At 70.9% G+C, this 57,671-nt stretch carries 47 protein-coding genes and 1 tRNA gene (1 of these 48 running past the window's edge); 10 read left to right on the top strand and 38 right to left on the bottom strand.

Features of this window, described 5'->3' with window-relative positions:
• From ACFQRD_RS15800 to mnmA, 3 genes are all read right to left on the bottom strand, one after another.
• On the bottom strand, nucleotides 1-1,773 hold the 5' portion of the coding sequence (locus tag ACFQRD_RS15800; protein WP_377019805.1) for a TIM-barrel domain-containing protein. Its footprint begins 807 nt before the window's first position; only the first 1,773 of its 2,580 coding nucleotides appear in the window; the start codon lies at nucleotides 1,771-1,773; its stop codon lies off the left edge, out of view.
• A gap of 202 nt (nucleotides 1,774-1,975) precedes the next feature.
• Complete coding sequence (locus ACFQRD_RS15795) at nucleotides 1,976-3,100, bottom strand: hypothetical protein (RefSeq protein ID WP_377019804.1); 1,125 nt, start codon at nucleotides 3,098-3,100, stop codon at nucleotides 1,976-1,978.
• Entirely contained in the window at nucleotides 3,097-4,188 is a 1,092-nt protein-coding gene (gene mnmA, locus ACFQRD_RS15790) for a tRNA 2-thiouridine(34) synthase MnmA (protein WP_377019803.1), read from the bottom strand. Before mnmA ends, ACFQRD_RS15795 begins: the two co-directional genes overlap by 4 nt.
• A 232-nt stretch (nucleotides 4,189-4,420) precedes the next feature.
• Here mnmA and ACFQRD_RS15785 point away from each other — a divergent pair, with 232 nt between their 5' ends.
• Nucleotides 4,421-6,700, top strand: coding sequence for a DUF222 domain-containing protein (locus tag ACFQRD_RS15785; protein ID WP_377019802.1), 2,280 nt, complete (start codon nucleotides 4,421-4,423; stop codon nucleotides 6,698-6,700).
• 40 nt (nucleotides 6,701-6,740) lie between these two features.
• On the opposite strand, the gene ACFQRD_RS15780 is transcribed toward ACFQRD_RS15785, so the two are convergent.
• The 7 genes from ACFQRD_RS15780 to ACFQRD_RS15750 are packed head-to-tail and all read right to left on the bottom strand — an operon-like array spanning nucleotide 6,741 to nucleotide 13,449.
• Nucleotides 6,741-7,928 carry a cysteine desulfurase family protein gene (locus ACFQRD_RS15780; protein WP_377019801.1) on the bottom strand — a complete coding sequence of 396 codons (1,188 nt, stop codon included), beginning with the start codon at nucleotides 7,926-7,928 and terminating at the stop codon, nucleotides 6,741-6,743.
• Nucleotides 7,922-8,875, bottom strand: a complete 954-nt coding sequence (locus ACFQRD_RS15775; RefSeq protein ID WP_377019800.1) for a hypothetical protein — start codon at nucleotides 8,873-8,875, stop codon at nucleotides 7,922-7,924. The genes ACFQRD_RS15780 and ACFQRD_RS15775 overlap by 7 nt, the downstream gene beginning before the upstream one ends.
• The gene (locus tag ACFQRD_RS15770) at nucleotides 8,872-9,867 is read right to left on the bottom strand and encodes a VWA domain-containing protein (RefSeq protein WP_377019799.1); all 996 of its coding nucleotides are present in this window, start codon (nucleotides 9,865-9,867) and stop codon (nucleotides 8,872-8,874) included. Before ACFQRD_RS15770 ends, ACFQRD_RS15775 begins: the two co-directional genes overlap by 4 nt.
• Entirely contained in the window at nucleotides 9,867-10,889 is a 1,023-nt protein-coding gene (locus ACFQRD_RS15765) for a VWA domain-containing protein (RefSeq protein WP_377019798.1), read from the bottom strand. Before ACFQRD_RS15765 ends, ACFQRD_RS15770 begins: the two co-directional genes overlap by 1 nt.
• A complete protein-coding gene (locus tag ACFQRD_RS15760) occupies nucleotides 10,880-11,389 on the bottom strand; it encodes a hypothetical protein (RefSeq protein ID WP_377019797.1) in 510 nt (169 codons plus the stop codon). Before ACFQRD_RS15760 ends, ACFQRD_RS15765 begins: the two co-directional genes overlap by 10 nt.
• Entirely contained in the window at nucleotides 11,376-12,272 is an 897-nt protein-coding gene (locus tag ACFQRD_RS15755; RefSeq protein ID WP_377019796.1) for a DUF58 domain-containing protein, read from the bottom strand. The genes ACFQRD_RS15760 and ACFQRD_RS15755 overlap by 14 nt, the downstream gene beginning before the upstream one ends.
• Before the next feature lie 55 nt (nucleotides 12,273-12,327).
• A complete protein-coding gene (locus ACFQRD_RS15750; protein ID WP_377019795.1) occupies nucleotides 12,328-13,449 on the bottom strand; it encodes an AAA family ATPase in 1,122 nt (373 codons plus the stop codon).
• A gap of 132 nt (nucleotides 13,450-13,581) precedes the next feature.
• On the opposite strand from ACFQRD_RS15750, the gene glgX reads away from it, so the two are divergent.
• From glgX to glgB, 3 genes are read left to right on the top strand one after another with little or no spacing between them, the layout of a single operon-like run.
• A complete protein-coding gene (glgX, locus tag ACFQRD_RS15745) occupies nucleotides 13,582-15,804 on the top strand; it encodes a glycogen debranching protein GlgX (RefSeq protein WP_377019794.1) in 2,223 nt (740 codons plus the stop codon).
• A 51-nt stretch (nucleotides 15,805-15,855) separates the two neighbouring features.
• Entirely contained in the window at nucleotides 15,856-17,913 is a 2,058-nt protein-coding gene (locus ACFQRD_RS15740; RefSeq protein ID WP_377804748.1) for a maltotransferase domain-containing protein, read from the top strand.
• A gap of 1 nt (nucleotide 17,914) precedes the next feature.
• On the top strand, nucleotides 17,915-20,152 hold the full coding sequence (gene glgB, locus ACFQRD_RS15735) for a 1,4-alpha-glucan branching protein GlgB (protein ID WP_377019792.1): 2,238 nt from the start codon (nucleotides 17,915-17,917) through the stop codon (nucleotides 20,150-20,152).
• A 23-nt stretch (nucleotides 20,153-20,175) separates the two neighbouring features.
• On the opposite strand, the gene ACFQRD_RS15730 is transcribed toward glgB, so the two are convergent.
• The 3 genes from ACFQRD_RS15730 to ACFQRD_RS15720 form a co-directional block, all read right to left on the bottom strand.
• The gene (locus ACFQRD_RS15730; protein ID WP_377019791.1) at nucleotides 20,176-21,093 is read right to left on the bottom strand and encodes a co-chaperone YbbN; all 918 of its coding nucleotides are present in this window, start codon (nucleotides 21,091-21,093) and stop codon (nucleotides 20,176-20,178) included.
• A gap of 73 nt (nucleotides 21,094-21,166) precedes the next feature.
• The gene (locus ACFQRD_RS15725) at nucleotides 21,167-22,207 is read right to left on the bottom strand and encodes a hypothetical protein (protein WP_377019790.1); all 1,041 of its coding nucleotides are present in this window, start codon (nucleotides 22,205-22,207) and stop codon (nucleotides 21,167-21,169) included.
• A 35-nt stretch (nucleotides 22,208-22,242) separates the two neighbouring features.
• Complete coding sequence (locus tag ACFQRD_RS15720; protein ID WP_377019789.1) at nucleotides 22,243-23,424, bottom strand: hypothetical protein; 1,182 nt, start codon at nucleotides 23,422-23,424, stop codon at nucleotides 22,243-22,245.
• Between the two features lie 189 nt (nucleotides 23,425-23,613).
• Here ACFQRD_RS15720 and nucS point away from each other — a divergent pair, with 189 nt between their 5' ends.
• The gene (gene nucS, locus ACFQRD_RS15715) at nucleotides 23,614-24,321 is read left to right on the top strand and encodes an endonuclease NucS (RefSeq protein ID WP_377019788.1); all 708 of its coding nucleotides are present in this window, start codon (nucleotides 23,614-23,616) and stop codon (nucleotides 24,319-24,321) included.
• Between the two features lie 21 nt (nucleotides 24,322-24,342).
• The gene (locus ACFQRD_RS15710) at nucleotides 24,343-25,545 is read left to right on the top strand and encodes an N-acetylglucosamine-6-phosphate deacetylase (protein ID WP_377804747.1); all 1,203 of its coding nucleotides are present in this window, start codon (nucleotides 24,343-24,345) and stop codon (nucleotides 25,543-25,545) included.
• 39 nt (nucleotides 25,546-25,584) lie between these two features.
• Here ACFQRD_RS15710 and ACFQRD_RS15705 read toward each other — a convergent pair whose 3' ends face one another.
• The 17 genes from ACFQRD_RS15705 to ACFQRD_RS15625 form a co-directional block, all read right to left on the bottom strand.
• Nucleotides 25,585-26,037 (bottom strand): DUF2550 domain-containing protein, encoded by a 453-nt coding sequence (locus tag ACFQRD_RS15705; protein ID WP_377019786.1) that lies wholly within the window; start codon nucleotides 26,035-26,037, stop codon nucleotides 25,585-25,587.
• A gap of 18 nt (nucleotides 26,038-26,055) precedes the next feature.
• A complete protein-coding gene (locus tag ACFQRD_RS15700; RefSeq protein WP_377019785.1) occupies nucleotides 26,056-26,328 on the bottom strand; it encodes a F0F1 ATP synthase subunit epsilon in 273 nt (90 codons plus the stop codon).
• Complete coding sequence (gene atpD, locus ACFQRD_RS15695) at nucleotides 26,325-27,797, bottom strand: F0F1 ATP synthase subunit beta (RefSeq protein ID WP_377019784.1); 1,473 nt, start codon at nucleotides 27,795-27,797, stop codon at nucleotides 26,325-26,327. Before atpD ends, ACFQRD_RS15700 begins: the two co-directional genes overlap by 4 nt.
• 47 nt (nucleotides 27,798-27,844) lie before the next feature.
• The gene (locus tag ACFQRD_RS15690) at nucleotides 27,845-28,759 is read right to left on the bottom strand and encodes a F0F1 ATP synthase subunit gamma (RefSeq protein WP_377019783.1); all 915 of its coding nucleotides are present in this window, start codon (nucleotides 28,757-28,759) and stop codon (nucleotides 27,845-27,847) included.
• Between the two features lie 72 nt (nucleotides 28,760-28,831).
• The gene (atpA, locus tag ACFQRD_RS15685) at nucleotides 28,832-30,457 is read right to left on the bottom strand and encodes a F0F1 ATP synthase subunit alpha (RefSeq protein ID WP_377019782.1); all 1,626 of its coding nucleotides are present in this window, start codon (nucleotides 30,455-30,457) and stop codon (nucleotides 28,832-28,834) included.
• 85 nt (nucleotides 30,458-30,542) lie between these two features.
• Nucleotides 30,543-31,358: a F0F1 ATP synthase subunit delta gene (locus ACFQRD_RS15680; RefSeq protein WP_377019781.1), complete on the bottom strand. Its 816-nt coding sequence runs from the start codon at nucleotides 31,356-31,358 to the stop codon at nucleotides 30,543-30,545.
• A gap of 9 nt (nucleotides 31,359-31,367) precedes the next feature.
• Nucleotides 31,368-31,907: a F0F1 ATP synthase subunit B gene (locus ACFQRD_RS15675; protein ID WP_377019780.1), complete on the bottom strand. Its 540-nt coding sequence runs from the start codon at nucleotides 31,905-31,907 to the stop codon at nucleotides 31,368-31,370.
• A 10-nt stretch (nucleotides 31,908-31,917) separates the two neighbouring features.
• A complete protein-coding gene (gene atpE / locus ACFQRD_RS15670; RefSeq protein ID WP_377019778.1) occupies nucleotides 31,918-32,151 on the bottom strand; it encodes a F0F1 ATP synthase subunit C in 234 nt (77 codons plus the stop codon).
• A gap of 84 nt (nucleotides 32,152-32,235) precedes the next feature.
• Nucleotides 32,236-32,910 (bottom strand): F0F1 ATP synthase subunit A, encoded by a 675-nt coding sequence (atpB, locus tag ACFQRD_RS15665; protein WP_377019777.1) that lies wholly within the window; start codon nucleotides 32,908-32,910, stop codon nucleotides 32,236-32,238.
• A gap of 336 nt (nucleotides 32,911-33,246) precedes the next feature.
• Nucleotides 33,247-33,711, bottom strand: a complete 465-nt coding sequence (locus ACFQRD_RS15660) for a hypothetical protein (RefSeq protein ID WP_377019776.1) — start codon at nucleotides 33,709-33,711, stop codon at nucleotides 33,247-33,249.
• The gene (locus ACFQRD_RS15655; protein ID WP_377019774.1) at nucleotides 33,695-34,819 is read right to left on the bottom strand and encodes a glycosyltransferase family 4 protein; all 1,125 of its coding nucleotides are present in this window, start codon (nucleotides 34,817-34,819) and stop codon (nucleotides 33,695-33,697) included. Before ACFQRD_RS15655 ends, ACFQRD_RS15660 begins: the two co-directional genes overlap by 17 nt.
• The gene (locus ACFQRD_RS15650) at nucleotides 34,816-35,865 is read right to left on the bottom strand and encodes an L-threonylcarbamoyladenylate synthase (protein WP_377019773.1); all 1,050 of its coding nucleotides are present in this window, start codon (nucleotides 35,863-35,865) and stop codon (nucleotides 34,816-34,818) included. Before ACFQRD_RS15650 ends, ACFQRD_RS15655 begins: the two co-directional genes overlap by 4 nt.
• The gene (locus ACFQRD_RS15645; protein WP_377019771.1) at nucleotides 35,862-36,782 is read right to left on the bottom strand and encodes a N5-glutamine methyltransferase family protein; all 921 of its coding nucleotides are present in this window, start codon (nucleotides 36,780-36,782) and stop codon (nucleotides 35,862-35,864) included. Before ACFQRD_RS15645 ends, ACFQRD_RS15650 begins: the two co-directional genes overlap by 4 nt.
• On the bottom strand, nucleotides 36,779-37,954 hold the full coding sequence (gene prfA / locus ACFQRD_RS15640) for a peptide chain release factor 1 (protein WP_377019770.1): 1,176 nt from the start codon (nucleotides 37,952-37,954) through the stop codon (nucleotides 36,779-36,781). Before prfA ends, ACFQRD_RS15645 begins: the two co-directional genes overlap by 4 nt.
• A 149-nt stretch (nucleotides 37,955-38,103) precedes the next feature.
• Nucleotides 38,104-38,316 (bottom strand): 50S ribosomal protein L31, encoded by a 213-nt coding sequence (gene rpmE, locus ACFQRD_RS15635; RefSeq protein WP_377019769.1) that lies wholly within the window; start codon nucleotides 38,314-38,316, stop codon nucleotides 38,104-38,106.
• Between the two features lie 130 nt (nucleotides 38,317-38,446).
• Nucleotides 38,447-39,430, bottom strand: coding sequence for a LacI family DNA-binding transcriptional regulator (locus ACFQRD_RS15630; protein WP_377019768.1), 984 nt, complete (start codon nucleotides 39,428-39,430; stop codon nucleotides 38,447-38,449).
• Nucleotides 39,427-41,439 (bottom strand): aldo/keto reductase, encoded by a 2,013-nt coding sequence (locus ACFQRD_RS15625; RefSeq protein ID WP_377019766.1) that lies wholly within the window; start codon nucleotides 41,437-41,439, stop codon nucleotides 39,427-39,429. Before ACFQRD_RS15625 ends, ACFQRD_RS15630 begins: the two co-directional genes overlap by 4 nt.
• 231 nt (nucleotides 41,440-41,670) lie before the next feature.
• Between ACFQRD_RS15625 and ACFQRD_RS15620 the strand changes: the two genes are divergently transcribed.
• From ACFQRD_RS15620 to ACFQRD_RS15610, 3 genes are read left to right on the top strand one after another with little or no spacing between them, the layout of a single operon-like run.
• Entirely contained in the window at nucleotides 41,671-42,999 is a 1,329-nt protein-coding gene (locus ACFQRD_RS15620) for an ABC transporter substrate-binding protein (protein WP_377019765.1), read from the top strand.
• Nucleotides 42,996-43,985 carry a carbohydrate ABC transporter permease gene (locus tag ACFQRD_RS15615; RefSeq protein ID WP_377019763.1) on the top strand — a complete coding sequence of 330 codons (990 nt, stop codon included), beginning with the start codon at nucleotides 42,996-42,998 and terminating at the stop codon, nucleotides 43,983-43,985. The genes ACFQRD_RS15620 and ACFQRD_RS15615 overlap by 4 nt, the downstream gene beginning before the upstream one ends.
• Nucleotides 43,982-44,893 (top strand): carbohydrate ABC transporter permease, encoded by a 912-nt coding sequence (locus ACFQRD_RS15610; protein ID WP_377019762.1) that lies wholly within the window; start codon nucleotides 43,982-43,984, stop codon nucleotides 44,891-44,893. Before ACFQRD_RS15615 ends, ACFQRD_RS15610 begins: the two co-directional genes overlap by 4 nt.
• Nucleotides 44,894-45,003: 110 nt before the next feature.
• On the opposite strand, the gene rho is transcribed toward ACFQRD_RS15610, so the two are convergent.
• The 5 genes from rho to lysA all read right to left on the bottom strand — a co-directional run bounded on the left by rho (nucleotide 45,004) and on the right by lysA (nucleotide 52,446).
• Nucleotides 45,004-47,199: a transcription termination factor Rho gene (rho, locus tag ACFQRD_RS15605; protein ID WP_377019761.1), complete on the bottom strand. Its 2,196-nt coding sequence runs from the start codon at nucleotides 47,197-47,199 to the stop codon at nucleotides 45,004-45,006.
• 353 nt (nucleotides 47,200-47,552) lie between these two features.
• Nucleotides 47,553-48,467 (bottom strand): homoserine kinase, encoded by a 915-nt coding sequence (gene thrB, locus ACFQRD_RS15600; protein WP_377019760.1) that lies wholly within the window; start codon nucleotides 48,465-48,467, stop codon nucleotides 47,553-47,555.
• Nucleotides 48,464-49,522 (bottom strand): threonine synthase, encoded by a 1,059-nt coding sequence (gene thrC / locus ACFQRD_RS15595; RefSeq protein WP_377019759.1) that lies wholly within the window; start codon nucleotides 49,520-49,522, stop codon nucleotides 48,464-48,466. The genes thrB and thrC overlap by 4 nt, the downstream gene beginning before the upstream one ends.
• A 4-nt stretch (nucleotides 49,523-49,526) precedes the next feature.
• The gene (locus ACFQRD_RS15590) at nucleotides 49,527-50,894 is read right to left on the bottom strand and encodes a homoserine dehydrogenase (protein WP_377019758.1); all 1,368 of its coding nucleotides are present in this window, start codon (nucleotides 50,892-50,894) and stop codon (nucleotides 49,527-49,529) included.
• A 136-nt stretch (nucleotides 50,895-51,030) separates the two neighbouring features.
• Nucleotides 51,031-52,446: a diaminopimelate decarboxylase gene (lysA, locus tag ACFQRD_RS15585; RefSeq protein ID WP_377019757.1), complete on the bottom strand. Its 1,416-nt coding sequence runs from the start codon at nucleotides 52,444-52,446 to the stop codon at nucleotides 51,031-51,033.
• A gap of 328 nt (nucleotides 52,447-52,774) precedes the next feature.
• On the opposite strand from lysA, the gene ACFQRD_RS15580 reads away from it, so the two are divergent.
• On the top strand, nucleotides 52,775-55,051 hold the full coding sequence (locus ACFQRD_RS15580) for a bifunctional alpha,alpha-trehalose-phosphate synthase (UDP-forming)/trehalose-phosphatase (RefSeq protein WP_377794170.1): 2,277 nt from the start codon (nucleotides 52,775-52,777) through the stop codon (nucleotides 55,049-55,051).
• Between the two features lie 134 nt (nucleotides 55,052-55,185).
• Here ACFQRD_RS15580 and ACFQRD_RS15575 read toward each other — a convergent pair.
• The 3 genes from ACFQRD_RS15575 to ACFQRD_RS15565 all read right to left on the bottom strand — a co-directional run bounded on the left by ACFQRD_RS15575 (nucleotide 55,186) and on the right by ACFQRD_RS15565 (nucleotide 57,258).
• A tRNA-Arg gene (locus ACFQRD_RS15575) sits at nucleotides 55,186-55,258 on the bottom strand.
• Between the two features lie 78 nt (nucleotides 55,259-55,336).
• Entirely contained in the window at nucleotides 55,337-56,389 is a 1,053-nt protein-coding gene (tsaD, locus tag ACFQRD_RS15570; RefSeq protein WP_377019755.1) for a tRNA (adenosine(37)-N6)-threonylcarbamoyltransferase complex transferase subunit TsaD, read from the bottom strand.
• A complete protein-coding gene (locus ACFQRD_RS15565) occupies nucleotides 56,386-57,258 on the bottom strand; it encodes a M23 family metallopeptidase (protein WP_377019754.1) in 873 nt (290 codons plus the stop codon). Before ACFQRD_RS15565 ends, tsaD begins: the two co-directional genes overlap by 4 nt.
• Nucleotides 57,259-57,671: the final 413 nt, after the last annotated feature.

Raw genomic sequence — 57,671 nt, 5'->3', positions numbered from 1 at the left:
CATCCACGGCTCGGTGACGGTGTTGTCGGAGTTCACGGAGTGGATGGAGAAGCGGGGCTGGAAGATGCCGTGCTGGACCCAGCGCAGCAGCAGCTCCGGCTCGGGCCGGGGCCCGTGGAAACCACCGATGTCGCACCCCTGGTTGGCGACGCCGGACAGGCTCATGCCCAGGATGGTGGCGATGTTGGCGCGCAGGGTCTCCCAGGAGGTCGAGTTGTCCCCGGCCCAGGTCTGGGCGTAGCGCTGGATCCCGGCGTGCCCGGCGCGGCAGACGATGTAGGGGCGCTGGTCGGGGTGGGCCTCGGTGATGGCGTCCTGGGTGACGCGGCACATGAGGTTGGGCATCACGTTGCGCACCTCGGCGAGTGTGCTCGGGGCGCCGTCCCCGTCGACCTCGGAGTCCATGTCGAGCACGCCTTCGTACTCGCAGTTGTCGTTCCAGACCGAGGCGGTGCCCTTCGCGAGCACGGACTCGGTCAGCCACTGCTTCCAGACGTCCCGGGCTCGCGGGGAGGTGAAGTCGACGAAGTGTCCCGGTCCGCCCCACCAGGCGCCGACGGCGGGCGGGCGCGGGGCGTCGGGGTCCGCCTCTCCCCCGCCGGTCACGGACAGCGCGGGGGCGGTGGTCGCGGCCTGGTCCAGGGCGTCGTCGCTGGCCCCGACGAACACGCCGCGCTCGGCGAACTCGGCGCGCCGCGGGTGGACCGTGAGCACGCCGGGCTTCACGTTCGGGGAGACGACGACGCCGCGCTCGTCCATGGCGGAGAAGAAGCCAGCGGGATCGGGGAACCGCTCCTGGTTCCAGGTGAACACGCAGCGCTTGGCGCCGTCGGCCGTCTGCTGGGTGGTGTAGCCGCTGGAGAGCTGGAAGCCGTCCACCGGGATCCCGTGCTCACCGGCGAGATCGACGAACCGGGTGATGGCCCGGTCGCTGCCGGAGGTCAGCTCGGCGTAGTACATGGAAGAGGCGAGATAGCCCAGTGCCTGGCGGGGCAGCACGGGCGGACGTCCGGTGAGCTCGGTGTACCGGGCCACGACGTCCCGAACCTGCGGGCCGGCGATGAGGAACAGATCGACGTCGCCGCCGTCGGCGATCATCTGGGTGTGGTGGGGGAAGTAGTTGCTGTGCGAGCGGCCCAGGTCGAAGGAGACGTCGCGGGTGCCGTGGTAGAAGTACCCGACCGCCTGGCGGGAATCGCGATTGACCTTGAGGTAGAACGGGATGTGCTTGTACAGCGGTGCGCTGCGTCGGGCGTCGTAGCCGAGGCTGTCGCGCGGGCTGAGGGAGACCAGCTGCTTGGCCTTGTCGAGCTCGCCCGTGGTCTCGCCGAAGCCGACGAAGGCGTCGCCCGGTTCGAGCCGGGTGGTGTGGATCCGGCGGTGGTTGGTGTCCTCGCGGTAGGCGATGTAGGGCACATCGGCGTGCAGCACGCTGCCGTCGGCGTCCAGCACGCGGATCTCCAGCGGGGAGCGGCGCACCTCGACGCGCAGCCGGGGGCCGATGAGCACGGCCGTCTCGTCCGTCTCCTCCAGCTGCACGGGGACCGGGGCGATGCGCGTGCGCTCCTCCCCCAGCACCGGATCGAGGCGGTCCTGCCAGGCGGTGGTGGTGAGGCTGTAGGACTGCTCGGCGAAGTCCCCGTCGAAGCCCGCGCGGATCCGCACGATGTCCGAGGTCATCATGAGCAGCCGGATCTCGACGCCTTCGGTGACCACACGGAGCACACCGTTCCCGTCCAGCTCGACCCGCTGCACCTGGGTGCTCGTGCGCATGGCTCGTCCTCCATCGGAATCGTCGGGCAGTGCCGGGCCGCGTCGTCGATGCTGTCCACGTCGTTGCGGGTGCGTCAGTGCAGATCGATGCGCGCGGCTATGGCGTCCGACGCCAGCCTAGGCGGGGAGATCACCCCGTTCTCCACGGATCGTGATCATGACCGGCCCGAACTTGACCGATCGTGCTGCGTGCGCGGGGCGCTCAGGAGCTGACGCGTGCCGCCCATGCGGGAGCGGCGCGCAGCAGGGCCTCGAGCGAGGGTTCGTCGAGCAGCGTGGACCGCTCCGGCTGGCTGGAGGGGTCGATGCGCCCCGCCTGCACGTCGTGCGAGGCGCCGGTGTGCGCGATCAGGGTGAAGCCGGCGGCGTCGGCGTCGGTATGGCCCAGCCGGTGCCAGATCTCCAGCAGCTGGTCGAGCTCACGCGCCATGCTCCCGCCGGCGCGCGGGTCGACGACGAGTTCGAAGCGGCACCCGGCATCGTGCGCCTCGGCCAGGCCCTCCCACAGCCTGCGCCCCGAGGCCGTGTCCAGGGACGGCAGCTGGCGAGGCGCGAAGGCCACCCGGCGTGCGCCGGCCTCGCGAGCGGCGCGCAGGAGACCATGGTCCGCGCCGACGCCGATCGTGACCGACTCCGCGTCCAGCCCGCCCTCCTCGAGGGCGGTGAGGAGGCAGCGCCACAGCACACCGATCTCGGGCGCTGGGACGGCGGGGTACCGGCTGCGGCCCGATGGGGTGCTGATGAGTCCGGCGGAGACGGCCGCCACGGCGTCCTCCCGCAGCAGCAGATGCGGCTGCGCGCCCGGCACCCGCTCGCGGAGCAGATCGAGGTGGTCGGTGACGCCCTCGGCGAGCAGCATCGGCAGGTCGCGCACGGCGCCGGGGTCGGCGAGGGTGCGCTCCCCCGACGGCAGGAAGGTGGCGCCGGCCAGGGTGGCCGGGCCCAGTGCCGTCGTCGACAGCGGCCCCTCGTACCCCAGCAGCGCGACGCGGGCGGCATCGAGGGTGCGCTCGCGCAGCTCCCGGGCGTGCTGCCAGGCTCGGCCCACGCCCGGACCGAGCCGCCATCCGTAGCTGACCAGGTCTCCCGTGGTCTCGGCGAGCAGCGCGAGGGTCGCGGGCAGCAGATGATCCGTGTCATCGGTGCCGAGCGCTGAGGGGAGGTAGGGCCGGGCGGCGATCTGCTCCTCGAGATCGTCACCGAGCAGGGCCCGGATCCGCATCAGCGCCGCGAGATGAGGGTCCTCGGGCACGTCGTACCGGGCGGCGTCGGCGGCCGCAGGTGCCCGGAAGGTGCCGTCCCCGGTGAGGGTGACCAGGTGGCTCATGCGCGGCGCTCGAGGGTGGCGGCGGCGAGGACGCGATCGTCGTCGTACAGCACCAGGGTCTGGCCGGGGGCCACGCCGCGGATCGGCGTCTCGAGCTGCACGCGCAGGCTGGAGTCCTGACCGCCCGCCGGCGCCTCGAGGATCGTCGCCGGGGTGGCCTCACCGTGGGCGCGGATCTGTGCGGTGACCCGGCGGCCCACCTCCAGCGGCTCGAAGGAGACCACGTCACCGGCGATCAGTTCGCGGGTGGAGAGCAGCTCAGCGGCACCGACCACGACCTGGCGCGAGGTGGGGTCGATGTCGACGACGTAGCGCGGCGCACCGTCGGGCGCGGGATGCTCGATGCCCAGGCCCTTGCGCTGGCCGATGGTGAATCCGTGGGTGCCGCGGTGGGAGCCGACCACGGCGCCGGCCTCGTCGAGGATCTCCCCGGGGGCCTCGCCGAGATTGCGCTCGAGGAAACCGCGGGTGTCCCCGTCGGCGACGAAGCAGATGTCGTAGCTGTCGGGCTTGGTCGAGACGCCGAGGCCGCGTGCCCTGGCTTCGGCGCGCACCTCCTCCTTCGTCTCGAACTCGCCGAGCGGGAAGACGGAGCGGCGGACGGCCTCGGGCCCCATGACCGCCAGGACGTAGGACTGGTCCTTGTCCATGTTCCGCGAACGGTGCAGCGAGGGGGCGCCATCGGGCCCGTCGGCGCGGATGGAGGCGTAGTGACCGGTGCAGACGGCGTCGAAGCCGAGCAGCGTGGCGCGCTCCATGAGCGAGGCGAACTTGATGCGCTCGTTGCAGCGCACGCAGGGATTGGGAGTGCGGCCGGCGGCGTACTCGGACAGGAAGTCCTCGACCACGAGATCGTGGAAGTCATCGGAGAGGTCCCAGACGTAATACGGGATGCCGATGCGGTCGGCCGCACGACGGGCATCGGAGGCGTCCTCGACGGTGCAGCACCCGCGCGAGCCGGTGCGGCTCTGGTCGCGGTTCTTCGACAGCGCCATGTGCACGCCGACGACCTCGTGCCCGGCGTCCGCGGCTCGGGCCGCGGCCACTGCCGAGTCGACGCCGCCGCTCATCGCTGCCAGCACCTTCATGCCGCCTCCACCTCCTGGGTCACCGTCCGCCTCCACTGGGCCACCGTCCGCCTGTGCACCCTGTCGAGTGTACGGATCGTGAAGGTCCCCGGACCGGCCGGCGAGCGTGATGTCAGCCGCCTCGCGCGTGCGATCGCTCTCCCCTCGTGCTCCCCTCGTGGCCGGCGCCCCGCATCCCTGCGCCGGGTGGCGCCCGTGCCCTACGCCGGGCGGGGTCCGTGCCCGGCGCCGGGTGGCGGCGCACGCCGATTCGGATGGCCGCTTTCGTGGATCGACCTGTTGCGCACCGCTCGCGTTCCTGTGGGGCCCTGGCACGGCGCAGCAATGGCTCCAGCACAGTAATATCTCCAGCACGGCAATATCTCCAACACCGCAATGCCCCTGTGGACGTCACGCCACCGCCAATACCGAGCCCTCCACATTGACCTCTTATCCACAATCTTCTTTGCGGGGTTGCAGGGACGTCTTTTCCGTGAGCGGAACACGGTGCCGCGCCTCCGCAAGTGCCATTCGCGGACGGTTCCGCGCCAGCGACCTCGGGCTGCGGCAGCAGAGCGCAGCGGGATCCGACGCCCGGGAATCACCGTCGTTGCGCACCCGGACACCGCCACCTTTCCTCCCCACCGCACCTTCGTCCACATTTTTGCACCGAGGAACCAGAACCGTTGACTATTTCGTTCTGGCGTTCGATACTGGAGCCATGACCCACCACGCGGATGATCACGAGCAGACGGCCGATGCGGCCGGCCGGCCCGTCATCCGCGCGGGCGCCGGCGCCACGACGGTGGGAGCGTACGACCTCGAGGGCGTCACCGATGCCCTCGGCCGGGTCGGATCGCTGGGCTCCGACTCCCTGTCACCCGGCAACGACTCGGCGCTCGACGCCGAGTCGTTGCTCGATCTCCTGGACCGCCTCCGGTCGCTGACGACAGCTGTCGCCGCGGTGGAGATCCGTGCGACTGATGCACTGGCGGAAGCGGTGAGCCGGGACGCCCATGGTTCGGGCGAGGAGTCCGAGTCGACGGATCGTGTCTCGACCCGCGAAGTCTCCGTGGTCTCGCGCATCTCGCCGTCCGCGGCATCTCGTCGGATGAAGGCTTCTCGGCGCCTGGTCCGGAACCTGCCAGGCGTGCTGTCTGCTCTGGCCGAGGGCGATATCGACGCCGAGAAGGCCTATGCCGCCGGGCAGGCTGTCGCGCCCCTGGATCCGACGCAGAGGGGCGAGGTCGATCAGGCGCTCACGGCACGGCTCGGCGAGCTCGCCGGCGCGGGGCAGCGACAGTGGCGTCGCGAGATCGAGGCGATCACCCAGCTCGTGGACGCCGACGGCGAGGAGCGGCGACACGAGGTCGCGCGGCGCCACCGGAATGTCACCCTGCGCGCTCGCGAGAACGGGATGGCCACGCTGGCCATCACGACCACTGCGCTCGATGCCTCCGCCGCCCGTGCCCGTCTCAGCCTCGAGGGCGAGAAGCTCCGCGCCGCCGGGGACACCCGGGGCCACAGCGCGATCATGGCGGATACCGCGGCGGACGCACTGGTCGGCCGCAGCGACGGGGTCGATCCGGTGAAGCTCGACATCGGCGTGATCATCACCGATCGCGCCCTGTTCTGCCCGCAGAATTCCGAGCCGGCTCTCATCGAGGGCTACGGCGCCGTACCGGTCTCACAGGTCAGCGCGTCCCTACGCCGGGCGACTCAAGAGCCGGATAGCGACGCGGGCGATCCAGACGTCGACGATCCGGACGCGGGCAATCCAGACGTCGACGGTCCGGATGCCGGCGGCGCGCACGTGGACGGTGCGCAGCGCGCGAACGACGCGGCGCTCCGCGCCACGCTGCGCCGCCTCTACACCCATCCCACCAGTGGCGAGCTGGTCGCCGTCGAGTCGCGTGCGCGAGCGTTTCCCCACGGCCTCTCGCGCTTCCTGCGATGGCGGTCGATGACCTGTTCGGGTCCGTTCTGCAACGCCGAGATCCGCCACGATGACCACATCCAGCCGCACAGCAGAGACGGCGCGACCAGTCTCGATAACGGCAATGGACTGTGCGCGCGGTGCAACGACAAGGAGAACCAGCAGCTCACCGCTCGGCCGGCGGGCTCAACCGTCGGCGACGGTCGCCATCGCGTGCGGTGGCGGACCCGGTACGGTTCGACCGTCGACGTCACCCCCACTCCGAGCGAGCTGGCGGCGCTGCTCCCCCATCGCCCCGGCCCGCTGAGCAGCGGTGGTACCCGTGGCACCGAGGACCCCGGCGTTGCTGCCGTCGCTGCCGAGGCCGAGCAGACCGGGCAGGCCGACGGGCCAGCGTCGCCGGAACGTCCTGACCGAGCGTCTCGGTGTCCGCACCGATGCCCGGAACACCGCGGCACCGGGACGCCCACCGAGATCACGGCCGTCCACCTGCACAACGTGCAGCTTCGGCTCCGGCACAGCACACGGGACCACCGCCGCCACGAGACGTGGGACCGCGTCCCGCTCCGCAATCCGGGACAGTCCCCGCAGTTCTGACGTACCGAGCCGGGAGAGCTCACGACCCGACCGAGAGGGCTCAGCCGAGCAGGGCTCCCACCGCGCGGGCCTTCTCCAGTGATTCCGGCAGCGCACTGAGAAGCACGTCGATGTCATGATCCGTGCTGGTCCATCCCAGCGACAACCGCAGCGCGCCGCGGGTCTGGGGGCCCGTGAAGCCCATCGCCGCGAGGACGGGGCTCGCCTGAGTGACCCCCGCCGAGCAGGCCGATCCGGCCGAGGAGTCCACCCCGCGCTCATCCAGCAGGAAGAGCAGCGAATCCGAATCGGCCCCCGGGAACACGACATGAAGGATATGGGGCGACGTCGGGGAGTCCTCCGGCAGGGTGAACCGCGCGCTGGGATCGATCTCGCGGATGCCGGCTCGGAGCTGGTCGGCCAGCGCCTGCACGCGCCGGCCCTCTCGGTCCCGTTCCGCCAGGGTCTCGCGCAGGGCTGCCGCGAATGCCGAGGCCTGCGCCGCGTCCAGCGTTCCCGAGCGCACCCCGCGCTGCTGGCCGCCGCCGGTGCTGGCGACGCCGAACGGCACCTCCGGCTTCGCCACCAGCACCCCTACACCCACGGGCGCCCCGATCTTGTGACCGGACAGCGACATCAGGTCGACGTCCTCGAAAGACGGCAGCTGGACGTGGCCCACGCCCTGGACCGCGTCGGTATGGACCAGGGTCCCATGCGGTCGCGCCGCTGCGGCGAGCGCAGCGATGTCCTGGCGTGCCCCGGTCTCGTTGTTCACCAGCGCCGCGCTGACCACGCTCACAGCGCCGTCGGCCAGAGTCTCGCTCACCGACCCCGGACGCAGCAGGCCCCGCGCATCGACATCGAGCACACGCGCCTGGACCGGCGGCGTCAGCGACGCCAGCGATCTCGCCGTGGCGACCACCGCGGGATGGTCGGTCGCAGCCACGGCCACGGCCGTGCGAGCCGGTTCCTTCGCCATCACGCCGAGCGGTACCGAGCGGATCGCCAGGTTGTCGGCCTCGGTGCCTCCCGAGGTCATGATCAGCCAGCTGCGGGGAACCCCGAGCAGCCCCGCGATGGTCTCGAGGGCCTCGTCCAGCACAGCGCGGGCGCGGCGTCCCGAGGAGTGCACCGAGGACGGATTGCCACGCACCGTCGAAGCCTCCAGGAAGGCGTCGCGCGCGACCGGCCGCAGCACGGTGGTCGCCGCATGGTCGAGGTATGCGCGCTCGTCGGGGTCGCTCACCATGGCTTCGCCGGATCCTGCTCCGATCCGCTGGGCTCGTCCTCGCCCTCGCCGCCCTGGGCGTCCTTGTTGCGCTCCTCGAGCTCGTCGTCCTTCTCCTGCTGCTCCCCGTCGCCCTCGGTGGGAGCCTCCTCCTCAGGGCCGTCCCCTTCGGGATCCTCCCGGCTCGGGTCGCCCGGGGGCGGCGGTTCGCCACCGCCGGGCTCCTCGCCCTCGCCCTCGCTGCCTCCTTCGGAGCCGCGCTCGTCGGGGTCGTTGCCGGCCTCCTCGTCGGCCTCGCGGCGCTTCTCCTCGACCCGTTCGCCGTTCTCCTCGGTGGTCTCGGACTCCTCGTTCCCGGAGCCGCCGCCCTGGCCGCCCTGGCCCTCGCCGTCGCCGCCACCGCCGCCACCACCGCAGGCGGCGAGCATCTCCTCGGCCTCGTACAGGCGATCGGCGCGGGCCTGGGGATCCTCGATCTGGTCTGCCTGGCGCTCGATGGCGATCGAGAGGTTGTTGATGATCTTGCACTGGGCGTGCATGGGCGCGTTGAGGTCGCTCGAGCTCTCCCATTCCTCCAGCGCGGTGCGCAGCTCCTCCTCGGCAGCGGCGTCCTCGCCCTGCTGCAGCAGCACGGTCCCCTTGGACAGGTGCGGCAGATACGGCTCGAACCAGTTCAGGAACTCGACCGGCGCCAGCCGCTCGATGGCCACCGGGTACTCCTCGTCCCCGTACGCGGAGAGATGGGTGGCCTGCGTGATCGGCATGGAGATGAACTTCGCGGCCAACAGGGCCAGCAGCAGGATCGGCAGCGCCAGGATCGCGAACACGATCATCCGCGTCCGCCGGAGACGGCGCACGTTCAGCCCGAAGTCCTTCGGCCTGCCGCTGGTGTCCTGCGCCAGCGCAGGCGGCGGGCCCGCGGGCGCGGACTGCTCCGTGCGCGGCCTCTCCGCGATCGGTGTGCTCATCTCTGCGCTCCTGAGATGTCGTGACGATCCAGCTTGCGCGGAAGTCTGTAGGTCATCTCCCCCAGCTCCCAGATCAGCAGGGCTGCGAGCGGGATCGAGGCGATCCAGTACCAGTCATCGAAGCTCGCCACGTCGCGGGAGGACTCCATGGGGATCGGCCGCAGCGTGACATCGTCCATTGTGCCCTCGATCGGCGCCTCCGGATCATCCCGGTGCAGATACGGCACCCCCATCTCGCCGGCGATGGTCTGGAGCTGCTCCTCGTCGATCTTCGAGATCCCCCGCTGACCGCTGTCATCGGTGATGTACTCGCCGTCCTCGGGGCCGCCCTCAGCCTTCATCGGGCCACCCTCGGCAGTGCCGTACCCGAGCACTCCCCCGCCGTCGACGAACTGGGCGAGCGGACTGAACGACTCCGACTCCCGCTCGTCGGTGTTCTCCCCGTCGGAGAGGAAGTACACCAGGATCTGCGACTCCGGGTCCTCGCGCGCGGTCTCGGACAGCTCGACCTGCAGCTGCTCGAGAGGACGGTCCACATTGGAGCCCTTGGAGTACGCGGTGGGCTCCGTCGTCAGCGTGTCCACCCAGGCCCGAGCCGCGCCGGCGTCGGTGGTCAGCGGCAGCTGCTGGGTGGCCGTCGAGTCGAAGGACATGATCGAGTACCGCGATCCCTCGGTCATGCCCATGATGCGGTTCATGTCGGCCTTGACGCCCTCGAGGCGCGGCTGGTCCCCGTTGTAGTCCTCGGCGTTCATGGAGCCGGTGCGGTCGACGACGAAGAACACGTTGGCATTCATGCGCTCGGTCTGCTCGCTCTCCAGCGGGGTCACCGGTCGCAGCGCCACCACCAGCAGCAGCAGGACCATCAGCAGCCGGCGCATCCACGCCACGCGCTGCCGCGGGCGCCGGATCAGCAGCACGACGCAGAAGATCGTCATCGCACCGAACAGCGGGATGCTCGCCCACAGCGGGATCAGGTGCTCCAGGCGCATCAGCGAGCCCTCCAGCCCAGCACCAGGATGCCGATCAGGGAGAGGAAGGTCAGCACGAACCCGAGGCCCGGGTGGTCCGTGCGCACGACTGTCGGCGAGGCCCCCATCGTCTCGGCCTGCGTCTTCTGGATCTCGTTGATGATCGAGGGGATCGCCTCCGGATCGGAGGATTCGTACAGCTCCCCGTCCTGATCCTCGGTGGCCGTCTTGAGCTCCTCGAAGCATTCGGGGCCGCACTCGTACGCCCCGGGGTAGAACGTGTAGAGGTCGATATCGCGCCCGGCGACGGCCTCGGTGGCCTCCTGGAGGGTGTAGATCGGCTCGCCGTTGACCTCGTTGTCGGTCGCGAAGATGATCGAGCGCGAGCGATCCTCCTCGGCCTGGTCGAACTCCATGCCGCAGGAGGCGAGGCCGTCCGGCACGATCGACGCCTGATCGGCGATGCCGCGGGTGCCCTCGACGAACTCCACGTACTGGCGGACCTTCTCATCGGAGTAGTCACGGGTACCCAGGCGATAGCCGAACTCGTCGAAGTCGATCGCCTCGGCGCCCTCCTCGAGCTCGCGCTTGATCAGGTCGTAGTCGTTGGTCAGCGGGAAGACGGTGCGGCTGGTCGAGTTGAAGATCGTCAGCGCCACCCGCTCGCCCTGGAAGTTGTCCACCATCTCGGCGAAGGTCTGCAGGATCTCGGTGTCGTACTCGTACATCGAGCCGGAGACGTCGAGGCACAGCACGATGTCGCGCGAGGAGAACTCGGGCGTCTCGATCCGCTCGGTGGCGATCCGCCCCGACAGCAGCGAGGCGGCGAGCACGCCGATCACGGCGATGCTCACCTGCAGCACCCGCACCGCGCGGGCCATGCGCTGGGCGCGCACGAAGCTGGGGATGCGGTCCATGTACCGCGAGTTGGCGACCAGGACGGGAGACTTGCGCATCGCGCGTCGGTTCCAGAACGTGATCGCCCAGACCGCCAGCGCGGCCAGCAGCAGCAGGGCGGTGACCCACCAGAAGATCATGACCATTGCCGGATCACCTCCCTCGCGCGGCGCACGGACTCACGCAGGTCGGCGTCCGAGGCCATCGCGAAATCGGGTTCGTACAGGTCCGCGATCAGGGTTCCCACCTCGCGGGTGCGGGGATCCGCTCTCAGCGTGGTGATGTCCTGGCTGGTCACGTCGTGGCCCGTGGTGCGGCGCACGAAGCGTCGCATCACCCCGGTCAGCTCATGATGGCCTTCGCGAGCGCCCACGTCGCCGGCGTCGTGCCGATCCGCGATGTCGTTGACGGCGCGCAGGAACTCGGCCTTGAGGTTCTCCACGTCGCTGGGGCGCCGACGGAAAGCGATGCGCTTCTCGATGGCACGGGTGATCTTCAGGGTGCCCAGGATCAGCGCCGTGATCACCAGCAGGCACAGCACGGCCAGGATGATCCAGGCGACGGAGTACTGGGGCGGGTCGATGATCTCCGGCGGAGCGGGCTCGGCCAGCAACGGCGAGGCCAGCAGCAGGTCAGGTACGGGCATGGCGGTACTCCCTCGCCCGGAGCATGGCGATCATGTCCTCGACCACGGTGGTCTCGCCCTGGGTGAGGATGTGGCTGACGTGCAGCCGGTCCAGCATCTCCGTGATCCCGTCCCGCCGCGCCCGCCGGTACGCCTCGACGTCCCGCGCGACCCGCTTGGAGGTCCGCACCAGGGACGCCACCTCACGGGGATTGTCGACGTCGACCACGTCGTGGTCCAGGTCGGTGCGCTGCAACGGGTCGGCATCGGCGACGCGGATGACCATCACGTCGTGCCGCGTGGTCAGGCGCCGCAGCAGGGTGAAGTCCTCCACCGAGGGTCGGGCCTCGTCGGTGATGATCGTCATCAGCGTCGAATGCTTGGTGACGCGGAAGGCCCGCTCCAGCAGCCAGGCGCTGTCCGGGGCCGACGAGGCGGTGGTGGTGCCCTGCTGGATGCTGCGCAGCAGCAGCTCGAGGTGGCCGTCGCTGGACCGGGAGGGCAGCTGGATCGGGCGGCGCTCGTCGCCCGCGACCAGTCCCGTCAGGTCCCCGTTCTTCTGCGCGAGGAAGCAGATCATTCCCGCGGCGAGGACCATCGCCTCCCGCTTGGAGGTGCCGTCGGCCGCGGTGGCGGCCATCGCGGAAGAGGTGTCGGCCACGATCGAGAGGTGGCGGACCCGCTCCTCGTTGAACTGCCGGATCAGGGGCTCACCGGAGCGGGCGGTGGCCTTCCAGTCGATGTCGGAGATCTTGTCCCCGGGCTGGTAGTACTTCAGGTCGTCGAAGTCCTCGCCGCTGCCCTTGAACAGGGAGCGTCCGCGGCCCTGGATGAGCCCGCGCGCCCGGTTCGAGGTGTGCAGGTCGACCCGGGCCTTGACCCGGGTCAGCAACGAGGTGGCCATCGAGTTCTCGCGCGCTCCGTCCGTGTCGTGGGAAGGGGTCGGGGAAGGGTCGACTTCAGGGCATCGGCACGGCGTGGAACACCGCGTCGATGATCTGCTCGGGCTTGACCCCGCTGGCCAGGGCGTCGAACGTGAGCACGAGCCGGTGGCGCAGCACCCCGTAGCGCATGGCCCGCACATCGTCGGGGGTGACGTAGTCGCGCCCCTGCAGCAGCGCGTGCGCCTGCCCCACGCGCATCAGCGCGAGGGAGCCGCGGGGGCTGGCGCCGACGCGCACGGACTGGGTCAGGTTCGGCACCGGGCGCGGACCGGACCCGCGGGTGGTGAAGACCAGGTCGATGATGTACCGCTTCACGGCCGGATCGACATAGACGGCGTCGACCATCGACTGCAGGAACTGCACGTCCTCCAGCGAGACGTTGCCCAGGGCCTCCCGGGGCCCGGTCAGGCTGCCCGAGGTCGAGCGGTCGAGGATCTCGTGCTCCTCGCCCGGCCGCGGGTAGGTCAGGATCTCCTTCATGAGGAAGCGATCCATCTGCGCCTCGGGCAGGACGTAGGTGCCCTCCTCCTCGATCGGGTTCTGGGTCGCCAGCACCATGAACGGTTCGGGCAGGTGGTACACCTCGCCGCCGATGGAGGTCTGGCGCTCCTGCATCGCCTCGAGCATGGCCGACTGCGTCTTGGCGCTGGAGCGGTTGATCTCGTCCAGCAGCACGACGTTGGCGTGGACCGGGCCCAGCTGGGTGGTGAAGGTGCCGGAGCCGTAGTTGAAGATCTGGGTGCCGATGATGTCGTTCGGCATCAGGTCCGGGGTGCACTGGATGCGCGCGAAGGACCCGGTGATCGAGGAGGCCAGTGCGCTGGCGGCGGTCGTCTTGGCCAGGCCGGGCACGGACTCGAGCAGCACGTGGCCGCCGGCGGCCAGGGCGGTCAGCAGGGTCAGCCGCAGGTTCTCCTGGCCGACCACGCGGGACTGGAAGACCTTCGCGATGGTGGAGACGATCGAGGAGCTGCGCTCGAGATCGGCGGGCGGGATCGCCGACGAGGAGGGGGCGAAGTCACCGGGCCGTCGCTGCGGCCCGCCCTGAGCGGACCCGCCCTGACCGGGCCGGCCGGGGCCCGGGGCTGCGCCGGGAGGTCCAGCTGGTGCTGCCTGCTGGCTCGGTGGATTGCTCATGCGCTGCGGCTCCCCCGTCGTGCGTACCTGTTGTGCCTGCTGGTCCGCGTCGATCCTAACGGCAGTGGGCTCCGGCGGTGTCGCCGCGTCCGCGGGCAGCGGTGGGCGAAGGTGCAGTGGCAGAATGCGCAGGTGCTAGCAGATCGTTTCGACCGCGCCACGCCCCCGGTCGCACCCACCGCCCCCGGACTCTCCGTGGACGACCAGGGACGCGGCACCTTCGCCGTAGCGGCTCCGCGTGCCGGTGCGGTGGATCTGTGCATCCGTCAGGGCACCGCCGAGCGCCGGGTGCGTCTGCGGCACTTCGACGGTGGCCTGCGCTGGGACCACGTCACCGGCATGCTCCCGGGCACGCGGTACGGGCTGCGGGTCCATGGCCCGTGGGATCCCGCGGCGGGCCTGCTGTCCAACCCGCGCAAGCTGCTGCTGGACCCGTGGGCCCGCGGCGTGTCGCACTCCTCGCCGCTGCTGAGCTCCTTCTTCCCGTTCGAGGTGGACGCGATGCTGGATCGCGTCGGCGACCCGCCGGTGGCCAGCGACATCGACGACGGCGAGGACGCGGTGTGGTCCGTCGTCGTCTCCGACGCCTTCGACTGGCAGGACGACCTGCGTCCCCTGGTCGACTGGGACGCCACCGTGCTGTACGAGGCGCACGTGAAGGGACTGACCCGGCTGCACCCCGACGTCCCGGCCGAGCAGCGCGGCACCTACGCCGGACTCGGCCACCCCGCGGTCACCGGCCACCTGCGCGACCTGGGCGTGACCAGCGTCGAGCTGCTGCCGATCCATGCCGCGATGGACGAGCCGCACCTGACCCGGCTGGGACTGCCGAACTACTGGGGCTACTCCACGCTGTCGTTCTTCGCCCCGGAGCCGTCGCTGGCCACGGCCGCCGCCCAGAACGCCGGCGCGCAGGCCGTGCTCGACGAGGTCAAGACCATGGTGCGCAGCCTGCACGCCGCGGGCCTCGAGGTGATCCTCGACGTGGTCTACAACCACACCGCAGAGGGCGGGGCCGACGGGCCGGCCCTGTCCCTGCGCGGGCTGGACAACCGTGAGTACTACTGGATGGACCAGGGCACCTTCGTCGACGTCACCGGCACCGGGGGCACCCTGGATCCGCGCTCGGTGCACGTGATGGACCTGATCCTGGCCTCGCTGCGCTACTGGGTCAGCGAGGTGCACGTCGACGGGTTCCGCTTCGACCTGGCCGCGACGCTGGGTCGCGAGGACCGCGGTTTCCGGCCCGACCATCCCCTGCTGGGCGCGATCGTCACCGACCCCGTGCTGCGCGGGGTCAAGCTGATCGCCGAGCCGTGGGACGTCGGCACCGGCGGCTGGCAGACCGGCGGCTTCCCGGTGCCGTTCGCCGAATGGAACGACGCCTTCCGCGACGACGTGCGGGCCTTCTGGCTCTCCGACCGCGCCCAGCGCGCACGCACCGGCGAGGACGGCATCGGCGGCGTGCGCGACCTCGCGACCCGTCTCGCCGGTTCCAGCGATCTGCTGACCGGGCAGGACCCCGAGCAGCTGCCGCCCGGCCGCAGCCTCCGTTCGCCGTGGGCATCGATCAACTACGTCACCGCCCACGACGGCTTCACCCTGCGCGATCTGACCGTGTACGAGACCAAGCGCAACCAGGCCAACGGCGAGGACAACCGCGACGGCACCTCCGACAACCGTTCCTGGAACCACGGTCACGAGGGAGAGGCCGGGCCCGAGGATCACCAGCTCGAGGCGTCCCGCCGTCGCACCGCCCGCGGCATGCTCGCCACCCTGCTGCTGGCGTCCGGGACCCCGATGCTGACGGCCGGGGACGAGATGGGCCGCACCCAGCAGGGCAACAACAATGCCTACTGCCAGGACAACGAGATCTCATGGGTCCCGTGGAGGCCCGGTCCCCTGCGTGAGACGGTCAAGCGCGTCCTGGCGCTGCGCGGTGAGCATCCCCAGCTGCGCTCGCCCCACTTCCTGCGCCCGGCGGATCCCGCCGCCCTGGATGCGGGAGCGGTGGCATGGTTCGGGGCCGACGGGCAGGAGCTGGACCATGCGGCATGGATGGACCCGTCCCGGCACCTGCTGTCCATGCTCCGTCCTGCGGTGCCCGGGCGTGAGGGATCCCAGCACCTGCTGGTGATCCTCTCGGCCGAGGCGGAGGCCACCACCGTGCAGCTGCCGGGCCCGCCGTGGCCGCAGGGCCGGGCCCGCGTGCTCCTGGACACCGCGCTCGAGCGCCAGGACGATCTGCCCGCCGCTCCGGTGCGCGACCGCGCGGTCGTGGTGGAGCCGGCCAGCGTGGTGGTCCTCGGGATCACCGCCGACGACCCGGGGGAGGTCCGCGAACAGCTATCGTGAGGACCGTCACCGCGTCCGACGCAGACACCGAGGTGTCAGGCAGGAGAGGCCATGTCCGAGACCACCGAGTCCATCCCTCGTCACCGGCGCCCGGCGGGCCTCGACGCGGGCATCGGCCGGATCCCGATCATGGACGTCCGCCCCGTCGTCGACGGTGGGCGGTTCCCGGCCTCCTGCGCCGAGGGCGAGACGGTGACGATCTCCGCGAACGCCTTCCGCGAGGGCCACGACGCGATGGGGGTCCAGGCCGTGCTGACCGACCCCGACGGGGCGGAGCAGCGCCTGCGGATGGAGTCGGTCAACCCCGGCCTCGACCTGTGGGAGACGACCGTGCGCACGGATCGCACGGGGCACTGGTCCTTCCGCATCGAAGCGTTCTCGGCGCCGTACGACACCTGGGCCCACACCGCGGAGGTCAAGATCCCCGCGGGCATCGATCCCGACCTGGTCTGCGCCGAGGGCGCCCTGGTCCTGTCCCGGGTGCTCGCCGAGGTCGAGGCGGGCGAGCGTCCCGCCGGTGACGGACCGGTGGTCCGCGCGGCGCTGGAGAGCCTGCGCTCCCCGGGCCTGCCCGCATCGGCCCGCGTGGCCCCCGCCCTGGCGGCGGATCTGCGCGGGCTGCTCGCCGAGCGGCCCCTGCGCGAGGGAGTGACCGTCTCCGGCCCGTACCGTCTGGTCGTCCACCGCCGGCGCGCGCTGTACGGCTCCTGGTACGAGCTCTTCCCCCGCTCCGAGGGGGCCCGCTTCGAGCCCGAGCGCGGATGGGTCTCGGGCACCCTGGCCACGGCCGCGAAGTCGCTGGAGCGGATCGCGGACATGGGCTTCGACGTCGCCTACCTGACCCCGGTCCACCCCATCGGCACCACCTTCCGCAAGGGCCGCAACAACACCCTGGATCCGCGGCCCGGCGATCCCGGCTCCCCGTACGCGATCGGGTCGGCCGACGGGGGCCACGACGCGATCCACCCCGATCTGGGCACCGAGGAGGACTTCGAGGCCTTCGTCGGCCGCGCGCAGGAGTTGGGGCTCGAGGTCGCCATGGACCTCGCCCTGCAGTGCTCCCCCGACCATCCGTGGGTGAGCGAGCACCCGGAGTGGTTCACGGTCCGGGCCGACGGCACCATCGCCTACGCGGAGAACCCGCCGAAGAAGTACCAGGACATCTACCCGCTCAGCTTCGACACCGACTACGAGGGTCTGTACGCGGCGATCCGGGACGTGCTGGAGCTGTGGGTCTCCCGGGGCGTGACGCTGTTCCGGGTCGACAATCCCCACACCAAGCCGGTGCGGTTCTGGGAGGAGCTGCTGGCGGAGTTCGACGAGAAGCACCCCGAGGTCATCTTCCTCGCCGAGGCCTTCACCCGGCCCACGATGATGCACACCCTGGGCAAGGTCGGCTATCACCAGAGCTACACCTACTTCACGTGGCGGCACACGGCCGAGGAGCTGCGCGAATACCTCGAGGAGCTGGTCGCGGCGGCGCCGTACATGCGTCCCAGCTTCTGGCCCACCACGCATGACATCCTCACCCCGTTCATGTCCTCCGGCGGGCGCAACGCCTTCGTGCTGCGCGCGATCCTCGCGGCGACCCTGGTGCCGACGTGGGGCATCTACAGCGGCTACGAGCTGGTCGAGGACGTGCCGCGCCCGGGCGCGCAGGAGCAGATCGACAACGAGAAGTACGAGTACAAGCCGCGCGATTACACCGGTGCCCTCGCCGCGGGCACGAGCCTGCAGCCGCTGCTGAGGGACCTCAACCGCATCCGTCGCGAGCATCCCGCCCTGCAGTCGCTGACCGCGATCCGCTTCCACGAGGCCGACGATGCCCAGGTGCTGGTCTTCTCCAAGCATCTCGACGCCCACGCCAGCGGCACCGGCGCACCGGACACGATCCTCGTCGTCTCCCTCACCGAGCACGACCGCGACGCCTGGACCACCCTGCACCTGGATCCCGCCGAGCTCGGCCTCGAGGATCCCGACCGCCCGTTCGAGGTCGCGGACCTGATGACCTCGGAGCGCTTCACCTGGACCCGGGATCCCTACGTCATCCTCAGCGCGAGCGACCGGCCCGCGCACATCCTGCGGATCATCCACCCCGAGGAGGCCTGACATGACCGGCCCGACAGACCCCGTCCCCTCACCGTCTCCCACCGCGCCGCATCCCCCCGCCCCGCAGGTGATGCCGCTGAGCGACCACGAGCGCGGCGCCACCGCGGCCGGCAGCTATCACGATCCCCATTCGGTGCTCGGGGCCCACGAGTACGACGGCGGCGTCACGGTGCGGACCCTGAAGCCCTTCGCACGGGCCGTGGAGGTGCTCCTGCCCGACGGCACCTCGGCCGCGATGGAGCACGAGTTCGAGGGCATCTGGGTGGCCTCGCTGCCGATGGCCGAGCTCCCCTCCTACCGGGTGCGCGTCACCTGGGCCGGCGGGGAATCCCCGGTCGAGTACGAGGAGCCGTACCGCTTCTGGCCGACGGTCGGCGAACTCGACCGGCACCTGATCGGAGAGGGCCGTCACGAGGAGCTGTGGCGGGCCCTGGGGGCGCACGTGCGCACGATCGACGAGGTCGCGGGGACCTCCTTCGCCGTCTGGGCGCCCAACGCCCGGGCCGTGCAGGTCGTCGGCGGCTTCAACGGCTGGGACGGACGCGGCCACGCCCTGCGCTCCCTGGGCTCCTCCGGGATCTGGGAGATCTTCGTGCCGGGGGTCGGCGTCGGCGAGACCTACAAGTTCCGCATCCTGGGGGCCGACGGGGTCTGGAAGGACAAGGCCGACCCGATGGCCCGACGGGCCGAGGTGCCTCCCGCGACCGGCTCCGTCGTCACCGACAGCGACTTCGAGTGGAGCGATGACGCCTGGCTCGCCGAGCGCGCCTCCCACGACCCGGTCTCCTCGCGGATGTCGATCTACGAGCTGCACCTGGGCAGCTGGAGGCCGGGCCTGGGCTACCGGGAGCTCGCCACCGAGCTCGTCGACTACGTCACCGAGCTCGGCTTCACCCACGTCGAGCTGATGCCGCTGGCCGAGCATCCCTTCGGCGGCTCCTGGGGATACCAGGTCACCGGCTACTACGCGCCCACCTCGCGCCTGGGATCGCCGGACGAGCTGCGCCACCTGATCGATACGCTGCATCGGGCCGGCATCGGGGTGATCGTGGACTGGGTCCCCGCCCACTTCCCCAAGGACGAATGGGCCCTGGCCCGCTTCGACGGCACCCCGCTGTACGAGCACGCCGATCCCCGCCGGGGGGAGCATCCCGACTGGGGCACCTACGTCTTCGACACCGGACGGCACGAGGTGCGCAACTTCCTGGTCTCCAACGCCTGCTACTGGCTCGAGGAGTTCCACGTGGACGGCCTGCGGGTCGACGCCGTCGCCTCCATGCTCTACCTCGACTACTCCCGCGAGGACGGCCAGTGGGTGCCGAACCAGTACGGGGGGCGCGAGGACCTGGAGTCCATCGCATTCCTGCAGGAGGCCACCGCCACAGCGTCCAAGCGTGCTCCCGGGATCGTGATGATCGCCGAGGAGTCCACGTCGTTCCCCGGAGTCACCGCCTCCACGGACACCGGCGGCCTCGGCTTCGACTTCAAGTGGAACATGGGGTGGATGCACGACACCCTCGTCTACCTCGGCGAGGACCCCATAAACCGTCAGTACCATCACGGCGAGCTGACGTTCTCGATGGTCTACCAGTACTCCGAGAACTTCGTCCTGCCCATCAGCCACGACGAGGTGGTCCACGGCAAGGGTTCCCTGCTGCGCAAGGCACCGGGCGACGAGTGGCAGCAGGCGGCCTCGCTGCGCGCGTACCTGGCGCTGCAGTGGACCCACCCCGGCAAGCAGCTGCTGTTCATGGGCAGCGAGTTCGCCCAGGGCACCGAGTGGTCCGAGCAGGACGGCCTGCCGTGGTGGCTGCTGGAGTACCCGCTCCACCGTGGGGCCCAGCAGCTGGTCACCGACCTCAACGCGCTCCAGGCCGAGCTGTCCTCGCTGTACGAGCGCGACCAGGACCCGGGCGGCTTCGAGTGGCTGATCGGGGACGACGCCGGCCACAACACGATCGCGTTCGTGCGGCGCAACGACGCCGGCGAGCCGGTGGTGGTGGTCCTGAACTTCTCCCCCGAGCCGTGGCACCAGTACCGGGTGCCGCTGCCCGAGGGCGGGACGTGGCTCGAGCTGCTGAACACCGATGCGCCGGTCTACGGCGGCAGCGGGATCGGGAACCTCGGACGGGTCGACGCCGAGTCCCTGCCGGTCCACGGCCGCGAGCACTCGGTGCGCCTGGCCGTGCCGCCGCTGGGCGCCGTGATCCTGGCGCCGCAGCGGCTGCGGGAGACCTGAGAGCCGCCCCGAGGGGCCGGCCGTCAGAACAGCAGGTTCGCCAGGCGCTTGCGGGCGGGGGCGACGCGAGGATCGGCGGGGCCGGCCACCTCGAACAGCTCCAGCAGGCGGGCGCGCACGACGTCCTTGGTCTCCTGGTCGGCACTGCGGAGCTGATCGAGCAGCCGGCCGAACGCGTCGTCGACGTGGCCGCCGAGCATGTCGAGATCGGCGGCCAGCAGCTGCGCGTCCAGGTCTCCGGGGCGCTGGGCGGCGTCCTCGCGGACCTTGGTGGGCTCGGCATCCTGCGTGCGACGCATCAGCGAGACGGTGGCCAGTCCTGCCTTCGCCTCGGCATCGCCCGGTGAGTCACTGAGCTGCTTCTCGTAGGCCGCGACGGCCGCATCGAGGTCGCCCTTCTCGATCGCCTCGTACGCCTCCGCGATCAGCGGGGGCAGCGGCTCCTCCTGCGGCTCCTGGTCCTCGCCCTGGCCGGCGCCGCTGGTGTCCATGCCCTGCTGACGAGCGACCTCGAGCACCTGGGTGATGAGGTTGTCGATCTCCGCGTCCGGCAGGACCGCCTGGACGATCGGCTGGACCTGGCCGAGGATGAGCAGCATCAGGGTGGGCAGCTGCTCGACGCGCAGGGCGGCGGCGACCCGCTGCTGGGTATCCGCGTCGACGGTGGCCAGGCGGATCGCTCCGCCCTGGGCGTCGACGGCGCGCCGCAGGGAGCCCAGGAACTGTGCTCCGTTCGTGACCCGCGAACTGGTCACCAGCAGCAGGGTCGGGATCTGCTGCGAATCGGCGACCAGCTGCTCCAGGCCCTGCTCGGTCACGGCCACCTCGTGCTTCGCGGGAGTGCCGGCGGTCCCGGCCGCTCCCCCGCCGTTGCCGCCCTGGCCGGAGCCTGCCGGCTGCTTCAGGGCTGCGAGGTCGATGATTCCGTACGGATCGGTCACGGGAGTGCTCCTTCGACGTGGTCTGATGCAGACAGTCTAGGGAATCCGGCAGTCCAGGAAATCCGGCGGGATCTCACTCGCCCGTGACGCTCAAGGTGGTCCGGGTCCCACCGATCGGCTGGACCTGGGCGTCCGATCCCTCGGGCGGAACGTAGAGGGCGACGTGATTGCCGTACTCGCGGACGTACTGCTCGGTGAACTCCTGGGTGCCCGCCGCCGCCGTGAACCTGCTCTCGGGATAGTTCACGGTCGCGTCGTTCCTGACGGTCATCGTGCGCGTGGACCGCAGGGTCCCCATCACGATGGCGCCGCCGTCATCGGTGCGCAGCCCGGCGAACTCCGCGTCGTCGACCTCGTAGGTCTCGCGGATGGTCGCGGCCTCGTCCTTCTCCACTCCCTCGTTCAGCGCGGCCCGTTCGGCCTGGATCCCCTCGTGCAGATCGGTGAGGTAGGGATCGGTGGCGAGCCGGTCGTCGGGATCCGCCTTGTCACCATCGGTGAGGGTGGCGGCGTACAGGCTCAGGGCCTCGGCGGGGGTCATGATCAGACCGTCGGCGTCGGTCGTGACCGGTTCGGAGCCGACGCGCTGGTCGGCCACGCTGGGCATCTCGACGTCCACGTTCTGCTCCGCCCATCCCCAGGTCGTGTACGGGGACTTCGCATCGGCCTGCTGCAGGGCCATGAAGAACGGTGCGCCGTCCTCCGCGGAGTTCTCGACCATGGCGATCGCGATGCGGGGGAACTCCGTGGTCACGGCGGTCATCGGCACGATGATCGCCGGGGCGGGCACGGTGAGCTCCTCGGCCCACGCCTCGGCCTTCGCGATCAGCGCGTACGTGGCGCCGCGGAACTCCGCCGCGGAGCCGGAGACCCGCGGGGCGAGCTTCTCGGCGTCGCGGGCCTCGTCGGCCTCGGTCACCGCCGCGTTGATCTCCTCGACGAAGCGGCCGAACTGCTCAGCGGTCTGGGCCGGTGTGGGCTCGGCGAGCGAAGGACCCTCGGGCGGGGCGGGCGGCGCCTCGGGCTCGGAGCCGCATGCCGCGAGCACTCCCGAGGCGAGCAGGGACCCGGCACCGAGGAACAGGCCACGGCGGGCGATGGGTCGGCTCGTCATCCGTTCATCCTTCCAGGCGGATCGGCGCTGGGGGCTCATCGGCGCTCCTCGCTGCTCGGCCCGTTCTCGTCCAGCGTGTCCTCGTCGAGGCGCCGGACCGGCTCATCGCCGTCGTTCCCGGGGTCGCGATCCTGGAACAGGCGGACCGGGGCCGACTCGTCGTCCGATGCGAGCTTGTGGTCCGGGACGACGCCGAGGGTCTCGGTCTCCTCACCGGCGGCCGGCTCGTCGGAGCCGGAGCCGGCCGCGGGTCGCCCGCCGGGGATCACCACGGGGGCCGTGTCGGCTTCGTGCGGTCCCGGACGCGGCCGGGACGGTTCCGTCGGGGCGGGCTCCTCCGGGGCGCTGTCGGTGTCGGCGGGCGCAGTGTCGTTCTCGATGGGCGCCGTGTCGTTCTCGATAGGTGCAGTGTCGCCCTCGGCGGGCGCTGTGTCGCCGATCTCGTCCGGTGCGTCGTCGGCCGTGGCAGGCGCGGCGTCGGCGGGCGCGGCGTCATCGGCCGCGGACGGTGCGCGGTGCGCGCCGGCAGCCATGGCGCCGGTCGCACCGGCGGCGCCGGTGGCCTCCGCTTCGTCCTCCAGCTCATCCTCGCGACGGCGACCGCCGAGCGAGACGACGAGCAGCACGAGGCCGATCACCGCGATCGCGGCACCACCCGCGTAGGCGTAGGGAACCCATTCGTTCTCATCGTCGACCGGCCAGGTGATGGAGACGGACTGCGCACCGGGATCCGCGCCGTCGGTGACCACGAGGATCGCGCGGTAGACCTGCTTGTTCTCCCCCGTCTCCCCCTCGGCGAAGTCCTCGACCGGCATCGTGAACGGGCTCGGCGACGTCTCCACGCTGCGCCAGAGGTCCGAGCCGGTCGGGTCGCTCAGCTCGCCGGCCCCATCGGGGTTGATCTCCTGGGTGCTCAGCGTGGTCCAGTCGCTCGCCCCGGTGATGCGGGTGTAGCGGGTATCAGCCAGGTAGGCCTCGATGTCGCTGTTGGCCGCGGTGATCACGGAGACGTCGGAGGCCCCTTCGATGCTGACCTCGCCCTCCGTCCCGCCGACGTAGAGCACGCCCGGATCGATCACCACGGCCGGGCCCGGGTCCTCGAGCTCCACCGTGGCGGTGGTCTCGGTGGCCGGCGCCCACGTCGTCTCGCCGAGGCGGCCCAGCACCAGTCCGATCAGGCCGACCAGTACCAGGAGGACGGCGAGCAGGCGTTGCACGGTAGGAAGCTCCTTCGGGGCGGCCCGGCAGCGGGCCCAGGCGGGGGACCTGCCCACGATAGGGCCGGGACGCGCTCGGCGACAGCCCCACGTGAGCATCTGCACCTGCGTAAAGATCGCCTCATGGCCTGCTCATCCGCGCCCCATGGGAGCCCCCGGCCCACCCCATCGGTGCCGTACCCTGTCGGAGTGCGTCTCGTCGTTGCTCGTTGTTCCGTCGACTACACCGGTCGACTCACCGCCCATCTGCCCGCGGCTCCCCGGCTGCTGATCGTCAAGGCCGACGGCAGCGTCCTGATCCATTCCGATGGGGGCAGCTACAAACCGCTGAACTGGATGAGCCCGCCGTGCACCCTGCGCGTGAGCACGCGCGACCCGGAGGAGGCGGCCGGCGATCCCGAGGGCGAGTGGCTCGAGCAGTGGGACGTCGTCCACGACAAGTCCGGGGACCGGCTCCGGGTGCGCCTGCACGAGACCTTCCAGGACACCGCCCATGAGCTGGGTGTGGATCCGGGGCTGCAGAAGGACGGGATCGAGGCCCATCTCCAGGCTCTCCTGGCCCAGAACATCGAGACCCTGGGCACCGGATGGTCCCTGGTGCGGCGCGAGTACGGCACCGCCATCGGACCGGTCGACATCCTCGCCCGCGACGGCGACGGGACCTCCGTGGCGATCGAGATCAAGCGCCGCGGTGAGATCGACGGCGTCGAGCAGCTCACCCGGTATCTCGAGCTGCTCAACCGCGACCCGCTGCTCGCCCCGGTGCGCGGCATCTTCGCCGCCCAGGCCATCAAACCGCAGGCCCGCGTGCTCGCCGAGGACCGCGGCATCGACTGCGTGACGCTGGACTACGACGCCCTGCGCGGAATCGACGACGTCGACTCGCGGCTGTTCTGATCCCCCGACCGAGGAGACCGCATGAACGTTCCCGTCGACCTCGCCCTGAGCGGCACCGCTGTGCTCGAGCGCGGCGTCCTCCCCGGTGCGCTGGTGCTGATCGCCGGAGGCGACATCGTCTGGTCCGGGCCGGCCGCCCACGCCCCGGAGCACAGCGCCACCGAGACGCTCGAGCATCCCGGGCTCATCCTCCCGGGCCTGGTGGATCTGCACTGCCACGGCGGCGGCGGAGCCTCCTTCCCCGACGCCTCCGGACCTCGTGACATGCTCACCGCGGTCCGCGAGCACCGTCGCCACGGCACCACCTCGCTGGTGGCCTCGCTGGTGACCGCTCCGGCGGCGGTCCTGCGCGACCGGGTCCGCGACCTCGCAGGGCTCGCGGCCGACGGGGAGATCGCCGCGATCCATCTCGAGGGTCCGTTCATCTCCGCCGACCGCCGCGGCGCGCAGAACCCCGAGCACATCGTGGCCGGAGACCCGGATCTGGTGCGGGAGCTCGCCGAGATCGCCGGCGGCGCGCTGGCGACCATGACCGTGGCCCCCGAGGCGGAGGACGCCGATGCGGTCATCGAGGCCCTCGCCGAGGTCGGGACCGTGCCCTCGCTCGGGCACACCGACGGCTCCAGCGCTGCGATGACTCGCGCCGTGGCACTCTCCCGCGAGCAGCTGCGCCGTGAGCACGGCCGCTCACCGAGACCGACGGCCACCCACCTGTTCAACGGGATGCGCCCGATCCATCACCGTGACCCCGGCCCCGTGCTCGCGGCCCTGGACGCGGCGGCGCGCGGAGACCTGGTGGCAGAGCTGATCGCCGATGGCGTCCACCTCGATGCCCGCACCGTCGCGCACGTCTTCGCCGTCGCCGCGGAGGATGCCGTGGTGCTGGTGACCGACGCGATGGCCGCAGCGGGCATGCCCGACGGTCAGTACCGCCTCGGGGCCCTGGACGTCACCGTCGATGCCGGGGTGGCGACCCTGACCGGCGGCACGTCGATCGCCGGCGGCACCGCCCATCTGCTGGATGTGGTCCGTCTTGCGGTGACCGAGGCGGGCGTCGACCTGGCCCGCGCGGTGCACGCGGCCAGCGCGGTCCCGGCCGGTGTGCTGGGCATGCAGGACCGGATCGGCTCCCTCGAGCCCGGCCGACGGGCCGACGTGGTGCTGACCGACGCCGGGCTGCGACCGGTCACGGTGCTGCGCGGCGGCGTCCCGGTCGGCGACTGAGCGGGGCAGCGACTGAACGGGGCGGCGGCCCGTTCCCGGTCAGTCGGCGTCGCCGAGGACCAGGCCCGTCGGTGCGGCTTCGAGCCACGAGTTCAGGGCCGCCCCGGAGGTGAGGTCGACGATCGCGCGGATCTCCCGATCCCCGCGCATCGTGAACTCGACCAGATAGGTGTCGTGGCCGCCCTCGATCTGGGCCGGCAGCCGACGGCGGGAGACGTCCAGGACATCCGCCCGGCGAATGACGACCTCGGGACGAAGCCGCAGGGAGAAGGCGCGGAACCAGCGCAGACGGTCGGTGCCGAACCGCATCATGCCGTGCTGCCAGCCCTCACCGCCGACCAGCCCGCGACGCTGCAGGCTGCACTCGAAGGCGCCGCGCTGGCGGGACAGCGCCAGCTGGCGGCACACCAGTCCCACCGCCAGCACCACCACCGCCACGAGAATGAGCATCCCGGTCCCCAGGAGGAGGACCGGGATGCTCAGATCGATCATGGGCGGGGAGGGCTCCGGTCAGCGATCCGTGTCGCGGACCTCGGCGTCATCCACGCCGATGGTGACGACGTCGGCATCGACCGAGACGAACCCGCCGTGGACCGCACGCTCGGTGACGGAGCCGTCCTGGTCGATGATGCGCACGGCGCCGCGGTCGAGAATCGCGAGCGTGGGCTGCATCTGCGGCAGGATGCCCATGGAGCCGTCGACCGCGGGCACGACGACCTGCGCGGCCTGCCCCGACCAGACGGTGCGATCCGCGGTGACGAACGTGACCTCGAGGGAGCTCACTGACCGAGCTCCTTCTGGATCCGGTGATGGTTCTCGAGCACCATGTCGATGCCGCCGACGTTGTAGAACGCCTGCTCGGTGATGTGGTCGAACTCGCCGTCGCAGATGCCCTTGAAGCCCTCGATGGTGTCGCGCAGCGACACGTCCGAGCCCTCGACGCCGGTGAACTGCTTGGCGAGGTGGGTGTTCTGAGAGAGGAACTGCTGGATGCGGCGGGCGCGCGAGACGATCACCTTGTCCTCTTCGGAGAGCTCGTCCACGCCCAGCATCGCGATGATGTCCTGCAGCTCCTTGTTGCGCTGCAGGATCTGTCGCACGCGCACCGCGGTGTCGTAGTGCTCCTGACCCACGTACCGCGGGTCGAGGATGCGCGAGGTGGAGCTCAGGGGGTCGATCGCCGGGTACAGGCCGCGCGAGGCGATCTCACGGGAGAGCTCGGTGGTCGCATCCAGGTGGGCGAACGTGGTCGCCGGGGCCGGGTCGGTGTAGTCGTCGGCCGGCACGTAGATGGCCTGCATCGAGGTGATGGAGTGGCCGCGGGTCGAGGTGATCCGCTCCTGCAGCACGCCCATCTCGTCCGCCAGGTTGGGCTGGTAGCCCACCGCCGAGGGCATGCGGCCCAGCAGCGTGGAGACCTCCATGCCGGCCTGGGTGAAGCGGAAGATGTTGTCGATGAACAGCAGCACGTCCTGGCTCTGGACATCGCGGAAGTACTCCGCCATCGTCAGTGCGGACAGGGCGACGCGGAGGCGGGTGCCCGGCGGCTCGTCCATCTGGCCGAAGACCAGAGCGGTCTTGTCGATGACGCCCGACTCGGTCATCTCCTCGATCAGGTCCCAGCCCTCACGGGTGCGCTCGCCGACGCCGGCGAACACGGAGACGCCGTCGTGGTTGTTGGCCACGCGGTAGATCATCTCCTGGATCAGCACCGTCTTGCCCACACCGGCCCCGCCGAACAGGCCGATCTTGCCGCCCTGGACGTACGGGGTCAGCAGGTCGATCGACTTGATGCCGGTCTCGAACATCTGCGTCTTCGACTCGAGCTGGTCGAAGTTCGGGGCCTTGCGGTGGATGGGCCAGCGGTCCTGGACCTGGAGCTGGTCGGCAGGCTTGTTCAGCGGGTTGCCCACCACGTCGAACACGGTGCCGAGGGTCGCATCGCCCACCGGCACGGAGATCGCCGCGCCGGTGTCGAGGACAGCCTGGCCGCGGACGAGGCCGTCGGTGGGCTTCAGCGCGATCGCGCGGACCATGCCGTCGCCGAGGTGCTGCGCGGTCTCGAGCGTGAGCGTCGAGGCCTCCAGGCCGGAGCCCTCACCGGAGATCTCGATGGTCAGGGCGTTGTAGATGTCCGGGATGCTGCCCGGGGGGAACTCGATGTCGACGACGGCGCCGGTGACGCGGGCGACGCGCCCGGTGGCGCCCTGCGCCTCGGCGGCGGGGGCCTGGGTATCGGTAAGGGTGGTCATGTCCATTCTCTCCACTGGGTGCGACGCCGGCGCGGTGCTGCAGCGCCTCAGCGTTCGGTGCGGCCGGATCCCGAGAGCGCGTCGGCGCCGCCGACGATCTCGGTGATCTCCTGGGTGATCTCCGCCTGGCGAGCGGTGTTCGCCAGCCGGGTGAACTTGTCGATCTGGGTCTCGGCGTTGTCGGTGGCGGTCTTCATCGCCCGCTGGCGCGAGGCGTGCTCGGACGCCATCGACTGCAGCAGGATGTTGATGATCCGCGACTCGACGTAGCGCGGGATCAGCTCCGAGACGACGGTGTCGGCGTCCGGGGCGAAGTCGTACAGGGGGTACGTGGGCTTATGCTCCCCCGTCTCCGCCTCGACCAGCCCCATCGGCACCAGACGGATCTGAGCCGTCTTCTGGATGAAGCGGGTCTCGAACCGGGTGCCGACCACGTAGAGCTCATCGAGGTGCTCGGCCGGGTCGAGGGAGAGCAGATCGGCCGTGACCGTCTGGGCGATGTCGCGCCCCAGGTCCGGCAGCTCCTCCTCCTTGTACGGCGTCCACGAGCGGTGCGGCGGACGGTTGCGGAACCGGTAGTACGAATCGCCCTTGCGGCCGACGACGTACATCACCGGGTCCTTGCCCTGGTCCCGCAGGAGGTTCGCCAGCTGTTCCGCGGAACGGATCGCATTGGGCGAGTAGGCCCCGGCCATGCCACGGTCCGCGGTGATCAGCAGGATGCCGACGCGGCCGGTCTCCTGGCGCTCCGCCTGCAGGAAGGGGTGAGCGATCTCGTTCGAGTGCGTGGCGACCGAGCCGATGGCGCGGGTGATCGCCTCGGCGTACGGAGTGGTCGCCGTGACCCGGGCGTGGGCCTTGGCGATGCGCGAGGCCGCGATCATCTCCTGGGCCTTGAAGATCTTCTTCATGCCCTGGGCGGACCTGATCCGCTGCTTGTAGATCCTCTGCTGGGCTCCCATGTCTCTCCTCGTGCGGGGGTGGATGCGTCCTCGGCGGGCGGCCGCCGTCCTGCCGGACGGCGGCCTCACGCATCAGCCGCGGACGATCTGCTCCTGCTCGATCTGATCGGCGTCGAGCCGGCCGGTCTCGTCGGTGCGGCCGGCCTCCGCGCCCTTGCCGGCGAGGTAGTCCCGCTTGACGTCCTCGAGGATCTTCGTGAGCTCCTCCTCCGTCTCGGGAGCGAACTGACCCGTGCTGCGGATGTTCTCCAGCACGCTCCCGTTGTGACGCAGGTGCTCCAGGAGCTGGGCCTCGAAGTCGCGGACGTCCTCGACCTCGATCTCGTCGAACTTGCCGTTGGTGCCGGCCCAGATCGAGACCACCTGCTCCTCGACCGGGAACGGCGAGTACTGGGACTGCTTGAGCAGCTCCATCAGGCGCGCGCCGCGGTTCAGCTGCTGCTTGGAGGCCGCGTCCAGGTCCGAGGCGAACATCGCGAAGGACTCCAGGTCGCGGTACTGCGCCAGGGCGATCTTCAGCGTGCCGGAGACCTTGCGCAGGGCCTTGGTCTGGGCGGAGCCGCCGACGCGGGAGACCGAGACGCCGACGTCGACCGCCGGGCGCTGGTTCGCGTTGAACAGGTCCGACTGCAGGAAGCACTGACCGTCGGTGATCGAGATGACGTTGGTCGGGATGTACGCCGAGACGTCGTTGGCCTTGGTCTCGATGATCGGCAGGCCGGTCATCGAGCCACCGCCCATCTCGTCCGAGAGCTTCGCGCAGCGCTCGAGCAGACGGGAGTGGAGGTAGAAGACGTCACCGGGGTACGCCTCGCGGCCCGGCGGGCGGCGCAGCAGCAGCGAGACGGCGCGGTAGGCCTCCGCCTGCTTGGACAGGTCGTCGAAGACGATCAGGACGTGCTTGCCCTCGTACATCCAGTGCTGGCCGATGGCCGAGCCGGTGTAGGGGGCGATGTACTTGAAGCCCGCCGGGTCGGAGGCCGGGGCCGCCACGATGGTGGTGTACTCCATCGCGCCGTTCTCCTCGAGGGTCGAGCGCACCGAGGCGATGGTCGAACCCTTCTGGCCGACGGCGACGTAGATGCAGCGCACCTGCTTCTCGGGGTCACCCGAGGCCCAGTTGGCCTTCTGGTTCAGGATCGTGTCGATGCCGATCGCGGTCTTGCCGGTCTGGCGGTCGCCGATGATCAGCTGACGCTGGCCGCGGCCGATCGGGGTCATGGCGTCGATGGCCTTCAGCCCGGTCTGCAGGGGCTGCTTGACCTCCTTGCGCTGCATGACGCCGGGCGCCTGCAGCTCGAGGGCGCGACGGCCGACGGTCTCGATCTCGCCGAGCCCGTCGATCGGGTTGCCGACCGGGTCGACGACGCGGCCGAGGTAGCCGTCGCCCACCGGGACGGAGAGGACCTGGCCCGTGCGACGGACCTCCTGGCCCTCCTCGATGCCGGTGAACTCACCGAGGACGACGACGCCGACCTCGCGCAGTTCGAGGTTCAGCGCGAGTCCGAGCGTGCCGTCCTCGAAGCGGACCAGCTCGTTGGCCATGACGTCGGGGAGGCCTTCGACGCGGGCGATGCCGTCGGCGGCCTCGCTGACGCGGCCGATCTCCTCGCGCTCGGTGGCGCCTGCCTGATAAGTGGACACTGCGGTGTCCAGGGCGTTCCGGATCTCCTCCGGGCTGATCGTGAGCTCCGCCATCTGCTGCTTCGCTTCCTCTCGGTCTCCCCGTCGGACGGGGATGGTCTACAAGATGCTGGGGGACGCCGGGGCGTCGGGGCTTCAGTCAGGCCACCAGCGAAGCTCGGGCCCGCGAGAGCCGAGCCAGCACGGTGGCGTCGTAGAGGTCGTCGCCGACCTGGATCCGCAGACCGCCCACGACGTCGGGGTCGACCTGGAAGTTCATCTGCACCTCGCGGCCGTAGATCCCGGTCAGGACCGACGTGAGCCGGGCCTGCTGGGTCTCGCTCAGAGGCACGGCGCTGGCGACCGCGGCGAAGGCGCGGCGCCGGCGCTCGGAGGCGAAGCGGGCGAACTCCGCCACCCGCCGCGCCGGCTTCTGATCGGTGCGGCGACCCACGGCGCGACCCGCGAGCACGGCCGTGAGGTGGTGCGTGCGGCCGTCCAGCAACCGGCGCAGGACACGAGTGCGGTGCGAGGGATCCTCCCGGGCGTCGTCGAGGGCCCCGGTGAGCTCACCGCTGCCGTCGATGAGGAGCGAGACCTCGAACAGCTCTTCGTCGACCCGCTCGAGCACGCCCTCCGAGCGCGCCTGGTCGAGCAGGGCGGAGACTCCGAGCAGCTCGAGGGCGTCGAGGATGTCCTCCTGCTCGGACCAGCGCCGGCGCACGACCTCGAGGGTGACCTCGAGCGCCTGCGGGCTGATCTGGGCGGCGAACAGCGAACGCACCGAGGCCTCCTTGACCGCGGCGGGGCGGCCGGGGTCGGAGAGCAGTCGGACGAGCTGGTTGCTGGAGTCGATGGCGTCGGCCACCGAGAACAGCTCCTCGGCGATGGGCTCGAGCGGGCCGTCGACCGCCGCGAAGACGGTCTCGACCTGCTGGAGCACCTCACCGAATGAGGTGGAGGAGGTTCCTCGCATCACGGGTCCTTATCGGGTGGTGGACTGGCTCGACTCGAGGTCGTCCAGGAACCGGTCGATCACACGGCGGGAGCGCTCGTCGTCGGAGAGGGACTCCCCCACGATCTTGGAGGCCAGGTCACTGGCCAGCGAGCCGACCTCGCCGCGCAGCTCGGCCGAGGCCGAGAGGCGTTCGGCGCTGAGCTGCTGGCGGCCGGCTGCGAGGATGCGCTCCGACTCGGCCTCGGCCTGCGCCTTGGCCTCCTCGACGATGCGCGCACCGTCCTGGCGGGCCTTGTCGCGGATGCTCGCGGCCTCCTGACGGGCGGCGGCGAGCTCCTGCTCCTGCGTGGCCTTGAGGTCATCGACCTGTTGCTGGACCTCTTCGGCCTTCTTCAGCCCGCCCTCGATCTTCTCGGAGCGCTCATCGAGCACGGCGTTGAGGCGAGGCAGGATGAACTTCATGAAGACGACCGCGAAGATCAGGACGAAGATGAGCGTCCAGATGATCTCCGACGGCGCGGGGATGAGGAGGGCGGTGCCCTCGACTTCTCCTTCGGCGTAGGTCATAGGGGGTGCCTCAGCTGCCGAAGAGCAGGCCGGTGACGATGGCCAGCAGGGTCAGGATCTCGGTGAAGGCGATACCGATGAACATGGTGGTCTGGAGCTGGCTGCGCAGCTCGGGCTGGCGAGCGGTCGCCTCGGCGGTCTTGCCGACGATGATGCCGATGCCGATGCCGGGGCCGATGGCGGCGAGACCGTAGCCGACGGATGCGACGTTGCCGTTGAGCTCCGAGAGAATCATCGGGTCCACAGGGGTTTCCTTTCGTTGTGCCGCCCGGGCGGACGGCGGAACTGGGTCTTGCGGGGACGGAAGATGTCGAGCGAGCGGGCCGGCTCAGTGCTCGTCGGCGATGGCCATCTGGATGTACACCGCGGAGAGCATCGTGAAGATGAAGGCCTGGAGGGCGGCGACGAAGATCTCGAAGCCATAGATGCCTATGGCGAGCGCACCGGCCAGCGGCGAGACGACGATGAGCCAGCTCGCGGAGAGCAGGAGGCCCTGCGTGAGGCCGATGAAGACGACCATCATGATGTGACCGGCGACCATGTTGGCCAGCAGTCGGATCGTCAGCGAGCCCCAGCGGATCAGCACCACCTGGAGGAACTCGATCGGGACCAGCAGCAGGTAGATCGGCTTGGGCAGACCGGGAGGCATGGTCTCGTGCTTGAGGTAGCCCCCGAAGCCGTGCACCTTGACGCCGGAGACGACGTAGGTGACGAAGGTCCACAGGGCCAGCACCAGCGGCAGGCCGATCACCGAGGTGCCCGCGAGGTTCAGCCCGGGTACGACGCCGGCGAGGTTCATCGCGAGGATGAGGAAGAACAGCGTGGTGAGCATCGGGGCGAAGCGCTTGCCCTCGCGGAGCCCGAGCGTGTTCTTGATGATCGTGTTGTTCACGAAGTCGAGCATCAGCTCGACGATGCTCTGGACGCGGCCGGGCACGAGCTTGGCGCGGGAGGCGATGATCGCCAGGACGATGAGGACCACGGCCAGGACGATGAGTCGCACCAGCTGGACGCGGTTGAACTCGAACCAGGTGCCGTCGAAGAGGATCGGTGCCGGGAAGAATTCCGACAGGCTCGGGACGTGGAAGAGCTCATCGCCTTCTGCGTACAGGGCCGGAGTGCCGTCTGCGGTGTTCAGCTCGATCTCCCGTGGTCGTAGTGCCGGGCGCTGCTGCGCCGGCCTTGGCCGTCATCTCGATCGAGTCCAGTCCCGTTGCGGCCACCGTGCGTACGGCGATGGACGACGCCAGGGCGTTCCGGGTGGTCGATCAGTGGTCGGACTCGCTGCGGTATTGCACCGTGATCAGCGGTCGAGCACCTTCGAAAGCATAACAGAACGTCACTGCTCGTCAGGAGCCGCGTCGGGCTCGCGAGCGGGTTCGACATCCAGCGGCTGACGGGAGCGTGCCAGCAGCACAGCCTCCACCAGCACGGCCGAGACGGCGCCGACCAGCAGGGCCAGACCGATCCAGCGCGTCGAGACCGAGTCGAGGTCCCGGACCGCCACCAGGACGAGGATCACAATCAGCATCTTCACGGCCCAGGACCCGAGCACCGTGGCCGCCATCGTCACCGGCGTCATGCGCTTGCCGAGCAGGGCGATCGCGACCGTGGGCAGCACGACCACGAGGGTCAGTCCGGTGCCGATGAGCGCGCCGACGAGAGCGCCGGAATCGGGGCGGGACGCGGCGAGGGCGAGGACGACGGCGTCGAGCAGGAGGCCGACGGCGAGGGCGATGAGCGTGGCTCGCTGCATAGCGCGGTCGCCGACCGCGCGGCGCCGGGACTCAGGGTGCGGAGACATCGGATTCCTTCCGGTGACGGCCTGGGCGCCATCTGAGCGGGTCGAAGGTGAGCAGGACGGCGAACAGGAGTCCGCACGCCCAGAAGATCATCACGGCGCGGGCGGAGAGCACGATGGGCAGCAGCAGCCCGACCGAGATCACCACCGTCCACGTGTACATGATCAGCACGGCGGTGCGCTTGGAGTGTCCCAGGCTCAGCAGGCGGTGGTGCAGGTGCGCCTTGTCGGCGTGGAACGGGGACCGGCCCGAACCGATCCGGCGGACCACGGCGAGGCCGAAGTCGAGGATCGGGATCACCATCACGCCCACGGGGAGCAGGATCGGCAGGAACTGGCCGAAGAAGTCCGCCCCGGAGAGCCGGGCCGGGTCGACCTGCCCGGTCACGGCGATGGTGCTGGCCGCCAGCAGCAGCCCCAGCAGCATGGAGCCGGAATCTCCCATGAAGATGCGCGCCCGGGTGAGGTTGTGCGGCAGGAAGCCCAGACAGGCACCGATCATCACCGCGGTCAGCAGCGCGGCGAGCGAGGAGTAGTCGGTGGTCGAGGCACTGCGGGTCAGCGTGTAGGCGTAGACGAAGAACCCGGCGCCGCCGATCGCCATCACCCCGGCGGCGAGCCCGTCCAGGCCGTCGACGAAGTTCACGGCGTTCATGCTCACCACGACGACCAGCACCGTCAGCACCAGGGCGGTGCGCGGGGAGAGCAGGGTGACCCCGCCGATGGGCAGGGAGACGAGCTGGACTCCCTGCCAGGCCAGGAGCAGGGCGGCGAGGACCTGTCCGGCGAGCTTGGTCACCCAGTCCAGGTCCCACTTGTCGTCGGCCGCCCCGAGCAGGCACACCAGCCCGGCCGCCGCCAGGATCGCCCACGGCTGTCCGGAGTCGCGATACAGGCCCTCGAGGAAGGGGACGTTGCTGGCAACGAGAATCGCGGCGGCGACCCCGGCGAACATCGCCACGCCGCCGAGACGCGGGGTCACGGAATCGTGGACGTCGCGGTCGCGCACCGCGGTCATGGCTCCCGCACGCCGTGCCAGCAGCCTCACGGCGGGCGTGATCAGGTAGGTGACCGCCGCGGAGACCAGGAGGATGAAGAGATAGATCCTCACCCGGTCGGATTCTCCGGCCTGTCCCCCGGCCCCGCTGCAGGGCGGCCGCCTTCGGACGCATCCGTGGCGGGCTCGTCGGTGGTGGGCTCCTCCGTGGCGGGGGATTCCCCGGCGGCAGCGGCGAGGTCGCTGTCGGGAGCGACCGATTCGGAGGAGAGTTCGACGAGATCGGGTTCGGAGGGCAGGTCCAGCACGCCCGCCGCGTCGTCGGAGCCTGCGCCGTCCGCGGAGACGGGCACGACTCCCGCCGTGACCGGAGCACCCTCCGTGCCGTCCTCGCCGGGCAGCTCGGTCCCGGCGGGATCGGCCGCAGGGGCGGTGGTCCCGGCGGCTGTGTCCTCGGAGCCGTCGACCGTGGGCTCGCTGTCGGCGGCCGGGCGCTCCTCGGGGCTCGGCTCTGGCTCGGGGGCGGTGAAGATGTCGCCGACGACCGCGATGATCTGCTCGGCGGTCACGGCGCCTTCGCGAACGATCTCGGCGGGCTCGACGGTGGTGTCGAGGATGGTGGAGCTGGTGCCGAGTCGGGCCGGGCCGCCGTCGAGGTACTCCTCGACGGCGTCGCCGAGCTGGGTGGCGGCATCCAGCACCGTCACCGCGGCGGGCTTGCCGTGGCGGTTCGCGCTGGAGACGGCGAGCGGGCCGGTGCGGCGCAGCAGCTCGAGGGCGATCTCGTGATCGGGCATGCGCAGGGCGACCGTGCCCCGGGTCTCCCCCAGGTCCCAGGTCAGGGAGGGCTGGGCCTTCAGGATCAGCGTCAGCGGGCCGGGCCAGAACTCCTCGGCGAGGCGCTCGACGTAGTCGGGGACGTCGACGGCCAGGGCCAGCAGCACGGCGTGGTCGCCGACGAGGACGGGCGGTGGCGTGTCCCGCCCGCGGCCCTTGGCCTCCAGCAGAGCGGTGACGGACTCGGCGGTGAAGGCGTCGGCGCCGATGCCGTAGACGGTGTCCGTCGGCAGGACGATCAGCTTGCCCGCGCGGACGGCGTCGGTCGCGGCCGTCAGGGCGGCCTCGCGGGTTTCGGGGTTCTGGGTGTCGTGCACGCTCACCGGGTCAGTGTCTCACTTCCAGGGGTCGGGTCCCCGGCGGCACGGCGCGCCACCAGGAAGCGGTCGCGGCCGGTCAGATCGGGGACGGTGCTGAGGCTGTCGAAGCCGCCGATCCGGGCGGCGGTGTCACGGGTGGCCGCTCCCTGGACGTCGGCGTGCTCCATGATCAGGATCCCACCGGGCCGCAGCAGCCGGGCGGCCCAGGAGATCACCGCGCGGGGAACCTCCAGGCCGTCCTCGCCGCCGCCGAACAGGGAGCGGTGGGGGTCGTGCTCGAGCACCTCGGCGTCCCGGGGCACGGCCTCGGGCGGGATGTAGGGCGGGTTGGCCAGCACCGCGTCGACCGGCGCCATGGCGGCCAGGGTCTCCAGTGCGGGAGTCTGCGGATCGGCCGTCAGGTCGGCCTCCAGGACCCGGCCGCGGCCGGGTCCGGCCAGCTCGAGATTCTCGCGGGCGAGCTCGGCGGCGAGCGGGTCGATCTCGACGGCCAGCACGCGGGCTCCGGGGAGCTCGTCCAGCACCGAGGCCCCGAGCGTCCCGCCGCCGGCGCACAGGTCCACGACGAGCTCCAGCGGTCCGGCCGAATGCTCGCGAAGCAGGTCGGGGACGAGTTCCGTCTCCGGGCGGGGGATGAACACGCCGGGCCGCACGGCGAGCATGAGCCCGCGGAAAGGAGCACGGCCGAGCACGAGCTGGAGCGGTTCTCGCCGCTCGCGGCGCGCGGTCAGCTGCTCCAGGTCCGCGGCGAACGCCTCCGGGAGCTCGTCGAGCAGGACCAGGGGCCGCTCGGTGCGAGCGGCCGCCGCGATCAGGGAGCGGGCGTCGGCGCTTGCCGAGGGCACACCGGCCTGTCCCAGGCGCTGGGTCGTCGAGGCCAGTGCGGCGCGCAGCCGCTCCCGGACGTCGGGCGTGCTCATCGCGCGACTCCGGTCTCGGACTCGGTCTCGGTCTCGGCGGAGCGCTGGGAGTCGGCGAGCCGGGCGGCGCGCTCGGCCTCGCGCGAGGCGGCGATGAGGTCGTCGAGGTCGCCGGCGAGGACCTGGGCGAGGTTCCCGGCCTTGTAGCCGGTGCGATGGTCGGCGACCCGGGACTCGGGGAAGTTGTAGGTGCGGATGCGTTCGCTGCGGTCCACGGTGCGCACCTGGGAGCGGCGGGCGGCGGAGGACTGCTGCTCCTGCTCCGCGCGCCGGGCGTCCAGCAGCCGCGTGCGCAGGATCCGCAGTGCCTGGTCGCGGTTCTGCAGCTGGCTCTTCTGGTCCTGGCAGGAGACGACGATGCCGGTGGGCAGGTGGGTGACGCGCACCGCGGAGTCGGTCGTGTTCACGCTCTGACCGCCGGGGCCGCTGGAGCGGAAGACGTCGATGCGCAGGTTCGCGGGGGCCATCGCCTCGGCGAGCACCTCGGCCTCGTCGGTCTCGTCCGCCTCGGGCAGGACCAGCACGCCGACGGCGGAGGTGTGGATGCGGCCGGCGGATTCGGTGACCGGGACCCGCTGGACGCGGTGGACCCCGGCCTCGTACTTCAGGTGGGCGTAGACGCCGTCGGCCGGTGCCGCCCCGGATCGGGAGCCGATCGCGGCGGTGACGTCCTTGAGCCCGCCCAGATCGGAGTCCGCGGAGGCCAGAACCTCGACGCGCCAGCCCTTGCTCTCGGCGTAGGCGCGGTACATCCGCAGCATCTCGGCGGCGAACAGGGCGGACTCCTCGCCGCCGGCGCCGGCCCTGATCTCGAGGATGACGTCGCGGGCGTCGTCGGGGTCGCGCGGGGCGAGCAGGTCCTCCAGGCGCTCGCGTTCCTGCTCGAGGCGCGCGGTCAGCTGCTCGGTCTCGGCCGCGAGCTCCGCGGCGAGCTCCTCGTCCCCTTCCGCGGCGCCGGGCTCGGCGAGCTCGCGAGCGGCCTCGAGATCCGCGGCGGTGGCCTCGACCTGTGCCGCGGTGCTGAGCACGGTGTCCAGCTCCGCATAGCGGCGGCCGATGCGGCGGGCCCGAGCGGGGTCGTCGTGGAGCGTGGGCTCCGCCATCGCCTCCTGCAGGCGGGCGTGCTCGAGGCGCAGCGGTGCCAGACGATCATCGTGATCGGCCGTGCTCATCGCCGCGTGCTCCCCTTGTCTCCGGTTCCCCGGTCACCCATCGCTGCCGGACCGTCCGGCCCGGCTGCTCTCCCGCCGCCCGCTCGGGGCCGCTCAGAGAACGACGCCGGTGCACGCCGTGGGGCGCGCACCGGCGTCGGAGTCGTGACTCAGGAGTCCTTCTTGCCGTACCGGGCCTGGAACCGGGCCACGCGGCCGCCGGTGTCCAGGATCTTCTGCTTGCCGGTGTAGAACGGGTGGCACGCGGAGCACACCTCGGTGCTGATGGCACCGTCGGTCTTGGTGCTGCGCGTGGTGAACGAGTTGCCGCAGGTGCACGTCACCTGGGTCTCGACGTACTGGGGGTGGATCTCGGCCTTCATGTCTCTCCTTCTCGGGGTCGCTGGGTCGGTGCCCGGCCGGGCATCGTGAACCAGAACCGACGTCACAGTCTGCCACGGCCCGCTCCCCTTCCGCGAGGGATCGCGGTGCGGCGTGTGCAACATCGCCGCCTCAGGTCGAGCCCCGCACCTCGAGGCGATAGGGCACGACCCGGTGCGCCTGCTCGCCGCTGAGCGGTGTCGTCCCCTCCAGCATCCCGGCCACCAGCTCGACCGTCTCCCGCGCGAGGGCCCCGATGTCGATGCTCAGCGTGGTCAGCTCGGGTCTGACCAGCGCCGAGATCTCGAGGCCGTCGATGCCGACCAGACGCACCTGGTCGGGTACCGCCACGTCCATGGAGTGCAGGGTGCGCAGCAGACGCACCGCGAGCTCGTCGTTGAAGGCGACCAGGGCGTCGGCCCCGGTGGCGAGCGCTCGTTCCAGGGCCTCGCGGTGCCCGCTGCGGGCGTCGACCTCGTGGATCGCCGCCTCGCCGTCCTGGGTGAGCGGGCCGAGGGCGGCGGCGAGCTCCCGAGCGCGCTCGCCGATGCCTCCGCCGGCGAGGTCGAGCACGACGGGACGACGGACGCCGACGTCGCGCAGGTGCACCGCCAGTTCCCTCATCGCCCCGGACATGGTCAGCTCGACCACTCCGGCGCTGTCGACCTGATCCGCAGACCCGTCCAGCCGGACCACCGGCATCCCGGCACCTTCCCGGATCCCGCTGGTCAGCACGCCGTAGCCGACGATCGCATCGACGCGCCGGGCGAGCTCGGTGGCCACGGTGTCGGGCTGAGGAGCATGATCCGCCTCCGCGAGGACCACGTTCCATCCGCGCGTGGAGCATTCGCGCACGACCGCGGCGCCGAGCTCGGCGTAGTACGCGTTCGAGAGGTCCATGATGACCAGTCCGAGCGTCGTCGGCCCCTGTTCGACCAGCCCGCGACCGAAACGGGAGGGCCGGTAGTTCAGCTCGCGCACCGCCTCCAGCACCCGCTCCCGGGTGGCGGGGCTGATCCCGGCCATGTCGTTGAGGGCACGGGAGACCGTCTGCCGGGAGACGCCCGCACGCTCGGCGACGTCGAAGATCGTCGGCCGGCGCTCCCCCGCGCTCACCGGGTCTCGGATGCCAGGTCCAGCCAGTCCAGGTCGGCCTGGGTGAGCTCCACGCCGAGGCCGAGGGTGGACGACCGCATCTCGGCGATGCTGCGCGGGCCGAACAGGGGGAACGTCGGGAACGTCTGATGGAGCACGAAGGCGAGCGCGATGGCCGTGGCGGGCACGCCGTGCTCCTCGCCCAGCGTCCGCGCACGGGCCAGACGCTCGAAGTTCTCCTCGCTGTAGTAGCAGCGCACGAGCTCGGGGTCCGAGAGGTCGTCGGGGTGCGCGCGCCCGGTGAAGAAGCCGCGGGCCTGCGAGGACCACGGGAGCAGGGCGATGCCGCGCTCCTGGAGCCAGGCCTTGGAGTCCGGGTCGGTGGCGTGGACGCAGCCGGCCCACGGCACGTCGAGGGCCTGGGCGAGGCCGAAGTGGTTCGAGAGGATCGTGAAGCCGGTGCGGCCGTTGCGGCGCGCGTAGTCGTTGGCCTCGTCGACGCGCTCGGGCGTCCAGTTCGACCCGCCGTACGCGCGGAAGCGGCCCGCCCGCAGGTGCTCGTCCATCACGTCGACGAACTCGCCGACGGGGACCTCGAGGTTGTCGCGGTGCATCATGTAGAGGTCCGCGTGGTCGGTGCCCTGCCGGTCGAGGGACTCCTCGAGCTGGCGGGTGATCGACTCGGGGTCGCAGTGGGGGGTGTGGGCGCCCTTGGTGATCACCACGACGTCGTCGCGCACGCCGCGATTGCGGACCCATTTCCCGAAGAGCCTCTCGACGTAGCCGCCGCCGTAGATGTAGGCGGTGTCGAACGTGGTCCCGCCGATCTCGTAGAACGCGTCGAACATCGCCGAGGCGTGGGCGAGGTTCATCTGGTTGTCACAGCCCATGACCAGGCGCGAGACCTTCTTGTCCACCCCGGGGATGGAGCCGTAGGTCATGGCGGGGCCGGACTGCACGCTGCCGGCGACCAGCGGGGCGCCGGTGAGGGTGGGGATGTCGGCATCGTCCGCCTCGAACGGGTAGCGCAGTCCGATCTGCTCCCGCCAGAGGTCGAGGGCGCGGGCCTGGCCGAGCGAGTTCTCGAGCGTCACCTCCGGGACCACCCCGTCCCCCCGGGCGGCCCGTGCGAGCGCGTCGGCCTCGAGGGCGTAGGGGGCGGCCGACGGGATCTCGATCCGCTGGGGCTGCTCGCCGACCACGTCGAGCTCGATCACCTGCTTCTCCCCCAGCCCCCAGGGGTCGGCCAGTCGGATCACGCCGCGGGTGCCGGTGATGGTCGCCGTCTGCGGGTCGGCGAGGCGCACCCCGGTGCGCAGGCTGGCGGTGATGTCACCCGGCAGCGTCACCTCGGCGCTCGCCCACTCGTCCACGCCCGTCTCCCCGATCGTGCCGCTTCCGCGCAGCGCGGTCGGGTCGGCGAAGGCCGTCCGCTGTGCGGCGCCCGCGACGAACCGGGCGAACGACAGCGGGTAGCAGCCCACGTCGAGGATCCCGCCGCCGGCGGTCGCGGTCTCGAACAGACGTCCCGAGCGGCCGCCGGTGTCGAAGGCGAAGGAGGCGTCGACATGGGTGACCTCGCCGATCGCCCCGTCGGCGACCAGCTCGAGCACGCGCACCGTCTGCGGGTGGTAGCGATACATATAGGCCTCGAGCAGGACCTTCCCACTGCGCGCGGCCAGGTCGCTGAGCGCCATCGTGGTCCCGGAGTTCGGCGTCATGGGCTTCTCGCACAGCACGTGCTTGCCGGCATCCAGCGCGGCGGCGGCGAGGCGCGCATGGCCGGTGTGGACGGTCGAGATGTAGACGGCATCGACCTGGTCCGAGGCGAGCACCTCCTCGTAGCCGCCGATGATCCCCGGTTCCTGGAGCGGGAACTCCTCGGCGAAGGTGCGGGCCCGCTCGGTCGAGGAGCTGCCGACGGCGACCAGCACACCGTCCTGCGAGAACGGCAGCTGCGTGGCGAAGCGACGGGCGATGGAGCCGGGCCCGAGGACGGCCCAGCGGAACGGGGTGGAGGTGGTGCTCATGGAGACGTCGTCGTCCTTCGGGGTCGATGTCCGGGGAGCCGTGAACGTTCACGACCCCGTCACGCTATCTCGACCACCGGCGCGAGGACAAGCGGAACACCCCTTCGTGTCGCGACCCTCCGAGCACGCTCCGACCTCGAACCGTTGACGCCCCTGTCACCCGATGCCATGATCTGCGTCACCCCGTGAACGTTCACGGTCCATGATCGCCACTCGATGAGGAGGGTGTGCATGAGCGACGCGCACGCACGACGACGACCACGTAGGTCCCTGTTCCCGGGCGGGCCGTCCCGCCGTTCGCTGATGGGTGGTGCCGCGGTGCTCCCGCTGGCACTGGCCGGCTGCGGCTCCCACCCGTCCATCTCCGACGATCCCGATCAGCTCGTGATGTGGTACTGGGATCGCTCCGCGAGCCCGCAGCTGCTCGACCAGGCGAGAGAGCAGATCCCCGGCACGGACCGGCATCTGCGCGCCGATGTCATCGGCACCAACTTCGACACGAAGCTGCGCACGAGCCTGGCCGGGAACGCCTACATCCCCGACATCACGTACATCAACTCGAACAATGCCCTCTATTTCACCAACGAGGACCTCTTCCTGGATCTCTCCGAACTCGGTGCTGACGCGGTCAAGGACGAGTTCTACGAGTGGAAGTGGGAGCTCGGGACCACTCCCTCGGGCCGCTTCTGCTTCTTCCCGCTGGACATCGGGCCCACCGGGTTCTACTACCGCCAGGACGTCTTCGAGCAGGCCGGGCTCCCCAGCGAGCCGGGTGAGGTCTCCGAGGCGATCGCGACCTGGGAGTCGTTCGTCGAACTGGGCCGTGAGCTCGACGGCGCCGCCGAATCCGCCCTCGTCAATGACGCCCAGGCGATCTACGAGGGGTTCCTCAACTCCAGTCCCGAGCGCTACTTCGACACCGATGACGCGCCGCTGTACGACCGGCCCGACTCCGCTGTACGGCAGGCCTGGGACGTGACGGTCGCCGCGATCGAGGCGGGCTGCACCGCCCGGATCCCCCGGGACCGGGGCACGGATCAGAACGCCGCGTGGTCCAGCGGCCGCACCGCGGGCAACATCAGCGCCGCCTGGTGGGCACAGATCCTCGAGGAGTCCGCCCCGGACACCGCAGGGTCCTGGCGCATCGCGGACCAGCCCGTCCGGGCCGGCAACAACGGCGGCTCCTTCGCCGCCGTCCCCCGCACCTGCAAGGACCCCGAGGCCGCCCTGGCCTTCATCACCTGGGTCAACTCACCGCAGAACCAGGCGGTCGCCTATCAGGACGTCCAGCTCTTCCCGTCCACACCTGCCTCGTTCGACGAGCCGACGATGCAGTACGCGGGCGACTTCTTCGGCGACCAGGACCCGCTGGAGTTCTTCTCCGCCGCCGCTGAGACCGTGCCGACTTCCTTCATCAGCACCTGGGAGACCGTGATCGCCGGGACCTTCACCCTCGAGATCACCAACGTCGAGACCGCGGGGAAGGACCCCGAACAGGCGTGGCAGGACGCCCTCACCCAGTCCGCGAAGGTCCTGGCCAAGAGAGGGGTGGAGCAATGAGCACCACTGCCACCACCGCACCCACGTCCCGCGGCGGCGAGAACGTCGCCCGCCGGAGGCGACGGATGCGCGAGCGCCTGCCGCTGTACCTGGCGATCTCCCCCTTCTATCTGCTCTTCGCCGTGTTCGGGCTGTTCCCGATCGTGTTCTCGATCGTGCTGTCGTTCACCGACTGGGACGGCATGGGGGACATCTCCTTCGTCGGCCTCGCCCAGTACCAGTACCTGCTCACGGACGGGCGCTTCTGGAACGCCGTCGCCAACACGTTCATCATCTGGTTCCTCTCCACGGTGCCGATGCTCTTCCTGGCGATGGTCATCGCCTTCCTGCTGCACCAGAACATCCGCTTCACCAAGGTGTACCGGGTCGCGTTCTTCCTGCCCAACGTCACCTCGATGGTCGCCATGGCCATTGTCTTCGGATCGGTCTTCTCCGACACCTTCGGCCTGGTGAACTCCGCCTTGACGGCACTGGGCATCGACGCGGTCCCGTGGCTCTCCAGCAACTGGGGGATCAAGGTCACGATCGCCGTGATGGTGATCTGGCGATTCACCGGGTACAACGCGATCATCTTCCTCGCAGGCCTCCAGGCGATCCCCACCGATCTGTACGACTCGGCGAAGGTCGACGGCGCGAATCTCGCGCAGGTCTTCTTCCGGATCACCGTGCCGATGCTCCGGCCGATCATCCTGTTCACGGTTATCACGTCGACCATCGGCGGCCTGAGCCTGTTCACCGAGCCCCAAGTCCTGCTCGGTGACAGCGGCGGCGCCGGTGAGGCCGGCATGACGATCGTCCTCTACCAGTACAACCAGGCCTTCACCCAGTTCGACTTCGGATACGGATCAGCCATCGCCTGGGCACTGTTCCTGATCGCCGCCGTCTTCTCGATCATCAACTGGCGCCTGGTCTCGGGCAGAGGCGACGGCACCGGCCGCCCCACGCCCGCGAAGAAGATCTCCCCCACGACGGAGGCCCGCCGATGACCACTCTCACTCCCGTTCCCGATCAGAGCGCGGACCCGGGCTCGGCGGAGAGGACGCGCGGCCCGGGCACGAAGCACTATGTCGCCAGGGGCCGAGTCACAGGACTCATCACGCACCTGTGCGTGCTCGTCGGCGTGCTCCTGTCGATCTTCCCGTTCTACTGGCTGATCGTCATGTCGACGTCGACAACCGGCGAGATCTTCGGCTACCCGCCCAAGCTCACTCTCGGCACCAGCTTCACCGAGAACGTCCGCAACGTCGTCTCCAGCGTCGACCTGCTGGGGTCGCTGACGAACACGATCATCGTCTCGACCGCGTGCGCCGTGCTGGTCATGTTCTTCGACTCGCTGGCGGCCTTCGCCTTCGCCAAGTTCGACTTCCCGGGCCGGAAAGCCCTGTTCGTGCTGCTGATCGCGACGATGCTGGTGCCCGGCAGCCTGTCCCTGGTTCCCAGCTTCATCCTCATGTCCGAGCTGGGATGGGTGGGCACCCTGCAGGCCCTGATCGTCCCGGGAGCGGCCAACGCCTTCGGCATCTTCCTGCTGCGGCAGATGGCGGCCGGATCGATTCCCGACGAGCTCGTGGAATCGGCGCGCATCGACGGGGCCGGCTTCTTCGCGACCTACTGGCGGGTGGCCGTCCCGCTGCTGCGAGGGGGTCTGGCGTTCCTGGGGATCTTCACGTTCATCACCGCATGGAACGACTACGTCTGGCCGCTGATCGTGCTCGTGGATCCCGAGCGCCAGACCCTGCAGACCTCGCTGCAGAACCTCAACTCGCTGTACCTCACCGACTACGGGATGGTGATGGCGGGAGCGCTGATCAGCGTCGTCCCGCTGATCGGCGTGTTCATCATCGGCTCGCGGCACTTCATCGCCAATATCGCCGCCGGGGCGATCAAGGGCTGAGGTGCCGGCTGCCCCGGCGCCCGACGCCCCATGAGAGAGAGCCTGCTGTCATGTCCGTCCAGGACATGACAGCAGGCGCTCCATCGGGTGGCTCGTCGCCGTCCGGAGGGTCAGTCCGGGTTGCGGCCGTTCACGCTCGGCGTGTTCTTCTGGACCGTCATGAGGAACTCGGTGTTCGACTGGGTCTTCTTGACCCGCTCCATGAGCAGTTCCAGGGCCTGCTGCTGCTCGAGGGAGCCGAGCACGCGGCGGAGCTTCCACATGATGGCCAGCTCCTCCTTGCCCATGAGAGCTTCCTCGCGGCGCGTGCCCGAGGCGTTGACGTCCACGGCCGGGAAGATGCGCTTGTCCGCGAGGTGACGGGACAGGCGCAGCTCCATGTTGCCGGTGCCCTTGAACTCCTCGAAGATCACCTCGTCCATCTTGGAGCCGGTCTCGACCAGGGCCGAGGCCAGGATGGTCAGCGATCCGCCGTGCTCGATGTTCCGGGCCGCGCCGAAGAACCGCTTGGGCGGGTACAGCGCCGAGGCGTCGACACCGCCGGAGAGGATGCGGCCGGAGGCCGGCGCGGCGAGGTTATAGGCACGCGAGAGGCGCGTCAGCGAATCCAGCAGCACCACCACGTCGCGGCCCATCTCGACCAGGCGCTTGGCGCGCTCGATGGCCAGCTCCGCGACGATCGTGTGGTCCGAAGCGGGACGGTCGAAGGTCGAGGCGATGACCTCACCCTTGACCGTGCGCTGCATGTCGGTGACCTCCTCGGGGCGCTCGTCGACCAGCACCACCATGAGGTGGACCTCGGGGTTGTTCTGGGTGATCGCGTTGGCGATCTGCTGCATGACGATGGTCTTGCCGGCCTTCGGGGGCGCGACGATCAGACCGCGCTGGCCCTTGCCGATGGGCGAGACCAGATCGATCACGCGCGGGGCGAGGTTGGTCGGAGCCGTCTCCAGGCGGAGGCGATCGTCCGGGTACAGCGGGGTGAGCTTGCCGAAGTCCACCCGCGAGCGGGCACGGTCCGTGGGCATCCCGTTGACCGTGTCGACCTGCACCAGTGCCGCGTACTTGGACTGGTTGCCGCCGCCACCGCCCTTGCCGCGGCGATTGCGTCCGCCGCCGTGGCGCTGGGGCTGCTCGAACTGCTGGTCCTCGCCACCGCGGGGCGGCTTCACCTGGCCGGTGATGGCGTCGCCCTTGCGCAGGCCCGCGCGCCGGACCTGGTTCATGGTCACGTAGACGTCGCTCGGCCCGGGGAGGTACCCGGTGGTGCGGATGTAGGCGTTGTTGTCCCGGACATCGAGGATGCCGGCGACCGTCATCAGCTCCTCGCCCTCACGGGGCTCGGAATCCTCGTTCTGGTCGCCGCGACCATCCTGGTTGCCCTGGCCGCCCTGGTTGCCCTGGCCGCCCTGGCCCTGGTTCCCCTGGTTGCCGTAGCCCCCCTGGTCGTTCTGACCGCCGCGGCCGCGACGCTTGCGGTCGCGAGAGCGGTTGCGGTTGCGCGACCGGCCGCGACGATCGTCGTCGACGTTGTCCCCACCCTGGCCGCGGTCGTCCTCGTCCTCACCCGAACGGTCGGGCAGCTCAATGTCCTCGAGGCGGCGACGCTGGCCCGCGCCCTGCTGCTTCCCGCCCTGCTGGTTGCCACGGCGATCCTGGTCACCACGACGGTCCCGGCCCTGCTGGGAGCCGCGGTCCTGCTGGGAGGCGCGGTCCTCGCCTCGGCGAGCGTCGTCCTCGTTGCCGCTGTCGTCACGGGAGCGGTCCTGGCCGGCGGTGTCCTCGCGGCGATCGCCACCCTGGCGATCCTCGCGGCGGCTCTGGCGGCGGTCGTCCTGGCGCCCGCCCTGGCCGCGGTCCTCGTCACGGCGAGCCGCGCTCTCGGTCGCCGCGCTGGCCACGGGCAGTTCCAGCCCGAGGTCGGGGGCGGCCTCGGTGCTCTCGTCCCGCTCGCGCGAGCGGGAACGGCCGCGGCCGGAGGAGCGAGTGCTCTCGGCGGCCGAGGCCGGCTCCTCCTGCGCTTCACGGGTCGACGTGCCGCCCCTGGTCGCGGGCTCGCTCGTCGCGGACTCGTTGGGTGGTGCGGCGGGCTCTGCGGCCGCCGGCGGCGTCGCCTGCGGGGCCGGGGCGCTCTGCTGGGCGGGTGCGGCGGAGGGGGCCGACGTGGACCCGCCCCCGCGGATCGCGTCGATCAGCTCGCCCTTGCGCAGGCGGCGGGCGCCCTTGATGCCGAGTCCGGCCGCGATGGACTGCAGCTCGGGAAGCTTCTTCGCCGCGAGATCTGCGCCGGAAGTGGTGTCGTTCACCCGGGTTCCTTCCTGTCGGACCGGCCGATGCCGGTCCTGATCTGGTCTGGGGGTGCCGCTGCGTGGCAGAGGGACGATGTGGTCCGGGTGCCGCAGCAGCTCGTCCGAGCAGGAGTCGTATCCACGGTGCAGGGCACCGGTGATCGGCCTGCTGGTGTGCTTCGGGGTGCGTCGGCGTCGGTGCACGGGCCTGCTCGGCACGACGTGCGCGGAGCGCAGAGGAACATGCGGGACGCTGATCAGGGAGATGCATCGTGACGCGGAACCCTGCTCGACGCGTGGGCTGCAGTGTTCGCAGTGCTCACAGTCTTCGTGCAGTGCTCATGGCCGGACGATGCCGCCTGGACGCATGCTCAACCTACCACAGGGGCGGCAGCGCGCTCCCGGACCGGGACCTGGGCGATTCGCCACGTCTCGGGCTCGTCGACGATGCGGCGGACCAGCGGGGCGATCTCGGATCGGCGCCCGGACAGCACCAGCACCGACGGTCCGGCCCCGGAGATCACCGCGGGATGACCCTCCTGGCGCAGCACCCGCATCAGCTCGAGGCTGCGAGGCATCCCCGGTGCACGCTGCTCCTGGTGCAGGCGGTCCTCGGTGGCCTCCATCAGCAGCGCGGGATCACCGGCGAGTGCATGCACGAGCAGCGCCGCGCGCGAGGCGTTGAAGACCGCGTCCTCGCGCGGCACCGTCTCGGGCAGCAGGCCGCGCGCCTGGTGGGTGGACAGCGTCGCCGTCGGCAGCAGCACCAGCGGGCGGAGGACCCCCGGGGCATGGGTCAGAGGAACGGCGCGGGCCCTGCCGGCGTCCATCCACGACAGCGCGACGCCCCCGAGGACGGCCGGCGCGGCGTTGTCGGGGTGGCCCTCGAACTCGCTCGCCAGTTGCAGCAGGCCGGCGTCGTCGAGCGCCTCGGGCTCCGCGAGCAGACCGCGGGCCAGCAGCAGCCCGGCGACGGTGGCGGCCGCGCTGGAGCCCAGTCCCCGGCCGTGCGGGATGCGGTTGACGGTGCGCAGGCGCACGCCGACCTGCGGGGCGCCGGCGTGGTCCAGACCGCGACGCAGGGCGCGCACCACGAGGTGGTCCTCCCCGGCGGGCACCGAGTCGGCGCCTTCACCGGTGGCGTGGATCTCCGTGCCGCCGGTGGTGGCCTCGAGCTCGAGGTCGTCGCAGAGCTCGAGCGCGAGGCCGAGCGTGTCGAAGCCCGGTCCGAGGTTGGCCGCGGTCGCGGGGACCCGCACGGAGACCCGGGGATGCTGGATCCTCACAGGCCGATGGCCTCGGCGGCGGCATTGACGTCGGCCCCGATCACCGTCGGGGTCATGTCGCGCTGGGACAGCGCCGTGTCGATGTCCTTCAGCCCGTTGCCGGTCACCGTCACCGCGATCGTGGCGCCGGCCGGGACGAGGCCCCGCTCGGCCTGCTGGAGCAGGCCGGCCACTCCGGCCGCGGACGCCGGCTCGACGAAGATCCCCACCTCGGCGGCGAGCAGACGCTGCGCATCGAGGATCTGCTGATCGGTGACGGCGTCGATGAGGCCGCCGGAGTCGTCGCGGGCGGCGACGGCGAGGGTCCAGGACGCGGGGGCACCGATCCGGATGGCGGTGGCGACGGTCTCGGGGTCGGTGATCGGGTGACCGGCGACGAAGGGCGCCGCGCCGCTCGCCTGGAACCCCCACATGGCCGGGAGCGCGGCGGTGATCCCGGCCTCGTGGTATTCGCGATAGCCCATCCAGTACGCGGAGATGTTGCCGGCGTTGCCGACCGGGAGGACGTGGATGTCCGGGGCGCGGCCCAGGGCGTCGCTGACCTCGAACGCGGCGGTCTTCTGGCCCTGCAGGCGGTACGGGTTCACGGAGTTGACCAGCTCGACGGGATGCTCGGCGTCGAGCTTGCGCGCGATCTCGAGACAGTCGTCGAAGTTGCCCTCGACCTGGATCAGCTGGGCACCGTGGACCACGGCCTGGGCGAGCTTGCCGGCCGCGATCTTTCCCTGCGGCAGCAGCACGGCGCAGGTCATGCCCGCCGCGGTGGCGTAGGCGGCGGCCGAGGCGCTGGTGTTGCCGGTCGAGGCGCAGACCACGGCGGTCGCCCCGTCGCCCACGGCCTTGGTCATCGCCGCGACCATCCCGCGGTCCTTGAAGGAGCCGGTGGGGTTCTGTCCCTCGACCTTGATGTGGATCTCTGCGCCCACGCGCTCGGACAGAGCCGGGGCGGGCACCAGCGGGGTCCCGCCCTCCCCCAGGCTCAGGAGGGTATCGCCCTCGGCGAAGGGCAGGTGCTCGCGGTATTCGGCGAGGACGCCGCGCCACTGGTGTGCCATGGGGTCATTCTCCTTCGATGCGCAGGACGGAATCGATGCCGAGGACCGTCGCCGTCGCGGAGAAGACGTCCAGCGACGCGGTCATCGCCGACTCCAGGGCGCGGTGGGTGGTGATGCCGATGCTCGCCAGCGCCTGCTGCTCGGTCCCGTCGCCCTCGAGCAGCTCCTGGTGGATGGTGGAGATGGAGATGCCGTACCCGGAGAGGGTGCCGGCGATCTCGGCGAGCACGCCGGGGCGGTCCTGCACGGTCAGCGAGACGTAGAAGGCGCTGCGCAGGTCGTCGATCGCGATCACGTCGAGCTCGGCGTAGCGCGACTCGCGCGGGCCCACTCCCCCGCGCACGCGCTGACGGGCCGCGGAGACCACGTCGCCGAGGATCGCCGAGGCCGTCGGTGCGCCGCCGGCTCCCTGGCCGTAGAACATGAGCGACCCGGCGGCGTCGGCCTCGATGAACACGGCGTTGTAGGCGTCGGAGACGGAGGCCAGCGGGTGGCTGTCGGGGATCAGTGCCGGGTAGACCCGGGCGGAGACCCGCTCACCGGTCTCGTCCTCGATGCGCTCGATGATCGAGAGCAGCTTGATGGTCCGGCCCATCCGGGTGGCCGCGGCGATGTCCTGTGCGGAGACCTCGGTGATGCCCTCGCAGTGGACGTCGGACAGGCGCACGCGGGTGTGGAAGGCCAGCGAGGCCAGGATCGAGGCCTTCGCGGCGGCGTCATGGCCCTGCACGTCGGCGGTGGGATCGGCCTCGGCGTAGCCGAGCTCCTTCGCACTCTCCAGCGCCTCGTCGAAGCTCGCCCCGGTGCGGGTCATCGCGTCCAGGACGTAGTTGGTGGTGCCGTTGACGATGCCGAGAACCCGCTGGATGCGGTCACCGGCCAGGGACTCGCGCACGGGCCGGACCAGGGGGATGGCGCCGGCCACCGCCGCTTCGAAGTACAGGTCCACGCCGTGGATGTCGGCCGCTTCGTAGAGGGCCGCGCCGTCCTGGGCGAGCAGGGCCTTGTTCGCCGTCACCACGCTGGCTCCGCCGGCCATGGCCTCCAGCAGGAGCGTGCGGGCGGGCTCGATGCCGCCGATGACCTCGATGACCAGGTCCGCCTGCTGGACGAGGGACGTGGCGTCCTCGGTGAGCAGTTCGGCGGGGACGTGCTCCCCGCGGTCGCGGGTCAGGTTGCGCACGGCGACGCCGATGACCTCGAGGCGGGCGCCGATGCGGTGGGAGAGGTCCACGCCCTGCTGGGAGAGCAGGCGCAGCACCTCGGTGCCGACGGTGCCGGCTCCGAGCACGGCGACGCGCAGGGTCGGCAGCTCGGTCGAGGTGTCGGCGCCGGCCGGTGACGGCGGGCTGCCGGGAGAGCTCTGGGACATGCGTGAGGTGGTCCTTCCACACGGTCCGGCGGTGGCCGGGGGCGGGCTCTGGCACTGTATCGGAGGTCACGGGTCCTTCGTGACCGTCGATGAACGACGAAGAACTGTGCGCGGACCCACGGACCGCGCCCGCTCCTCAGCCGACGTCGAGGGCGAGGAGGTCCTCTTCCGTCTCGCGACGCATCAGCGTGCGCAGCTCTCCGTCGCGCACGGAGACCACCGCGGGGCGCGGGACGTGGTTGTAGTTCGAGGCCAGGGAGTAGCAGTAGGCGCCGGTCACCGGGACCGAGACCAGGTCACCGCGCTGCACGTCGGCCGGGAGGTACTCGTCCTTGACGACGATGTCCCCGCTCTCGCAGTGCTTGCCGACCACGCGCACGACTTCGGGGGCGGCGTCGGAGACGCGTCCGGACAGCAGGCACGAGTAGTCCGCGTCGTACAGCGCAGTGCGCACGTTGTCGCTCATGCCGCCGTCGACCGAGACGTACACGCGGTGATGCGGGCCGCCGAGGTGGACGTCCTTGACGGTGCCCACCGAGTACAGCGTGTGGGTCGAGGGGCCGGCGATCGCGCGGCCGGGCTCGAAGGACACGTGCGGCACGGGGAGAGAGAGCGCCGCGGCCTCCTGCTCGATGATCCGGGCGATGCCGGCGGCCAGCTCCTCGGGGGTCGAGGGGGTGTGCTGGGTGTTGTACATGACGCCGAAGCCGCCGCCGAGGTCGAGCGCGAGGATCTCCCGGCCGAGCTCGTCGCGGACCTGGGCCATCAGCTCCAGCACCCGGCGGGCGGCGATCTCGAAGCCGCCGACGTCGAAGATCTGCGACCCGATGTGGGAGTGCAGGCCCACCAGGTCGAGCGTCTCCGGTCGGGCGATCACGCGACGCACCGCCTCGAGGGCGTCCCCGGCGGTCAGGGAGATCCCGAACTTCTGGTCCTCGTGGGCGGTGGCGATGAATTCGTGGGTGTGGGCCTCGACGCCGGTGGTCACACGCAGCATCACCGAGGCGACCACGCCGAGCTCCCCGGCGAGACGGGAGACCTGGTCGATCTCCGCCAGGGAGTCGATGACGATGCGCCCGACGCCCGTGGACAGTGCGCGGCGGATCTCCGCATCGGACTTGTTGTTGCCGTGCAGGGCGATGCGCTCGGTGGGGAAGCCGGCGCGCAGGGCGACCGCGAGCTCACCGCCGGTGGAGACGTCCAGGCCGAGCCCCTCCTCCTGCATCCACTGCGCCACCGCGGTGCACAGGAACGCCTTGCCGGCGTAGTACACGCCCGACCCGCCGAGATGGGCGAAGGCGCCGGCGAACGCGTCGCGGAAGCGGACGGCGCGGGAGCGGAAGTCCTGCTCATCGACGACGAAGACGGGGGTGCCGACCTGCTCCGCGATCTCGTGGACGCTGAGGCCGCCGGTGCGCAGCGAGCCGTCCTCACCGCGCACGGTGGTCTCCGACCACAGTCCGTCGATCAGCGTGTTGACGTCGGTGGGATACGGCAGCCAGGTGGGGGCGGCGTCGTTGCCGTGGAGGGCTCCGGCCTCGTGGGCGCGCATGTCTGCTCCTGTGGTCTGCTCGATGGCCGGTCGCGGGCGCGGCGGCGACTCCCGACCCTAGACCGAGCCGGGCCGGCGCTGGAGCCGCGTCCGCCCCGCGGGCTCGCCGACGGGGCTGCCGTGCCGGCCCGTCCGGCCGGTCGGTGGGCATCTGTGCTGGTCAGCGTGCCTGCTGAGACGGCAGCGCGGCCGCCGAGGTGTCCCGGGTGAGTGATCGCACTTGGTAGTCTCCCGATATCGGAGCGGAAGCCGGCCTCCGCCGCCCTCCGGCAGCGCGACGGCGCGGGCTTCCCGGCCGCTCCCGTTCGAACGTCGCGAAGGAGACACCGTGCCCGCAGCCGCTTCCCGTCCCGATCCCGGCCACCAGCTGGTGGTGGTCGCCAACCGGTTGCCGGTCGACACCCGCACCCTGCCCGACGGGGCGACCGAGTGGGTCACCAGCCCCGGCGGCCTGGTCACCGCGATGGAGTCCGTGATGCGCACGGTGGAGTCCGGGGCGTGGGTCGGCTGGGCCGGTTCGCCCGGGGAGCCGCCCGAGCCGTTCGAGGCCGACGGGATGTCCCTCTACCCGGTCCGTCTCGAGCAGGAGGACATCGAGCGGTACTACGAGGGCTTCTCCAATGCCACGCTGTGGCCGCTGTACCACGACGTCATCGTCGATCCGGAGTTCCACCGCACCTGGTGGGGCTCCTACGTCGGCACCAACCGGCGCTTCGCCCGCGAGGCCGCGGCCGTCGCCGAGGAGCACGGGACGGTGTGGGTCCACGACTATCAGCTGCAGCTGGTGCCGCGGATGATCCGCGACGAGCGCAGCGACGTGCGCATCGGATTCTTCAACCACATCCCGTTCCCGCCCGTGGAGCTGTTCTCCCAGCTGCCCAAGCGCAACCAGATCCTGCGCGGGCTGCTGGGGGCGGACCTGGTGGGATTCCAGCGTGAGAGCGACGCCCAGAACTTCGTGGCGGCGGTCCGCAAGCTGCTGGGCTACCACGTGGACGGGCAGACCATCTCGGTCCCCGGTCTGGGCGCCGCCCCGGTGCGCGAGGTCGTGGCCCAGACGTTCCCGATCTCCATCGACTCCGCCTCGATCTCCGCGCTGACCGAGGATCCGGAGGTGCGCGAGCGGGCCGTCCAGCTGCGCAAGGACCTCGGCGATCCGCAGAAGATCGTGCTGGGCGTGGACCGCCTCGACTACACCAAGGGCATCCGTCACCGGCTCAAGGCCTGGGGCGAGCTGCTCGACGACGGCTCCGTGGATCCCCAGGACACCGTCATGGTCCAGGTCGCCACGCCGTCGCGCGAGCGGGTCGAGGCCTACAAGCAGCTGCGCGACGAGGTCGAGCTGACCGTCGGCCGGATCAACGGCGACCACTCCTCGATCGGTCGTCCCGCCGTGTCGTATCAGCACCGCTCCTTCGACCGCCGCGACATGACCGCCCTGTTCATGACGGCCGACGTCGTGCTCGTCACGGCGCTGCGGGACGGGATGAACCTGGTGGCCAAGGAATACGTGGCCTCCCGTCCGGATCTCCAGGGCGTGCTCGTGCTCAGCGAGTTCGCCGGCGCCGCCGACGAGCTCCGCGCCGCGGTGACGGTCAATCCCCACGACATCGATGACCTGAAGGCCGCGATCCTGCGGGCGCTGACGATGCCGCCGGAGGAGCAGGAGGAGTCGATGCGCTCCCTGCGCCACCAGGTGATGGAGAACGACGTCCAGGCCTGGGCGCACGCCTTCCTCCACGAGCTGGAGCAGATCGGGCGTCCCGAGCAGGTGGCCAAGCCCGTCATCCGGCTGACCGGGGACGAGCCCAGCGACCCCGAGGCGGTCGAGTCCGCCCTGCGCGACTTCGCCACCGTCCCGCGGATCCTCGTGGCCTCCGACTTCGACGGGGTGCTGGCGCCGATCGTCGCCGACCGCGACGCCGTCCAGCCCGACCCCGAGGCCCTGATGGCGCTGCGCGACCTCTCCGAGATGCCCGGCGTCGCGGTGGCGCTGGTCTCCGGCAGGGCGCTGAGCAATCTCGACTCCCACACCTCGATGCCGAGCTCGGTGGTGCTGGTCGGCTCGCACGGCGCCGAGGTCGGTGCGCTGCCGCCGTGGATGCAGGCCGAGGTGCTGGACTCCGCGGCGCTGACCATGTCCCCCGAGAAGGAGGACCTGCTCGCCGCGATCACCGGCAACCTGAACCGGATCTCCCGTGCGCATCCGGGTGCCGAGGTCGAGACGAAGCCGGCGGCCGCCGTGCTGCACACGCGCAACGCGCGCGGGCGGGGCTCGATCAACGCGACCGAGGCCGCCCTGGAGTACGCCGTCACCCTCCCCGACGTCACCGTCACCCCCGGCAAGGAGGTCGTGGAGTTCTCGGTCGTCCACACCTCCAAGGGTGCGGCGATCGACGCCCTCGCCCGCGCCAGCGCGGCCGATGCGTGGCTGTACCTGGGCGACGACGTCACCGACGAGTCCGTCTTCTCCCAGCTCGGCGAGGGCGACGTCGGGATCAAGGTGGGCGGCGGGGATACCGCGGCCCGGCTGCGGATCGAGGACATCGACGCGGTCCGCTCGCTGCTGCAGCGCCTGGTCGAGCTGCGCGGGCCGCAGGGCTGAGGAGCGGGCGGCGAGCGGGCCCGAGCGGGCTCGCTCGCCGCCCTCCGCGCCTGAGCGTCGCGTACAGATGCGCGACCTCGTCACATGAGAGAGCCGGGGCACCGTGCTGACGGTGCCCCGGCTCCGGGTGTCAGTGCCCGCGACAGGATTCGAACCTACGACCTTCTGCTCCGGAGGCAGACGCTCTATCCACTGAGCTACGCGGGCCGACCACGGAAGTCTAGCAACACCACGCGCCGGGATGACCATCCGTGCCGGGCAGGCGGCGCCGGTGTGAGAGGGACCTCACCGCGGCAGCGGCAGCTGGGCCCCGTGCAGGACCGCGGACGGATCCGCGGCGATGCGCAGCCCGCTGGGGTCGGCGCCGGAGCGGACCAGCAGGTCCCCGACGGCGGCGATCATGGCGCCGTTGTCGGTGCACAGCCGCGGCGGCGGGATCCGCAGCTCGACGCCCGCCGCATCGCAGCGCTCCTGCGCCACGGACCGCAGGCGTGCGTTCGCGGCCACGCCGCCGACGATGACCAGGGTGTCCAGCTCCCGCTCGCGGACGGCGCGCAGCGACTTGGTCACCAGCACATCCACCACGGCCTGTTCGAAGGAGGCGGCGATATCGGCGACCGGCACCGGCTCACCGGCGCGCTCGAGGGTCTCGACCGTGCGCGCCACGGCCGTCTTGAGACCCGAGAAGGAGAACGTGAAGGGCGCATCGCCGGGGCGCAGCAGGGCGCGGGGGAAGGAGAAGGCACCCGGGTCGCCGCCTGCCGCGGCGCGCGAGATGGCGGGCCCGCCGGGGTAGCCCAGGCCGAGCAGCCGGGAGACCTTGTCGAAGGCTTCACCGGCGGCGTCGTCGAGGGTGTCGCCGAGATGCTCGATCGGGTCGCGCACGAGATCGCCGACGGCGAGGATCGACGTGTGGCCGCCGGAGACGATGAGGATGATGCTGCGCTCCGGCAGCGGCCCGTGCTCGAGGGTGTCCGCGGCGGCGTGACCGGCCAGGTGGTGGACGCCGAACAGCGGCTTGTCCAGGGCCCAGGCGACGGACTTCGCGGCGGCGAGGCCGACGTGGACGGCGGTGGCCAGCCCGGGTCCGGAGGTGACGGCGACGTGGGTGATGTCCTCGGCCTCGACACCGGAGTCGGCGAGGGCGATGCGCAGGGTGGGGACCGCGGCGTCCAGGTGGGCGCGGGCGGCGATCTCGGGGACCACTCCCCCGAACTCGGCGTGCTGGGAGGCGCTGGAGGCGAGGCCCTGACCGAGCAGGACGCCGTCGGAGACGATCCCGAATCCGGTCTCGTCGCAGGACGACTCGACGCCGAGGACGACCGGGGTGCGGCTCACTGCAGCAGCGACATCGGGTTGGAGTAGTTGCCCGCCTCGTCCATCTTCGCGAAGTGGAGATGGCAGCCGGTGGAGCGCCCGGTGGTGCCGACGTAGCCGACGACCTCGCCGGCCTCGACCGTGGCACCGACAGAGGTGTTGAAGCCCTGCAGGTGGTAGTAGCCGGTGATGACCCCGTTGCCGTGGTCGATCTTCACGCGGTTGCCGGAGGCGTGGTGGTACTCGACGGCGACGACGGTCCCGCCCTTCGCGGCGTGGACCGGGGTGCCGCAGCTGGCACCGAAGTCGACGCCGTCGTGGCCCTTGAAGTAGCCCAGCACGGGGTGCATGCGACCGCCGAAGCCGGAGGTGATGGGGCCGCTGACGGGACGGACGTACCCGCTGCTGCCGGCTGCCCCGGCGGAGCTCTCGCTCACCGCGGGTTCGGGCTCGGGGAGCTCCACCTCGATGCCGAGATCCTCTGCGGGCTCCTCGGACGCGGCGTCCTCCTCGGCGGGAGCGGTGCGCTCCTCGCTCCGGCTGGCGCTGTCCTCGTCCGCACGGGTCTCGGCCGCGGCCTGCTGTGCAGAGCCGGCGGCCTCGGCGACCGGGAGGGCGACGGGCGGGACCTCGGCGGCGGGGCCGGCCTGCTTCGCGGAGTCACCCTGGCCCCGGGAGCCGGCCTCGGACGCCTGGGACGCGCTCTGGGGCATGTCCTCGTCGACCCCGGCCGCGGCAGCGGCCAGCGGTGCGGCGATCGTGGCGGTCGCGAGTGCTCCGAGCACGCTGACCTTCACCACACCGGCGGGGAGGGTCGCGTCGCGATGAGTTCCTCCGATGGCACGGTGCTTGCGCACCGTGGCGCGTCCGTCAGCGCGATGATTCGCCACGTATCTCGACCTGCTTCCAGTACGACTGCACATTCCGGGTTCCTGCGTCTGTCCGAGCGCGACGCCGGACAGGGGAAGTACGCGTCGCCGAACAACCTCCGTCAATCTACGGTCGGACCTGGGCGTGGACGGCTAGGTCAACCGGGTCATTGCCAAGTTTTTGCCCTCACGCCCCAAAGGTTGCCGGCGCTTGACGGGGCGGGCCCGCCACGAGTGGGGCGGAGCACCGCAGGGCAGCGACGCCTCTCGCGCGGATGCCGGAGGATTCCGGTGCCCGAGGATTCCCGAGGATTCAGGCGCTGCGGTCTACAGTGGCGTCAGTGTGAGGCTCTGTGGTGCCGCGGATGTCGCGGTGGTTGGATCGCTTCCATCCGGTGATTGGCCCGTACAGTGGCTGCCGCTCCTCGCTGAGC

Source organism: Brachybacterium sp. GCM10030268 (assembly GCF_042666305.1).
Taxonomy (GTDB): Bacteria; Actinomycetota; Actinomycetes; order Actinomycetales; family Dermabacteraceae; genus Brachybacterium.
Note: the sequence above shows the minus strand (reverse complement) of the source record. Positions and strands in the feature narration are given on the sequence as shown.

Coding starts and splice junctions, on each gene's coding strand:
- ACFQRD_RS15705 (WP_377019786.1), bottom strand. CDS start 26,037: ATGATCGATCTGAGCATCCCGGTCCTCCTCCTGGGGACCGGGATGCTC.
- ACFQRD_RS15675 (WP_377019780.1), bottom strand. CDS start 31,907: ATGACCTACGCCGAAGGAGAAGTCGAGGGCACCGCCCTCCTCATCCCC.
- ACFQRD_RS15610 (WP_377019762.1), top strand. CDS start 43,982: ATGACCACTCTCACTCCCGTTCCCGATCAGAGCGCGGACCCGGGCTCG.
- ACFQRD_RS15725 (WP_377019790.1), bottom strand. CDS start 22,207: ATGACGAGCCGACCCATCGCCCGCCGTGGCCTGTTCCTCGGTGCCGGG.
- ACFQRD_RS15755 (WP_377019796.1), bottom strand. CDS start 12,272: ATGGCCACCTCGTTGCTGACCCGGGTCAAGGCCCGGGTCGACCTGCAC.
- ACFQRD_RS15750 (WP_377019795.1), bottom strand. CDS start 13,449: ATGAGCAATCCACCGAGCCAGCAGGCAGCACCAGCTGGACCTCCCGGC.
- ACFQRD_RS15620 (WP_377019765.1), top strand. CDS start 41,671: ATGAGCGACGCGCACGCACGACGACGACCACGTAGGTCCCTGTTCCCG.
- ACFQRD_RS15645 (WP_377019771.1), bottom strand. CDS start 36,782: ATGAGCACGCCCGACGTCCGGGAGCGGCTGCGCGCCGCACTGGCCTCG.
- ACFQRD_RS15660 (WP_377019776.1), bottom strand. CDS start 33,711: ATGTCTCCGCACCCTGAGTCCCGGCGCCGCGCGGTCGGCGACCGCGCT.
- mnmA (WP_377019803.1), bottom strand. CDS start 4,188: ATGAAGGTGCTGGCAGCGATGAGCGGCGGCGTCGACTCGGCAGTGGCC.
- lysA (WP_377019757.1), bottom strand. CDS start 52,446: ATGCGCGCCCACGAGGCCGGAGCCCTCCACGGCAACGACGCCGCCCCC.
- thrC (WP_377019759.1), bottom strand. CDS start 49,522: ATGGCACACCAGTGGCGCGGCGTCCTCGCCGAATACCGCGAGCACCTG.
- atpA (WP_377019782.1), bottom strand. CDS start 30,457: ATGGCGGAGCTCACGATCAGCCCGGAGGAGATCCGGAACGCCCTGGAC.
- rpmE (WP_377019769.1), bottom strand. CDS start 38,316: ATGAAGGCCGAGATCCACCCCCAGTACGTCGAGACCCAGGTGACGTGC.
- ACFQRD_RS15590 (WP_377019758.1), bottom strand. CDS start 50,894: ATGTCCCAGAGCTCTCCCGGCAGCCCGCCGTCACCGGCCGGCGCCGAC.
- ACFQRD_RS15795 (WP_377019804.1), bottom strand. CDS start 3,100: ATGAGCCACCTGGTCACCCTCACCGGGGACGGCACCTTCCGGGCACCT.
- prfA (WP_377019770.1), bottom strand. CDS start 37,954: ATGAGCACGGCCGATCACGATGATCGTCTGGCACCGCTGCGCCTCGAG.
- atpD (WP_377019784.1), bottom strand. CDS start 27,797: ATGACCACCCTTACCGATACCCAGGCCCCCGCCGCCGAGGCGCAGGGC.
- ACFQRD_RS15680 (WP_377019781.1), bottom strand. CDS start 31,358: ATGCGAGGAACCTCCTCCACCTCATTCGGTGAGGTGCTCCAGCAGGTC.
- ACFQRD_RS15615 (WP_377019763.1), top strand. CDS start 42,996: ATGAGCACCACTGCCACCACCGCACCCACGTCCCGCGGCGGCGAGAAC.
- ACFQRD_RS15765 (WP_377019798.1), bottom strand. CDS start 10,889: ATGGTCATGATCTTCTGGTGGGTCACCGCCCTGCTGCTGCTGGCCGCG.
- ACFQRD_RS15775 (WP_377019800.1), bottom strand. CDS start 8,875: ATGAGCACACCGATCGCGGAGAGGCCGCGCACGGAGCAGTCCGCGCCC.
- glgB (WP_377019792.1), top strand. CDS start 17,915: ATGACCGGCCCGACAGACCCCGTCCCCTCACCGTCTCCCACCGCGCCG.
- ACFQRD_RS15770 (WP_377019799.1), bottom strand. CDS start 9,867: ATGCGCCTGGAGCACCTGATCCCGCTGTGGGCGAGCATCCCGCTGTTC.
- ACFQRD_RS15625 (WP_377019766.1), bottom strand. CDS start 41,439: ATGAGCACCACCTCCACCCCGTTCCGCTGGGCCGTCCTCGGGCCCGGC.
- ACFQRD_RS15760 (WP_377019797.1), bottom strand. CDS start 11,389: ATGCCCGTACCTGACCTGCTGCTGGCCTCGCCGTTGCTGGCCGAGCCC.
- ACFQRD_RS15780 (WP_377019801.1), bottom strand. CDS start 7,928: ATGGTGAGCGACCCCGACGAGCGCGCATACCTCGACCATGCGGCGACC.
- ACFQRD_RS15710 (WP_377804747.1), top strand. CDS start 24,343: ATGAACGTTCCCGTCGACCTCGCCCTGAGCGGCACCGCTGTGCTCGAG.
- ACFQRD_RS15740 (WP_377804748.1), top strand. CDS start 15,856: ATGTCCGAGACCACCGAGTCCATCCCTCGTCACCGGCGCCCGGCGGGC.
- ACFQRD_RS15690 (WP_377019783.1), bottom strand. CDS start 28,759: ATGGGAGCCCAGCAGAGGATCTACAAGCAGCGGATCAGGTCCGCCCAG.